We start from the raw sequence: 55,996 nt of genomic DNA, 5'->3' as shown, positions 1-55,996 counted from the left end.
TGGTGAATCAGGATTCCAGGGATTTAAGATTTCCCCATTGTGCAATCGTGCCGATATCAACAAAAAAAACTCCAATCCACATATGATTGTGGACAGGAGTTCCTTATTTTATGCTTTTTTGTAAGAAAGCTTACTTAAGCTTTTGCTTCAGCTACCGGAAGAACAGAAACGAATGAACGATCCTGACGACCTTTTTTGAATGTTACGATACCATCTGTTAAAGCGAATAATGTATGATCTTTACCGATACCTACATTTTCACCCGGATGGTGCTGCGTACCACGCTGTCTTACAATAATGTTACCAGCAAGAGCTGCCTGGCCGCCGAATAATTTAACACCTAGACGTTTGCTATGTGATTCACGACCGTTTCTTGAACTACCGACCCCTTTTTTGTGTGCCATGGTATTTAAATATTAAGCTTAAATTAGTTAAGCGATGTGATCAAAACTTTAGTTAATGACTGACGGAAACCGACAGTTTTTCTGAAACCTTTTCTGCGTTTCTTTTTGAAAGCAGTTACTTTGTCATCTTTAAGATGCTCAAGGATTTTACCTGATACTTTAGCGCCTGCTACGCTTGGCGCACCTACCTGGTACTTGTTATTGTCGGCGAGTAAAAGAACGTTATCGAACGTTACAGCAGAGCCCTCAGCTCCTTCTAATCTGTAAACGTAGATAAAGTGATCTTTTTCTACTTTGTACTGCTTGCCTCCAATTTCTACAATTGCGTACATGTTCTTATTGGTTTACTTTTTAAATAATAGGATTGCAAATGTACGGATTCGTAACCAAACTACCAACCTTTCTCCCGAATAAATTCAATGTTGCGTAGTGTGGAAAAGTTTCATGTGGGTTAAAAACGGCCCAAATAAGCCAAAAATGGCCTGACAAATATTCACTTTTTTGTATCCAACTGTTTAACAGATGTTATTCCTTTTTGGCCTGTTTTCTTACAAGCGGAGATGTGGAAAAACAGTATCAACCCCACTTTGGTTTCACTTCCGATTTTATCATTTTTGTAAAGTGCCTATAGCGCTAGTCAAGTAATTCTTTTTTGATCTGTTCGCATTACGGAATTATAAACAGCAATACCCGGTTTGCTCCTCGGCGCCGGCAAATTCTGACATTCCGTACGTTTGATTCAAATACGATATACAAATAATATACATAATAATACAGCGTGATAAAGGCTGCTAAAACTTTATACACTTAACAATTGTTTGTACTGCATAAAGCATTAAACGACGCTACATTATGAGTCTATTAGAAGAGCCTTTATTAAAAGAGAACAAGAACCGATTTGTCTTGTTCCCGATTAAGCACGACGATATCTGGGCAATGTACAAGCAGGAAGAAGCCAGCTTCTGGACTGCCGAGGAAATTGACCTTTCCCAGGATCTGATCGACTGGGCTAACCTGAATGATGGTGAGCGTCACTTTATTTCGCACGTTTTGGCGTTTTTCGCTGCCAGCGATGGTATTGTAAACGAAAACCTGGCGGTTAACTTCCTTGAAAAGGTACAGATTCCGGAAGCAAAATGCTTCTACGGATTCCAGATCATGATGGAAAACATCCATTCTGAGACCTATTCGCTGTTAATTGACACATATATTAAAGATCCGAAAGAAAAAGACCGTTTGTTCAATGCGATTGATACGGTTCCGTGTGTGAAGAAAAAGGCCGATTGGGCACTTCGTTTCATCGATAATGGTTCTTTCATTGAAAATATCATCGCATTTGCTGCTGTGGAAGGTATTTTCTTCTCCGGTTCGTTCTGTTCTGTATTCTGGTTGAAAAAACGCGGTTTGATGCCGGGCCTGAGCTTCTCCAACGAGCTGATCTCAAGAGACGAAGGTTTGCACTGCGATTTTGCCTGCCTGCTATATACAAAGTATATCAACAACAAGCTGCCGGTTGAACGTGTACTTCAGATCATCCTGGAAGCCGTTGAGATCGAAAAAGAATTCGTAACGGATTCGCTGCCGGTGGATCTGATCGGAATGAACGCACGTTTAATGTCTCAGTACATTGAATTTGTTGCCGACCGCTTGCTCGTTGCCCTGGGTGTACCGAAACAGTTCAATGCTACAAACCCGTTTGACTTCATGGAAATGATCTCTTTACAGGGTAAAACAAACTTCTTTGAAAAGAGAGTTTCCGAGTATCAGAAATCTGGTGTAATGGCAGAAAAAGATTCGCAAAAATTCAGTCTTGACGAAGACTTTTAACAGTAAAATTCATTATATTTAATTATAAGATAACATTAAATCCTTTTTAGCTTTTTGCTTATGTTAGTACTTAAACGAGACGGCAGACGGGAGTCTGTAAAATTTGACAAAATCACATCCCGCATCGAAAGACTTTGCTACGGGCTGGACATGAACTACGTAGACCCTACCGCTGTTGCAAAACGCGTGATTGATGGGTTATATGACGGTGTAACAACGGAGGAACTGGATCACTTAGCTGCAGAGACTGCCGCTTCTATGACAACCACGCACCCGGACTACGCTACACTAGCTGCCCGTATCGCTGTTTCTAACTTACATAAGAAAACAAGTAAGTCGTTTGCAAACACGATGAAGCGTTTGTACACGTATGTAGATGCAAAGACCGGTGAAAACGCGTCTATGATCTCCAACGAAGTGTATGAGTTCATACGTAAAAATGCAGCGATCCTAGACTCTGCTATTATCTATGACCGTGACTATGGTTATGATTATTTCGGCTTCAAAACACTGGAGAAATCATACCTGCTGAAAGTTGACGGCAAGATCGTTGAGCGTCCGCAGCACATGCTGATGCGCGTATCATGCGGTATTCACGCAGGTGATATCGATGCAGCGATCGAAACATACAACCTGATGTCTGAACGTTGGTTCACACATGCTACTCCTACCTTATTCAACTCTGGTACACCAAAACCTCAATTATCTTCTTGCTTTTTACTAACAACGCAGGATGATTCAATTGACGGTATCTACGAAACATTGAAACAATGTGCGAAGATCTCTCAGTCTGCGGGCGGGATCGGTCTTAGCATTCACAATATCCGCGCAACAGGTTCATACATTAAAGGTACCAACGGTACTTCTAATGGTATCATCCCGATGCTGCGCGTATTCAACGATACAGCACGTTATGTAGATCAGGGCGGCGGTAAGCGTAAAGGCGCTTTCGCAATCTACCTGGAACCATGGCATGCAGATGTAATCGAATTCCTTGACTTAAGAAAGAACCACGGTAAAGAAGAATTACGCGCGCGTGATCTGTTCTACGCGATGTGGATCTCTGACTTATTCATGCAGCGTGTAGAAGACAACGGCGACTGGTCATTGTTCTGTCCGCATGAAGCGCCGGGTCTTGCAGAATGCTACGGTAAAGACTTCGAAGCATTGTATGAGAAATACGAAAAAGAAGGCCGTGCGCGTAAAACAATCAAGGCACAGGAACTTTGGTTCGCTATTCTTGAAGCACAGGTAGAAACAGGTACTCCGTACATGTTATACAAAGATGCGGCAAACCGTAAATCAAACCAGAAAAACTTAGGTACGATCAAGTCTTCGAACTTGTGTACTGAAATCTTAGAATATACATCTCCGGAAGAAGTTGCGGTTTGTAACCTTGCTTCTATTGCATTGCCGAAGTTTGTGATCAACGGTAAATTCGATCACCAGAGACTATATGATGTAACGTATGTTGCTACGAAGAACCTGAACAAGATCATCGATGTAAACTACTATCCGGTACCGGAAGCGGAGCGTTCCAACAAACGTCACCGTCCGATCGGTCTGGGTGTACAAGGTCTTGCAGATGCATTCATCTTACTTCGTATGCCATTCGAATCGGAAGAAGCAAAACAACTGAACATCGATATTCACGAAACGATCTACTATGCAGCCATGACGGCTTCTAAAGATCTTGCTGTGACTCAAGGTGCATACGAAACATTCAAAGGTTCTCCGGTATCAAAAGGAATCTTCCAGTTTGATATGTGGGGTGTAACGCCTTCATCCGGTCGTTATGACTGGGAAGCGCTGAAACGTGAGGTGAAGAAACATGGTGTACGCAACTCTTTACTGGTTGCTCCTATGCCGACTGCTTCAACGTCTCAGATCCTTGGTAACAACGAATGCTTCGAGCCATACACTTCAAACATCTACACACGCCGTGTGTTATCCGGTGAGTTTGTAGTGGTGAACAAGCACTTGCTGAAAGACCTGATTAAATTAGGTTTATGGAATGATAAGATGAAAAACAAACTGATCGAACAGAACGGTTCTGTACAAAACATCAGCAACATTCCGCAGAACATCAAAGACCTTTACAAGACTGCATGGGAGATCAAAGGTAAAACACTGATCGACATGTCTGCGGACCGCGGTGCATATATCTGCCAGAGCCAGAGCTTGAACATCTTCATGTCTGAAGTGAACTTTGGCAAACTTACTTCTATGCACTTTTATGCATGGAAAAAAGGTTTGAAAACAGGTATGTACTACTTAAGAACGAAAGCTGCTGCAAACGCGATCCAGTTCACAGTAGAGAAACAGGCGGAAGTACACGGCGACACGACTGTAACGGTTGCAGACGCAGAACAAAAAGCAAAAGACATGGCTTGTTCATTAGACAATCCGGAAGGCTGCGAGAGCTGCAGCGGATAGTTTCTTAGGAACAACGTATAGAATAATTACTATGAACCCTGGCTTGAAAGAGCCGGGGTTTGTTTTTGGAGAGGAATATTTCATTCCATTTAAAATTAACATTAACCACAAGTATCGCTATGATCAAACAACAAAAAATATTATTTGCAGTTTTACTCAATACCATCTTTGCTTTTTTATTGGACTTACTTGTAGGATATAAGGAAGGTTGGTTACAGATTATTTTAATTGAAGTTCCAATTATTATCATTGCTTTCCTTGCACTAAAATGGCAACTATGGGCTTATATAGCAATTACTGCATACTATTTCATTCGTTCCTTTAATCTGTATTTTGAAAACTTTTATCTAATAACTAAAAATGGTTTGAATTTCGAATTCAAAATGAATAGTGTAGCAATCAATGTTTTTTCATTTATTTTTTTCTTACTCTTAATCTCCGATTTAAAACGAAGATTAAATTCTTCCAGGCAGAATTGATAAAAAATATGAGTACGCAACGCTCACCTGGCGCCAGTCTTTAGCGAAGCGGGACTGGTGCCCAACATTTAGCAGCCTTCACCCATGTTGGCGTTCACCACACTCACCTATCCAGCGCTCAACCCGTTGTTGTGCCAACGGCCAACAACCAGCTAATGTATGATGTTGTATAGCAACTATAATCACATAGTGTATTTCAAACAATAACTTGTAACATCATAGTACTGGGTTGTTGGCCGCTGGCGCAACAACGGGTGCATTTGTGGTCAGACAAGAATTCTCTCAACAACACTTCCCCCGCCCTTGTCGGAGTTCCCGGGACCATGTATGAAATAAAACGCACAAATGATTCTTCTTGGGTCTCCTCTGGCGCGAGTCTTTAGCGAAGCGGGACTCGTGCCCAGTATTAAGCAGTCTTTGACTGCATTTACAAAAATGCAGTCAAAGACTGCAAAAACACAGACACCAGTGCCGCTTCGCTCAACACTGGCGCCAGACACATCACAACAACGTTACCTCCATCATACAATCTATACCACCTGCATAATTGCGCGCACTGCTGTATTTATATTCTTCTGCTGATAACACAAAACCTGCCCGTACGGGATTATTATGAATATAATCCAGACGTTGTTCAACTAAAAATGTGTTGCTCAATTCTACCGGGTGATAACCATTCTGCCAAAGCTGACAATGCTCATTGCTTGAATTTTTACTGCCTGCCCGTTCAAACATCCACAACATCCATTCCCTTTTGCTTTCAAACGGATTATGCCTGATTGTATCAAGTAATTTGTACGATGTAAATTTCTTGATATCACGAACCACAAAAGCCAGATTTATATCCGCATCTTTCGCGCTGATAATCAAATGTACGTGATTAGTCATAATGCAATACGCATGTACAAGCAATCCTTTGTGCTCAATGCAATATTTTAAACTATCAGTGATAATTGTTCTGTATTCATCTCTTGTAAATACATCAATCCAGTTAACAACGGTAAATGTAACGAAATGTGCATATTGCCCATCTCCTATTTTGTATTTGGAACTCATAGCTGTGCATCCGTATCAATGGATGTGTTAAAAATAAAAAAGTTAATTTCCGAAAATACAAATAAAATAAATGCAGTCAAAGACTGCAAAAACACAGACACCAGTGACGCTGCGCTAAACACTGGCGCCAGAATGACTTTTTATATATTTTTTTAAAACCAGCGAAAAGTCATATCAGACGGCCATGCGGTGTCTCACTTTATAATCTTCTATGTCTCAATTCAAAATTTGAGCCTTTTAAGTGCACTGCCTGCGCTACTTTTGGTGCATGGTCTTTTGATCAGCAAAATCATAACCGTTCACCAAATCAACCATCACTATGAAAAAAATCGAGTACCTCTTTGGGCTGCTTTTATTGCTTGTTACGACAAGCAGTTTGTACGCGGCAAACGAACTGAATATTCAGGATTTAACAATCAAAGATCCCTCCGGAACTGTGCTGAGAGATGATGGCAATGGCATTGTCGTCTGTCCCAATAAAAATTATTCTTTCAGCTTACGTGTAGCTACTTATACAACTCAGTCATTCAGCCAGAAAATGTACCTGCTGGTGCGCGTTAACAACGGCGTTTTTGGCCAGAAGGATATTGAAGCGGGAGAAGAATTCAATTATGAAGATTTCAGTTTCAACATTACGCCTACAAACTCCGGGCAATTAACAATTACAGCCGACATTTCTGACAACCCGCTAACGTTGGGTTATATTACGTCTGACAATGACCCGAGCGTCTATTTTATTGCAACAGGATGCCAGACAAATACTGCCAACCGGAATTATTGTCCGCCCGGCGCCGTTGATCCTGGTAAACCCGGCACCAACTCAAATACAATCACTACGTCTACGTATGTTTATTATGGTGCCGTTCCGGGAGAGCGCATTACATTATGTCCTTTTATCGGAAGCCGCCAGGTAAGAACCAGCTATTGCGCCAGTTTCCAATGGCAATATTATATGGGCTTCGGCGGATCGCTTCAGAATTTTAGTTCTCCCGGTTATTATCTATGCAACGAAAATGACAATCCCGATAGATTATATGATATCTATAATCCGAGTTTCATATTTCCCGACGGAAAAGAAGACGCTGATGGATATACGCATGTACGTGTTTATCGAAACTGGCTGCAGATTCCGAAAAAGTGGTACGACTGGTACAATTCAAATGGCGTGTATGACAATCCACCTGAGTCCAATCAATACAGTAATCCCGTTGATATAAAAATTGTGAATATAAAATATATGAACAGCTATTATCTGGTGCCGGGCAGTACTTATGTAACGTGCGGCGAAACAACTACATTAAACTATCCTTATATTCCGGATGCGACATATACCTGGACTCCTGGTCCCGGATGTACAGTTACTGCACCTGATCCTAATAAACCGTTTGAAACTGTAGTTTCATTTTCTATAGCAGGGAACCGCTATGTTAACCTAACCATCACAGCCAATGACGGCCGCTTTGCCCCTATTGCGATGACACAATGGTTTTTCGTTCCTAACCAGATGAACTATCCTGTACTACAAAACATCACAGCAAATGCCGGAGAACCATTAACTATTACATTACCTGAAGTACAAGATGCTACTTACACATGGGATATACCAGGAGCTGTATTCGATGGCACGCCAACAAATATCTGCAGGATCAATAATTTTACTTCTGCTTATGTAAATAAAAGTTATACGGTAACCATTACTCCGACTACATCTACAGGCTGCAGACAACCTGTTAGTAATTCTGCTGCTATTACTGTGAATGATAAAGTGCTTCAGTTTAACGGCAGTTCGCAATATGTACAGATCCCGAACTATCCGGCATTGAATATAGGTACAGGAGACTTTACCATGGAAGCCTGGATCAACGCCTCCAGCACACAGCCTGCATTTCCGCAGATCATGTCCTATCGTTCCGGAAGCAACAATGGCTTTTTGTTCGGACTTTTCGTCAATGGGCAACCATTTATACAGATGGGCGGTTCTACCGGAAACTGGCGATGTGAGACCTGCCCCGACCTGCGTGATAACAATTGCCACCACGTTGCTATTTCCCGTCATAGAGATACCATGAGTTTCTACCTGGATGGAAAATGGATGCAGAGTTACCCGGTCGGTTATCTTACACGTAACATTCAATCACCCGGAAACCTGTATATCGGTCGTGACTATGCATCTCCTTCGAGTACCTATTTCAATGGACTTATACATGATGTCCGTATCTGGAATGCAACACGTTCAGCTGAAGATATAAAAACGAATTACAACCGCGCGCTTACAGGCACAGAACCTTCTCTCATCGGTTTCTGGAAGCTAAACGAAGGACAGGGACAGGTTGCATATGATTATAGTATTTACCACATGAACGGAACATTAGGAAGCACTACCGATGTTGAAAGCTTTGATCCTGTCTGGGCTGATTTCAATTGCACCAATCTGAATCGCATAGCCTTTACTGATACTGAAGATATTGAGGAACAAGCAGCCCTGCCTGTAACAACGGACCAGGAAATTAACCTTTACCCTAACCCAACGCAGAATGGCTTCTCTGTTAGCCTGAAAAACGGGGATGCTTCAACACTGGTAGATATAAGTATATACAATGTAACCGGAGCGCTGATCATTGAAAAAAATCAGGTGCCGCAAAACGAAATAATAGATCTGAAAAGCTATAATCTTGCGGCAGGTATTTACCTGGTAAAAATACACACACCGTCAGGAACATTTAGTAAAATTTTAAATAAAGAATAATCTGTTTATGAATAAAAATGCACACACAGCTACTGAATCTGTGTGTGCATTTTTTTTATTATGATGCGTCAAAATCTGTTTGAAGCACCTTTTAAATTATTCCTTCCGCAATTTCATATATACATTCCTTTCAATAACATTTCCTGCTTTACTTAATAGAAAGGTATTATTACAAATGTCTGTACTATTGTTTGTTTACCCGATTTTTAGCATATTTGATTATGCAGCGGGTGATTCAACAGCTTATCCACCCCTGATATTTCCCCTCCCAAAAAAATCGGTAAAAAATATCTTTACAGAAACAATTTACCATGCTTCTGACCCAACTTAATATTATTCTGATCATACACGCTGTATGTCTGGGAGCAGTATTATTCTTTAAAAAGAATATTCTGCCTGCCAATAAACTTTTAGGAGCTGCATTGCTCCTGATGAATTTTACCTATATCGATAACATCTCTGCATTCAATCATATTCCAAGCAAATATCCCTATCTCATACACATGGATGTGGGTACACTGCCGGCAGTAGGTCCTCTTTTTTATTTATATGTACGCTCTATGATGGGCGATACATTCCGGCTGAATAAAAAAACATTTTTACATTTTATTCCATCGGTATTAATTTTTATCGCTTTCCTTCCCTTTCACTTTAAACCATATACAGAGCGCATTGCATATATTAATAATTATTACAACGAATTACCAACAGATATTTTTCTATTCTCCATCTTCGTTTTCGTACAGATAAGTATTTATATGGGCATGAGCATCCTGTCGCTCCGCCGTTACCAGCAACGCATAAGCACGCTGCCATTTTCTGAATTCCATCAGGTCAATCTTACCTGGCTGGTGCAGTTGCTCATACTTCTGTCAGTACTCAATCTGATTCTTTTCCCTACAGTGCTGATGTTTCCCTTTATGGAAACATTAATGTATGCGCCTATTGTAACGGCCTCTATTTACATGATCATTGTATACAAGAGTCTGCAACAGCCGCTTCTTACGATTCCATTGCAACAGTTACAATCCGATCTGCAGGAAACTCAGAAAACAGACACGTCTGTACCTGTTACCAGAAACCTGCAATTGCCTAACGAACTTATTGAACGCTATATTAAAAAAATAGATCAGTCGATGAACGAACAGAAGCTTTATCTTGACCCTGAATTAACGATTAAAAAAATGTCAGATTCAACAGGTATTCCTACGCATCATTTATCATACGTATTGAATGAAGAATTCAAAAGCAATTTTTTTGATTTTATAAATAAGTACCGGCTGGAAGAATTCCAGCAGATACTTACCGAAAAGAAAAACCAGTTCATGAAAATTGAAATGCTGGCCTATGATTGTGGTTTTAATTCAAAGGCAACGTTGTACAGGGTATTTAAAAAGAAACATCATATCAGTCCTTCAGAATACCGAAAGGCTCTTGAAAAACAGAATGCTTAACATCTGTATTGTCTTTTATTTTTCCAGTTAATTACACGCCGCAAAGAAAGTGCTGCGCTTTACTTATTGCTTGTTGGTAGAATTACCCGGCACAGTTTTTTTATTGTTTGGTGTTGTTGTCTTGCCGCTTGGATTAGGCTTGTTGGGCGATTCATTCTCATTCCTCGGATCTGTCTTGTACTCCGGATTCGTAATCGGATTTTTGTTGTACGCACTGGTGTCCACTTTATTTTGCGGATCGTTTTTGATCACCCCGTCGTTGGCTGTGCCTCTATTATCAGGCGTACCGGTGTTTCCCGGCGCAACGGATGGCGAAGTACTCTGGTTTGGTGCAGTGCCTGTGCTGTTGTTTGTTTGGGCCTGCGCACCGGCAATACCGGCAAATAAAATGAATGCGAAAATAATGGTTTTCATAGATGTATTGTTTAGCTGGTTAATAAAGATGCGTATGCATGTTAAGATACTTATGCGTTTTCTTTCAGCAAGAAAGAAAACGCTGAAAAAATTTCATTACACAATTTTGAATTTATGTTATAAACCATTCATATATATCAACCCTCTTTTTTGATACCATTGACGCCAGAGCTAATCTAAATTCAAACAAAAATACTAACAAACAACCCTATAGCATCCAACCTTTATTTTACATATCTTGGCATAAGCCTACATGTTTACGCTATGAAACAATTTGTATTTCTTCGCAGCACTACCTCTTACCTGCTTCTATTTTTATTGATCCTTTGCATAACCTTAATAAATGGTTGTAGTAACAACACACCATCTGAGCAGGTTGCAGCAACAACAGATTCCGTAGCAGCATCGATTGATACCGCTGCGCCCATGCACTCTACCTCCGGCAACCACACGACCGTCCCTGAAGATACCATCAAAGCGCTTAAGATTGTTTATGTAACGAATGGCAACACGAACCCATACAGTGAGATGGACGACAATACCGCTTCCGGCAGCGTGCTCTCCTATGCCTCACCACTGGAGGTACTCGAAGAATATCCGGAATGGTATAAGGTACGCTCCCGGAATAATGCAGAGATTTATATATTCTATGTGTTCAAAAAAGATGTCTCAGATGAAAATCCGGTTGCATTAAGACTTTTCTTTCCGGCATTCCAATTTGTACTGAAAGGGTTTCAGCATGCAGAAGAGTATGGAACGGAAACACCAGAGCATTTCTATTACCAGGAAGGAAGCGAAGAAGAAAGCAACGTCAGCAAAGTGCGGACTATTGAAACAGATAGTATCATCTTATATGAAAGCATGAATACCTATGATCTGATCAAACACATTAAAATTGTTCCTAAGAATGCAGGTGATCGTTTTGTGGTTTCTTTGGCCTACGGTCAGCACATCAGCGAAGTAACAGATTATACAAACCCTAAATCGGAACAGCACCTTGACAAACACCAGCACTGGTTCGAATTAACACCTTATAAGATACTGCCCGATACAGGCGGAATCTTTTTGCCAATCGGCTATTATAACATTACTCAGGCAGAAGAAATCGCATGCAGAACTGCCATGGGGAAAAAGTATGGTTTGAAAGATACTTCAATGATTATTCCCCGTGAATATGATATCACAGTAGACTTTGTAAAGAAAGGACGGTATTATACTTACAGCCTCGGCGCGTTGTATTTACGAGTGCAAAGATTTACCAACGGAAAGTTAGCAGGGACGCGCTACATCGTAATCCGCCAGGATGAGAGCGGCTGCTGATTCAGACAAAGAATAAGAATTGAAATGAATGATAACTGGCAACACATCCGGACAATCACAGACGGCGAGCCTTTGGAGCTTCATGGCCTTAATATCTGGAACCACGACTGGAAAAGCACCGGTGAAAGCATACGAATCAAAGATCCGCTTTACGGGCAGGATTATACATTCCCTGTTTATGAAATAAGCAATGCATACACATCGGTACAATTTGCCGCAGGTGAATTTTCAAATGATGTGTGGGGTATTTATATGAAATCGTATTAAACATTCATGCTTGTAGAAAAAATTATCATTTCTGCATGCTGAAAAACAGATAAGGCGCACAGATAAGCCAGAGCGGAATCAATAGCCACAGATGTCCTTTCAAAATATTATAATCTTCCAGCAATTGCGCCCAGGTATGTCCTCTGTACAAACCAAACCCAAACTCAAAACCCAGCGTTAAAAGCATCCAGCACACACCTGTAAGTAAAGCCTGCATTGCTGATGCGGGAGGAAATTTCCTGACAATAAAAAACATATATATTCCCAACAGCAGCAGTAGCGAAAAGGTAGAAAGCTGGCGCGCGGTTAATTCAGTAATATATTTTTTATACCACAGATCTCTTGCTGTTCCATTCACTATGGCAATAAAAAGCATGGGAAACCAAAGCAGGAAATATTTTAACATACACAAATAAAATTAAGCATAAACTATACTGTGGGGAAAACACACTAAATTCCCGTTTTTATATACCAAATTTATAATATTCCGCTTTGCCAAACACTGACGCTGGTCAGCAGGAAAAATTTATTAAGTCATTAATTCCGGTGTTTAATAGCTAACGCAACTCCAGGGTCCATGACTGGAATTGTTATTCCATGTAAATTCCGTATTTTTATACCATTAAAATCTCTTTATACATATAGATCTTTTCTGCAACAGCGCCTTTGCTGCTGCTTGCCGTTTTGTTGTGACAGACAAACACGGTTCAATTATTATTTCTACATGTTATAAAGAGTATCATGAAACAACATATAAAAGTTGCCGTCATTGGCGGCACAGGTAAGTCAGGTAAATACCTTGTTCAACAATTAATCCAACAAGGCTATTTCATAAAACTGCTCGTACGCAATCCTGATCACGCTCCGATTCAAAATCCCAGGATTAAAATCGTACATGGTAATGTAACCGATTATGCTGCAGTACATGCCTTGCTTGAAGACTGCCAGGCTGTGATCAGCACGCTTGGCTTAGGCGTTCCAGCAAGTGAGCCAACCATCTTCAGTCAATCTACGTTGCATATCCTGAAAGCGATGCATGACTTAAACATCCACCGTTATGTTGTAACAACAGGTTTGAATGTTGATACGCCTTTTGATCAGAAAGGTCTGCAGGCAGCATATGGAACCGAATGGATGAAGAAAACATTTCCAGCTTCAACCACCAATAAACAGGACGAATATAAACTGCTTGCTGCAAGTAATGTCAACTGGACTATGGTGCGGCTCCCGGCCATAGAACAGACACAGGAAGCGCCGTCCATACAAATCAATCTGCGGGATTGTCCCGGTGACAAAATAAGCGCCACAAGTCTGGCCAATTTTCTGGTTGGTCAATTGACTGACGAAAGTTATATCAGACAGGCTCCATTTATTGCAAACGGATAGTTAATTATAAAACCGGCAGCAAGTCATACCAGGGCTTGCTGCCTTTATAAAATAAAAGATTAAGCTTATGGGAATGACTACAACGCTTTATGGCTGTATTATAGAAAATGGTTTGCTGCATACACCGGAGCAGGATAAAATCTATGCACATAATACATCCATCATCCATGCACTTCCTGCACACGACGAATGGCCACCGTTAACACGTAACATGTTTGCCATAACAGACAACGCCGATTTTTCGAATAAAAATACCGGTCCCAATTACGCTTACTCCGGACGAATCATACATTTTGGCGGCAACTTCAAATCCATAGAGCTTGAATGGAAAGAATGGGAAATTAAATTTGAAGAACTGCTTTCAAAATTATTATGGCTGGAAGCCACCGTGCATCTGCAAACTGAATATGCTTCTTTATTTACATTCCGCTGGCATGTTGATCTGCTTGAATGGAATTTAAGCCAAGACAATGTCACTCAGGTCATACCAAAAGAATTCTGGAAGTTTGAAAGTAATGCACCGTTTTAGGAAATAATACTTTTGATGACCGCATTAAATCACCTGTATTTAACTATCTTTAGTCAAACAACTTTTAAAGCTATGTATAAATATCTGTTTTTTTCTTTATCCGCTTTGTTTGTGTTTTGCACTTCTGACCATACAACAGAGCAAAATCCGAAAGACTCTGCAGCAACAGCAACTGTTCTTCCTGAAAACGCTCCTCAAAAGGATTCTCTTATAAGTGTAGAAACCGGACCGGATACCAACCGGATTGCCGTACTGAAATTTTATAAATCGAAATGGGCTAATGCCTGTTTGCCGATCCCCCAGGAAAGTATCCTGCTGATTCATCAGGACTCTTACGAAGAGCCTTTTTATACCTATCTCGTAAGCGAGTTTGCTGCAATCACTGAAAAGCAAACTACTCAATATTATGAACAGCAGGGCGATGAATCCAATGAGGAAAAAGAAACAGAAGCCTGCGCATGGGAACAGCAGTTCTCCAATAGCATTATCTATTCATCTTCCTACTGCAGTGACACCGGAGGCGGTGCCGTCACGGTAAATACCAGATGCCGCGATAAAAAAACGTTGATATACCTGGTAGATATCCTGTACCATGATCAGGATTATATGTGGAATTCAGATTCTTCTGTTTATGCAAACGTAGACGAAGATATCCCCGGTTCTACGTATCAGATTGAGAAAAATGAAAGAGGTTACTATTACGTAGCTATTTATTAGTGATGGCTATTAAATAATATATGTGAAAGTAACCTTAGCTGCTTTCACATATAATCATGCCAGTGCATGCGAAATATACTACCTGTATTTATTTAACCATTGGCTTGCTATTCGGATTCGCCGGAGTTGTATTTCCCGGAGTCGTTGACTTTTTATTATCCGGTGTGGTTGAACTGCCTGGTGTTGTTGGTTTCCCGGAAGAGTTGCTTCTGTTTGGCGATTGTGTACTATCAGGAGTTATCCGGGAACCTGAATTTGGACTCTGCGAACCGCCATTGTACTGGCCATTTTTATCTACACCATTATTTGTTCCTTTGTCATTAGGATTTGTTGGTGAGCTGCTGCCCGGCTTTACAGAAGGCGTTGTCTGGCTTGGTGTAGTACCTGTATTATTGTTTGTTTGTGCATGTGCACCTGCAATGCCGGCAGATAAAAAGAATGCTAGAATAAGTGTTTTCATGTGTATACTGTTTAGCTTGGTTGTAATAATTGTTAATACATGAAGGCGTTCTCCTTCAATGCATAAGCAAATTGTAAAGATCTGTCATACTTTTTATTACACAATTTTGTATTTCTGTTTTACAATTTCACTATTCTACTTTCCACTCAATCAGCAAGTCTTACATGACGGCTGTTATCAAAATGCATATAATAAACTCATGCCTTTTTGCTATCTTGTTGAAAGATTCATATATACCCCTGCATGAAATTTTCTTTTGCTTTACTTTACAAATTTTTTCTGATTATTATTCTTACCAACCTGTCTTTCCAAACAATACAGGCACAAGACAGCGTTTGCTTCAATCAGGCAATGGCTTTATACACTAAAGGAAATTATGCAGACGCCTACAAAGGCTTTTCAACATGCCTGAAAAATACGAACGTTAAAGGATCTGAATTCTATAACAATTGTTTGTTGCAGATGGGTATCTGCGCCCTGGAAAATGCAGCGTATAAACAAGCCTCTTCGCTGCTGCACATGGCAGAGCGCGCGCTAAAAGATACTTCCGATAATTATATCATCTGCAAACAAAAAATAGCAGCCTTGCACAAGCGCCTTGGGGACTACAATGAAGCAGAAACCATTCTTCTCAATCTCCTCAACATGCAGGAAAATTCTTCCAACACAAACTGCGCATTAAAAGCTGTCACATTAAACGATCTGGGGGTTATCTATAAAAGACTCGGCCAATATGATCGTTCCATCAATTATCTTTCAGAAAGTCTGCAATTGAAACAAAGCTGCCTGAATCCGGAAGATCCGTCCATAACGATCAGCTTGAATAACCTGGCGGGTGTATACATGAAACAGAAGGATTATACCAGGGCAGATAGTTTGTATACAACATCAATAAAAATCAAAACCAAACTCTATGGCCCGGACCATCCAAGTACGTTACTGGCATGGAATAATTTAGCCGAATTATACCGGCAGCAGAATAATTATGCGGAAGCCCTGACAATCCTGCAGGAGGTACTTGCGCGGAAAGCCGCCACCAGTGGCACGCATACTTTATCTTATGCCGCCTCGCTGCATACAATCGCGAATGTATATTTTGCTTCCGGGAAATATGCTGAGTGCATCAACTACTGCCACAAATCGATTGCCATTAAAGAGCAGCTTATCGGAAAACACGCCGCCAATACCATGCATAGTTATGTATTGCTTGCAAAAGCAAATCACATATCAGGTAAAAATAAACACGCAAAATCTTTATATGATTTCATTTTAAAAACCCGGCAGGAAGAAATCGATGCGTATTTTAAATATCTCGGTGAAGAAGAAAAAATTCAGTACTTAAAAGCCAGCAATACTTACTGGAAAGAATTCACAGCGTTTGTATTTGACATGAACAGTAAACCACAAAAACATACAGCTGCCAATAGTAGTTTATTTAACCAATGGATTGAGAACCGCTGGTACCTGTCGGAGCTTATACTCGAGGAAACACAACGCCAGCACCGCCTTTGGGAAAACATATCTGATACCAGTCAACTTAAACTGGTGAGAGAATTAAAAGAACTTAAAGATGAAATTGCTGAAATTTCTTTATTGAAAACCAAAGAAGACCTGCACACATCTGATGAGTTAAATGATCTGACCGATCGGGCTGCACACATCGAAAAAGAACTTACCAGCATCTATGCCATCGAAAACCGAAAAAAATATTCTGTAAAAGATGTTACTAATGCATTAAACAGTACTGAATGCATCATTGAAATCATTAAGCCTATTCAAACCTCCGGAAAATATCTGGCATTAGTTTATCTGCAGGGAATCAAAACGCCATATCAAATATGGCTTCCCGAAGCAAGTGTATTAGAAGACAAGGCATATGCCTACTATAGAAATAACATCAAGTTCAAACTTCAAGATGTAAAGAGTTATAACCTTTACTGGAAACCAATTGCTGATTTTATATCTGCACATTCAGCTATTCATACCCTCTATCTGGTTCGCGATGGTATTTATGAATGCATGAACATTCATACACTTTTGGCAGACAGCACAAGTATCACTATTATTTACCTGAATAAAGCCGAAAGCATTCTTTCACACAAACAACGTAGTAAAACAATCACGCTCAATAAAACAGCTTTTATATACCATCCGCTCTATAGTTCTACCATAGACGCTTGTGATTATTCTGATCTGCCTGGTACAAAAACAGAAGTGGATTCGATTGAGAATCTGTTCAGAAACCAAGCGCTCAAAACCGTTCGTTACGGTGAAGCGATGGCTAGTGAAGCCATCATTAAAAATGACACAGCTGCCTATTCATTGGTACATATCGCCACACACGGGTATCTGGAAATAAACCCCGAAGATGATTATGTAGAGTCCATGATCCATTCCGGCTTAGTGCTCAGCGGTGTCTGCGATCCGCTTGATGTAGATTCAACAGCGGACGATGATGGTATTTTGACAGCATATGAAATCGCGCAGTTAAATCTGAGTGCAACAGATCTTGTTGTCTTATCAGCTTGCCAGAGCGGCCTGGGCATGATGGATAGTCAGGAAGGTTTGGTTGGCCTGCAAAGAGGTTTATTGGTTGCCGGGACAAAAAATGTATTGGTATCGCTATGGAAAATCGACGATGCTGTTACAGCCCGATGGATGATTCACTTTTATTCGAATCTGCTGGAAACGAAATCATGTACGGAAGCTTATTTATTTGCACAACAAAAAATAAAAGAGCAGTATGTTTATCCGTATTACTGGGGTGCGTTTGTATTGCTGGAACAATAAGGGTTATTATTTTTATACCCATTGCTTTACTCCATCATACAGGAATTCCGTAAAGCTGTTTTTATATTTTTCAATTTGTAAACCATCATTCAATATATATACCACAGGATTTTCATCCTCATCCGCACAATCAAAAAAGTAATATATATACCCTTGCCACTGACCGAAAAAGAAATAACTGTCTTTCAAAACAGGTTTATCCGCTTCTGATTTCCGGTCATCAAAATTGATCATTTCGATTGCATCGCTCCGGTTCTCCTTTAGCACCGGATAAGTCATGTAATAACTTTGCAATAAGCTCCCGCATACAGCGCCATAGTGTGAAAGGTACTCCTTATATGCAGCTGGCAACTTTACATGAAATTCCTTTTCAATCTCAACAATCACTGAAGAACTGACACCCCGAGATGTTCCGATCTGTGATTCATATGCATTTAAAAACGACAGGAATTTCATCTAACTTAAGTTCTGCTGCCTGGAAAATCAATCATCTCTAGTTGAATTATTTCCGTTCATACGCTCCGGAATCTTATCAGAAATAATTTTCAATATCCGGTAAAACAGTCAAAAAAACTAATTCTCATACTTAAACGCTATTGTATACTACATATTATGCTACTATTGCTTTGATATATATATCGTTACCAACCATCTTGATTTTTCGCTTATACTTATTACCTTAGGCTGGAGATTTTAAATATTTTATGCCATCTATACTTGTCATTAACAGCGGAAGTTCTTCTCTCAAATTTTCGCTTATCGATCATGCCACGCAAACACTACTCCTTTCCGGAATTGCGGAAAAGATTGGACTTGCAGATACATTTCTCATTATAAAAAAAACAGGCACAAAAGAAATAATTCCGTTGGATCCCGGCACGCACCAGGCAGCGATGAAATATATTCTATCTGCTATTGAGCAAGCGGGCTTGAGTACAGATATTGCAGCCATCGGCCACCGCGTGGTGCATGGCGGAGAATTTTTTAAAACAGCTGTATTGATTGATGATAATGTCATCAAAGCGATTGAGCAATGTATTCCGTTTGCACCGTTGCATAATCCTGCACATCTTGAAGGCATTCATGCCGCCCGCTTATTTGCACCTGATCTTCCGCAGGTTGCCGTATTTGATACAGCCTTTCATCAGACCTTGCCGGAACATGCCTACTTATATGCGCTTCCTATGGAATATTATAAGAAGCATGGTGTCAGACGCTACGGCTTCCATGGCACGAGCCACAGATATGTTTCTCAGCAAGCCGCTTCATTCCTCAATAAAGACCTTGCTGATAGTGCGTTCATCACTGCTCATCTTGGCAATGGAGCAAGTGTTGCAGCAGTACTGAATGGAAAAAGTATCGACACCAGTATGGGCTTTACACCGCTTGAAGGATTGGTCATGGGTACACGCACGGGTGATATTGATCCGGCGGTAATCCCTTATCTTGCCGGGGCATTGAATATAAGTGCAGATGAAGTAATAACCATTTTCAATAAAAAAAGTGGATTGCTTGGTATATCTGAATTATCACCGGATATGCGTGAACTGCAGGAAGCAGCAGATCAAGGCCATACAGGTGCTGCATTGGCGATCGAAATATTTGTGCATCGCCTGGCAAAGTACATTGGAGCTCTAACAACATCTTTACCCAGAACAGACGCACTGATCTTCACCGGAGGTATTGGTGAAAACGCCGCCATCATCCGCTCAAAAACGATCAACCGCTTGCGGGTACTGGGATACAATATTCATGAAGAACATAACAAGCAAGCTGTCGGAGGCCAGCAAGGAATTATTACAACAGAAACAAGTATTCCCGCACTCGTAATCAGTACAAACGAAGAACGGATGATTGCCATGGATACTGCAGCTTGCATCACTTTAAACAACCAACAATAACATGCGTACGTTTTATCTTGCACCAGTCGGACCTAACGCTGGCTTAACATCAGTCTCTTTGGGCATGGTAAGAGCCTTTGAACGTTCAGGAATCAAAGTTGGCTTTGCGAAACCTGTAGCTGACGCCTGGCCTGTAAACGACAGCGAACGTTCTATACATTTTGCAGAAGCTTTATTCCATCTTGCGATTCCCAAACCCATCGCTGTAAGCTATGTAGAAAAAATGGTAGGTTCCGGACAACTGAATCAGCTGCTGGAAGAAATTGTAACCTTGTTATCCATTACTTCAGATGCCTATGATGTGACCATCGTAGAAGGTCTTTCCCAGGATCCGGACAAACCTCTGCTGGCATCCCTTAACGATGAAATTGCACGCAACCTACGTACCGATGTTGTTTTGGTAGCTCCGGTTGATAAACGCCCACCTGCAGAAATTGCAGAACAGATTGAAATAACGCTGCAGCAATTCGGTGGTACAGATCATACCTCTTTTGTTGGCTATGTATTAACAAAGGTTCAGAACGGGGAAGATGCAGAACAATTGCATCAGCAAATTGCATCCTTCAGTCCAACGATTGCCGCGAAACAATTACCTTTTATCGGTGCGATCCCTTATGAGCCTTCCTTAATGGAACCTCGTGTATCCGATATTGCTGCACATCTTCAGTGTCGGGTATTGTCTGATGCCAATATTAATATATCACGTGTCAAAAGTTTTATGGTCGCAGCCCGCTCTGTGGAATTTGTTGCTGACCGACTGCGCCCTGGCGCGCTTGTTATTACTCCCGGCGACCGCGATGATATTTTATTGGCAACTTCACTTGCCGTGCTCAAAGGAATTCCGATTGCGGGCCTGCTGCTTACAAATAATTTTGAACCGAAGCCTTCTATCCAGGAATTATGTTCACCGGTTCTTACACATAAGATCCCGGTATTGTTGTCTCCGCTTACAACTTACGAGACCAGCGGACTGATTGATAAAATGGATAACCACATCCCGATGGATGATACCGAACGTATTACCAAAGTGGTGGACCATGTAGCCGAATACCTGAATGGAGATGTATTAAAAATAAAACTAGGCCAGCCGTCTGAAAAACGCATGCCACCGGCAGCGTTCCGCTATCAGCTCATCCAGGGTGCTCGCAAAGCAAATAAAACCATTGTATTGCCTGAAGGTGAAGAACCCCGTACCATTAAAGCTGCTGCCATCTGCCATGAGAAAAAGATCGCACATTGTATCTTATTGGGAAATCCTGAACGCATAGCAGAAGTAGCGCTTGCCCAAGGTGTAACACTGCCTGCGGATCTGCAGATTATGGATGCAGGTAAGATCCGCCATCGTTATGTGGAACCTATGGTAGAACTTCGTAAAAGCAAAGGGTTAACAGCAGTGCAGGCAGAAAAACAATTAGAAGATAAAGTAGTATTAGGCACCATGATGATTGTGCAGAATGAGGTAGACGGGTTGGTTTCCGGAGCCATTCACACAACAGCGAATACCATTCGGCCGGCGTTGCAGTTGATCAAAACAGCACCGGGCTCAACCATTGTATCTTCTGTATTTTTTATGCTGATGCCGGATCAGGTATATGTATATGGTGATTGTGCCGTTAACCCGAATCCCAATGTTGAACAGCTTGCCGACATTGCCATTCAAAGCGCTGATTCAGCGCTCGCATTTGGGATCGAGCCAAGAATTGCCATGATCTCCTATTCTACCGGAGCTTCAGGCATGGGCGAAGATGTAGAAAAAGTGAAAGAAGCCACACGCATCGTTAAAGAAAGAAGACCAGATCTGATTATCGACGGACCCATGCAATATGATGCAGCTACCGTTGCCAGCGTTAGCTTGCAAAAATCTCCGGATAGTCCGGTTGCAGGCAGGGCGAATGTATTTATTTTCCCGGACCTCAATACAGGAAACACCACATATAAAGCCGTGCAGCGCAGTGCCAACGTGATCAGCGTGGGCCCGATGCTGCAGGGATTAAAGAAACCGGTAAATGATTTATCCAGAGGTGCGCTGGTAGATGATATTGTCTATACCATTGCGCTGACAGCTATTCAGGCAGCAGCGAATGATAGCGCTAAGCCTCTGTAAAAAAACAACTACGTTCCTTGCATTTATAAGATACAAGGAACGTAGTCCTTATTATTATTTTTTGATTGCCGCACGTACTTTAGGGGCGATCTGCGTTCCAAAGATTTCAATTGATTTCATAAGTGAGGCGTGTGAAGGTCCGCCCACATCCATATGTGCAGAGAAACGTGTAAGTCCGAACAGTTCGTGCATCTCCAGTATTTTATCTACAGCTTCATTCGCATCACCAATGATCAGGTGTCCGTTGTTGCCGCGACCGTAATCATACTGATTTCTGCTGTAGGGCTGCCAGCCGCGTGTACGGCCAATGCGGTTCATTTGTGAAGAATACACAGGGTAATATTCGTCGGCTGTTTTTTTACTATCCTCACCGAAAAAACAATGCATATGTACACCTACTTCATACGCATTCATATCGTGTTTGAAATGCTGGTATATTTCCTGGTAATAATTAAACAACGGTTGGAACTGTGCAGGATTACCACCAATGATAGCGAAGATAACCGGTAGTCCGAGTTTACCGGCACGTACCACTGATTCGGGTGTGCCGCCAACCGCTACCCAGACTTTCAGCTTATCATTTACAGCACGTGGCAGAACCTCCTGTTTATCGAGTGCGGCACGCAGCTTCCCTTTCCAGGTGATGGGATTCTCCTGATTTATTTTCACCAGCAGATCCAGTTTTTCTTCAAACAGATTGTTGTAATCTTTCAGGTCATAGCCATAGACCGGAAAAGATTCAATAAAGCTACCACGCCCGGCAGTAATTTCCGCGCGCCCGTTACTGATCTGGTCAATCGTTGCAAAGCTCTGGTAAATGCGTACAGGATCAGAAGAACTCAATACCGTAACAGCACTGCCCAGTTTTATTTTTTTCGTTACAGTTGCAGCAGCAGCCAATACGATCTCTGGTACTGAGACAGCATAGTCTGGACGATGGTGTTCACCGATCCCGAAAAAGTCAAGCCCAACTTCATCCATGAGTTTGATCTCTTCGATCAGTTCACGCAAACGTCCGCCCGAATCCATCGGATTACCCTGCAGATCGTAATGATTATCGCCAAACATGCCTATGCCTAATTCCATACTATGTATCTTTTAATTTTATTAAAGATATGGATTTTTTAGTTTATACAAACCTACAAAGACCGGCTAAAATCTTTTTATGAAACAACCTCAGCCAATCAGAAAATTTTTCTATTTATTCTGTATCTTTCGGCTACTATCATGAAATTCTTTCATAAGCTTCAAATCCTGTTTTTAAGTATCGTTGTACTGCTTAGCGTGATCATAACCATGCTGCTAATATATCCGGACCAACTCCAACCAAAAGAGCCGGAAATATTTTATTGCGGTAATGCCCTTCGTGCAAACGGCGAAAACCATATTGCAGGTGAACGTCTGTTTAAAGATAATTGTAAATCCTGTCATAGAATTCATCAGGATGCTGTAGGTCCTGCATTATCCGGTGTAACGAAACGCAGATCAAAAGAATGGCTTTATGCATTTATAGAGGATCCACAGGCCATGATTAAAAAAAGAGATACAGCAGCTGTTAATTTATACATGAAATATAATAAGTTCGAAATGATGTCATTTAAAACATTGAGTACTGCGGACATTGATTCTATTTTAGTCTATATTGAATTGTCCGATTTGTAGTACATCTCATTATACGCATGCAGACAACAACAATTCACTATACTAAAAAAACGCAGCGCCTTTATGTAGGTGGTATGACAGCTTTGCTGATTGCTGCAGGGATCCCTGCTTATTTTTCTGATGCGATGCTTGCAATACTCATTCCGATACATCTCATCGGAGTATCCTCATTTGCTTTCTTTTCCACACATAGTTACAAAATGCCGCTGATTGTTTTAACAGAAGATTCCTTGCAGATGGATACACCACGGCGAGGTGTTATTTTACCCTGGAAAGATATTATTGCATATCACATTGCAGAAAAAGGTACGGATAAAATCCTTACTGTAATATCAAAAGAACAAACGGCAGAACGAAACCTCTCTGGCCTTGACAAATCTCCTTACGAGATCCTGACACTTTTAAATAAATATAAGAGTCATAGGTAATTCTATTACATCATTTATTCCCCAAAATTAAAAAACAAACTAACAATCATGGAAGAATTCAGCACGCCGCAAACAGCAACCGAAAAAACAATTATATATCCTTCTCTTACTGAACGTATAAAATCGACCTTTATCGATTTTATACTGATTCTTTTTTTATTTTCAATAACAGGAATGCTACTGGACAATTTTGATGAAGTTCCGGATTGGCTGAGAGCAACACTCTTGCTTAGTTTATTCTATGTATACGAACCAGTAGCGCAAACATTCGGATGTACACTGGGAAATTATATCATGGGAATACGTGTAAGAAAACAGAATGCACATGATAGACGAATCAACATTGCCCAGGCATATGTTCGATTAATATTTAAAACCTTACTGAGTTGGTTCTCCTTTTTTACTATAAACAAAAATCCCAGACGCCGTGCTATACATGACCTGGCATCCGGAACGGTTATATTATACGCAGAAGATTAAAATTTAAAAAAATACTACCTTGACTAGATCATTTTTAATTCAGCAAAATGATCGATACCATTTGAGCAACACTTCATAAGAAGTGTTGCTTTTTTTATTGATCGCCAAATAATGACAAAAATCATCATTCACCTTAATTTCGGACAATAATATCCGAAATAGAATCCTATACCTTTGGTTTATAAACCAACAATTATGTTTTCCAAAGCCTGCAAATACGGAATCCGGTCCATCATCCACATTGCTGCACAGTCACAAGCCGGGAAGCGCAGCAGTTTAAAAGAGATAGCCGCGCAGATAGATTCACCGGAAGCATTTACAGCAAAAATTCTGCAGGTTCTTTCCAGAAACAATCTCATAGATTCGAGTAAAGGTCCGCAGGGCGGATTTGAAATGGATCTGAAACAAATGAAAAAATAAAATTAAGTGCGATTGTTTCTGCCATTGATGGTGCTGGTATTTATAACGGCTGCGGCCTGGGTTTAAAAGCCTGTTCGGAAAAACAACCTTGTCCGGTACACGAAAAATTTAAAACGATTCGCAACGAATTAAGAACCATGCTTGAAAATATGAGCATTTATGAATTATCACTCACCCAGAAAAATGGTTTGACATTTCTGAAAAGATAAAAATTTCTCTGGCATATTATCTTGTACAATATGGAACAAAAAGAAATAGCAATACTGGACGATATAAAAATACTGGTCGATCATTTTTATGAAAAGGCGAAAGTTGATCCACTGCTAGGACCAATATTCAATGGTGTTATAAAAGACCACTGGCCAGAGCATCTTGAAAAGCTTTACCGTTTCTGGCAAACCGTACTGCTCGAAGAACATACCTATCATGGCAGTCCATTTGTGCCGCATGCGCAGTTGCCCGTTACGAAAGAACATTTCGATCGATGGATTCAATTGTTCAACCAAACCGTTGATAAATATTTCGCTGGTACCAAGGCTGCCGATGCCAAATGGCGCGCAGAGAAAATGGCAGAGATGTTCCATTACAAAATTGCATTCTACAGGAACAATCCTTCAAAACCTATTCTATAAAATTCTAAAAAAAACGCTTACCAAACTACACCTATGAAAGCATTTGTCGATAGCCCAACCGTAGTCATTTCAACCTATTTATGGATCGGTTGTGTATGTGCCATCAGTTTTCTGGAAGCTTGGCTAAAATTCCGCGCACCGGGAATTACACTGGCATTGGGACTTGGTATTGGAAAATTAGTTTTTAACGCATTGAATAAAATTGAATGGGCATTGGCTGCATCTATTTTATTCAACATGCTTTTTACAAAAAATTTCTCCTGGCAATCGATTGAAAGATCCAATTACATTATCCTTATTCCGCTTGTAATACTAATGATTCAATCCACCTGGTTCTTGCCGCAACTGACTGCCCGGGCTGATGCGATTATCGCAGGTCGTTTTGTCGAACCTTCAGGTGTGCATTTTTATTATGTCGCTGCAGAGGTAGTCAAGATTGTGAGCTTATGCATCTTTGGATTTAAGCTTTTCAAGGATGCGGGCATACCATAAATGCTGTCACGTTTAACGAAATCACATTGGTTAAAAAAATAACACTATGAAGATAACAACTGATACACCGGTTGGAGAAATTACCGGTATTAATTTTCAGACGGCAGAAGTATTCAGAAAATACGCTATTGATTTTTGCTGCAACGGCCAACGAACACTAGGCGAAGTGTGCAAAGAGAAAGAGCTAAACAGTACAAGTCTTATTCAGGAGCTTGATACCATATTACAGGCTACAGCAAAACCCACGTTGAATTATCAGTCATGGCCATCCGGCTTCCTGGCAGATTATATACAGATAAAACACCATACCTATGTTGAAGAAACCGTACCAGTCCTGAAAAAATATTTATCTAAACTCTGTGACGTACATGGTTCCCGCCACCCGGAGCTTTTTGAAGTTCGTGATATTTTTGAGCGTGCAGCCGATGAATTAACCATGCATATGAAAAAAGAAGAGCTGATATTATTTCCTTATATCAAACGTATTTCTGAATCTATAGAGCACCATACACCACTACATGCCGCACCTTTCGGATCTGTAGAAAATCCCATTACCATGATGAAGTATGAGCACAATGCAGAAGGCGATTATTTCAGAAGCATAGCAGCACTAACCAATCAGTACACGCCTCCGTCAGATGCCTGCAATACATATAAAATTACCTTTTCGATATTAAAACAATTTGAGGAAGATTTACATCTGCACATCCATCTGGAGAATAATATATTATTTCCTAAGGCTATTGAAAATGAAAGCCTCGTTATGAGATAACAGTAAAAGAGATTGCCGCAAAAAATTATTCAACAGGAAGCGTAAAATAAAAAGTTGTTCCTTTATCAACTTCTGATTCAAACCAGATGGTACCGCCATGGCGTTCGATAATGCTTTTTGTTAATGCCAGTCCAACACCGGTACCTTCAAAATCAGCGGCATTATGCAACCGCTGGAACACACCGAAGATCTTATCCGCATACTGCATATCAAAACCAGCACCATTATCTGTTACAGCGAAGCGCACTTCCTTTTCTGTTTTTGTACAGCCGATATCAATTTTTGCAATTTCCTTTTTGCGGGTATATTTCACTGCGTTCGAAAGCAGGTTGATCCATACCTGACGGATCATGCTTATATCTCCGAAAACCGGTTCAAGCGGATTTAAGTGAATATCGAATGTCCGGCCAAGTTCTGCGGAGGTAAGTTCCTGCAACACACTTTTCACCATGGCATCCATTCCGATCGATGACTTAGACAAATCTTTGCGTTGAAATTTTGAAAAGTCCAGCAGGTCATCAATCAGCTGTTCCATGGCAGAAGCATTGATCGCGATCCGGTTCATGAGACGTTTACACTCATCATCACCGATGCCTGCATAATCCTGCAGCAGTATTTTTGAGAATCCCGAGATCCTTCGCAACGGAGCTTTTAAATCGTGTGAGACTGAATAGGTAAAAGCCTCTAGCTGTCGGTTTGCTTCTTTCAATAACTCAGTACGCTCATGTACAATACTTTCCAGCTTTTCGTTTATTTGTGCCAGATCATTCTGCGCTTCTTTAAGAGCAGTAATATCAATCAGTACAAACATAATGGCAAAAATTTCTCCTTTACCATCACGCAGCGGAACTACTTTCATCAGAGAATAATAACCGGACAATGTTTGCCGGTCTGTCAAAATAGTTTCGCCTGCAAATGCCCGCTTAATGATCTCTTCATAATAGTTATGATAATTTTCAGGCGTAATGATATCGGAAATCTTTTTACCGGGCATGGTTTCCTTGGTATAGCCCATGGTCGTTAAAAAATCACCTTCAGCCAGCAGATAGCGTTCCTGGCGGTCGAGAATGGTAATAGCCGTGCCGGGAATATTGGATGCAAGTATCCGGTATATCCGGTCCATCTCACTGGCATTATTTGTATACCTTTGAATACGTATATCCGAAAGCATATTCTTGAGTATGTAATTTTCTTCCTCCAGTTCTTTCAAACGTTCCAGCAAATCCTCTGTACTGCCAAGCCGTGCCTTCCACTTGTAAAGCGTATCTAAGCTGACTTTATATTTACGACACAATTCATGTGCATCTGCGCCTTCTGTCAATTGTTTTAAAATAAGCCTGATCTGCTCATCGGAATAATATTCATATGCCATGCTGTAAAAAAATAAAAGCCAGGAAATAGTATATGTTACAATCTCTGAATTTATTTCGAGATAAGTAAAAAAATAGAAATAATTTCTTTCAAAAAGCCGCTTCCGATACGAAAGAACCTATTGCTGCGTTGTAAAAATAATTTCCTGCTTTCAGGACAAACAAAATATTTACCGGAAAAATGCAATCTGTATATTTACAGGATAATTATTAGTTTTGTTGTTATGTTTTTGGCCACCATTTCTTTTTTTAACTACGGGAGCGATAAAACCGATCCACTGAAGAGGTATATTTTTCTTTTTTTTATTTTGCTCAATATAGAAAATGTTTTTGGGCAAACAGATCTCAATACTTCTAAAAGAGAGTTGAACAAAGAACAAAACATCAACACTCCCCAGCAGGAATATACGGCTCCCAAATCTGCATATCGTACCGGAAAAGATCTCGAAAACGAAATAACCAGCTCAATTGCAGGCAATCTTTTTGTTTATCTTATTAAAGGTATGGTTGGCAATTACAATACGGAAGATCATCTGCACAACCGTGTAAGTAAGTACCCTTACCGCAGTGCCATAGACGGGAATTATACACGCGCGGATTCTAACGCACACAAGGGATTCCGGATGGATATTGAAGATCACTTCCTCTACGGCAACAAAGATTTGCATGGGAATCACCTGAAAGCAAAATTTCGTCCGTTCGAATATTTTTATTTTCAAACAGAAATGTTTCAGCTGTTTCAATACGATTATACACTTGACAAGTATGATAATTTACTGCTCTACAATCTGGATTTTTGTTATGACCGGCTGCGTTATGAACGGTTCAATCTGGGCTTTACCTTGGGAGCCAATTATATAGCCAATGATGTTAAGAAAGGCGGCTTTGCATTCGGTTTTAATACAGAAATCTTTGTTACAAAACCCATCAGCCTCTATGCCTCGGTAAAATGGAGTGGTATCAATGCAAACCCGGTAAACACCTTTGAGTTGCAGGGTAAGTATCACATCAAAAACTTTTATATTTCCGCAGGCTATCAGCATATGCGGATCGCCTCGCCTTCATACAGATTTGTAGCTGTAGGTTTGGGGATTTACTTATAATACTACATGATCTGTGTGCCAAATCATATAAAAGACATAACCCATGATAAATAAAATGGTCTTTGTGCCACAGTCTAAGGTGTCCGGCAGATCTAAATAATTTATTTGATCAATAACTGTTCGCTGTTAGGATCTGCTGGTATCGGATTCCCGGGCGACGGACTCATAGGCGTTACCGGATTGGTATTCGTCGGTGATTTTTTGTCTCCGGGTTTATTCAAATCTGAATTGGGATCCGGCGTATAAGAAGGAGGTGTAGTACCTGGTTGAAGATTATCTGGTTGGTTATTTGTGTTATTATTCGGATTAAGGCTGTTTGGAATAGTGCTGTTATCCGGCACCCCGCTGTTATTGGGAATACTATTATTGGGCACAACACTATTGGGAATATCTATAGAACCATTGTTATCAGGTGTTCCGCTATTGTTAGGAACACCATTGTTATTTGGCGTGATGGATGGAAACGGATTTGGCGTAGTGGTTCCCGGAGTAGTAGTACCTGGTAAAGGATTGTTATTTGTCTGCGCATATGCGACGCAAATACTTGTACATAGCAGGAATATAATGCTAATTACTTTCATAGAAATCCGGATTAACTGGTAAAATAATACTCTGATTTATTAGATCTGAATTTCTGAAGATTTGCTTTCTGTTATGTTACAGGATACTGCGTTTGTGTTACAAAATAAACACTGGGGTTATACGAATTAAATCGTAAACTTCTGATTCACCAGTTCCTTCCCTTCGCAGGTATAGATGATGTAGTAGTTTCCCTTTTTCCAGTTTCTTACTTTCAAACCAAAATCAAAAACAATATCTCCTGCCGGTAACGATGTTTTGTAAGGATACGTCCATACCACTTCACCGGCTTCATTTTCTACAACACTTTGCAACTCCACTGTTTTTGTTGCTTTAAATTCAATCTTCCCTTTAACCTCTGCCGCAGTATTGACAATATTTCTGTCAGCCGTCATTTCCGGTATTCGCCTGGTTTGATACCAGGTATCTGTTTGTCCGGTTTGTTTAAAAAGATATTCGCGTACTGCTTTTGAAGCTGTAACATTACTACCTGATACATTCGATACGCTCTGACTATCGGTGATACACCAAACAGCTTGCTGCACAAATCCATCTTCCAGATTTGTATAAGGTGCCATTAACCGGGCAAGATCTGCCAGAGCGATGTTACTGCTTTTAGCAGCTGTAAAAGTTGTTGTTGATGCCGGACAGCGGTCGCTCAGTTCAGTACAATAGCCTGAAACCAGTACGGTCTTACTTTCTGCTTTCTGCAAAACAATTACATTGCTTTGTATCGTAACCAGGGTCTGTTCGCCTTCATCCCCGGGGATAAAAAGTGTACCGGGTGTTATACCTACATACATAGGAATATTGCTCAGGTTTTCAATTTTCATGGAAATGCATTTTCCGGAATAACCCCCGGTAGAAGTAATATCCACCCGAACTTTTTTCTCCTGAATGGCTTGTACCAGGTCTACTGATAATACGCTGTTTCTGTATGATGACAATAATACGGTAATACAAAATATTATGAAGATAATTGCCTGCTTTTTCATAATTGGCATTTGTTTTGAGTGAGAGATACTGTCATTTTAAAACAAAGCTATCTGTTAATACCCTTGTTTAAAACATAATACAGGTACCTGAAAAAGATACTGAAGCTGGCCTGATAAAATATTCAAAAAATGGTATATTGACTTATTCTAAATCTATGGACAAAATGAAATTTTCTGTTTTTCTACTTGCAACAAGTCTGCTGTTTTGTTTGCAGGCAAAAAGCCAGGTTAATCCGGCTCCCCCAAAAGCTAATGAAAAAAGCGAACTGATCGAAGAACCTATAGAAGAGCCTACCCCAAATGATGGGGAAATCTATGTAATGGTTGATGTACTTCCGGAATACAAAGACGGCGGTGAAGGGGCATTTATACAGTATGTTACTTCTTATGTACATAAACATGCAGTCCACCCGAAAGATTCAACAGTTGCTGTTACGGGAAATATGTTTATACAATTTGTTATAGAAAAAGATGGCAGTGTTTCAGATGTTTCTATTTATTCCGGCAAAGGCATAAACCCTGCTTATGATCAAGCGGCAATAGACGCTATTAAAAAAACACAATGGAAACCCGCATCCAGAAACGGGATGTCGGTTCGATATAGAAAAATGAGCAAATTCAGATTTTATTAAAATTTAAATTAAATGAAGTTTTTATTATTTATAACATCAACCCTACTTTGCTTGAGCGTACAGGGACAGGTTACGAAAGATTCATCCGGACTTTATGATGAAGGACCTTTTATGGAAAAATCTTTCAACCAGAATGATGAACCATATGTTTATGTTCAAGTTGCAGCAGAATATATCGATGGTGGCGAATCTAAATTCATAGAATATGTTACATCATATGTAAAAAAAAATGCAGCCCCACAAAATGATTCAGCGGCTACTGTAACAGGAGTTCTGTTTGTACAATATGTTATTGAAAAAGATGGCAGTGTTTCAACTGCTTCTATAATGCCTGGTGAAGGCATAAATCCTGCTTATGATCAAGCAGCAATTGAAGCTGTTAAAAAATCAAAGTGGAAACCTGCATCCAATTATGGAACACCTGTACGATATAAAAAAATAAACAGATTCAAATTTTATTAATTTTAATAATTTTAATAATCATAGTTCATATGAAATTTTCTCTCTTTCTGTTACTGACAACATGCCTGCTTTGCCTGGATATACAAGCCCAGACAGATTCATCTCATGGAGAAAGTGATGGTGGCTACGTCGTTGTTTCAACGATGCCTGTTTTTTCAGGTGGCGATGATGTTAAGTTTGTTCAATATGTTGTTTCATATGTGAAGGAAAATACGCCTCAACTAAAAAAATCTGCTGTAAAAGGAAATGTATTTATTCAATTTACTATCGAAACGGACAGTAGTGTTTCAACAGCTTCCATAGTACCAGGCAAAGGGATTAACCCAACCATTGACCAGTCAGTTATAGATGCTGTAAAAAAATCAAGATGGTCACCAGGCACCCTTAACGGAAAAGCCACCCGGGCAAAAAGAACAATGCGAATTACATTTTCTTAAAAGAGCAGGCCAAACAATATGTTTGGCCTGCTCTTTTAAGAAATAATCTGTTATTTACATTAATCCATGTACACGCAGGTAATACAACAGCGCCATGGTTTTTGCATCACGGATTTTACCGTTCTTAATCATTTGCAGTGCTTCTTCAAACAATACTTCTTCTATATCAATAAACTCCTGTTCTTCCTGCAAACCACCACCGGCATTTGTTTTCATATCAGCCGTATAAGGAACCGCAAATAAAAAAATACGCTCTGTACATCCCGCCGGCGACACATAAATCTCTCCTGCGGATTGTATATCTTTTACTGTATAACCAGTCTCTTCCATAATTTCACGGCGCACACAAACCTCGGGTGTATCGCCATCCAGCATGCCTGCACAAACTTCTTTTAGCATGCCTGAAGCATTTCCATTCAGAAAAGTCGGCAAACGAAACTGGCTCAACAAAAGAACTGTTCCTTTTTCTTTATTATACAGGACTGCGGCGGCGGCATCGCCGCGCTCATACACTTCCCGTTTGGTTGTAAGCTTCTCTCCGTTTGCTCCTGTGTAATTTACAGTAACTTCTTTTAACGGATACCGATTGTTTGATAAAATCCTTGTATCGACAATATGTGCAGACTCGTTCATGTACTTTTATATTATTCTTCAGGAAGATAACTAAAAAATCAGAAAGGAAAACTATGCTTCTGAACGCATTACGCCGGAAAGGGGATTAGACAAAGGTTCGGAAATAATCCGCCGTACCGGTAAACAGCCGGGATATTTTTCTATAATGAACTGCATCATTTTTTCCCGTACCAGGCAACGCAGATCAAACAGCTGACCTGAATTAAAAGCGCTTACCAATATCCGGACCTGCATGGATTGTTCGTTCATGTCCGTCACCTGTACTAATGACAATCTTCCGTCCCACATAAGCTTACCTTCATTTTCCAGTAGTTCTTTCAGCCTTTGGCGCATGGGTTCAACCGGCATTGAAAAATCTGTATATAAAACTACTGTACCCAGCATTTCCGAAGAAGTACGTGTCCAGTTTTCAAAGGCATTATCAATAAAGTAAGAGATCGGGAGAATCAATCTTCTTTCATCCCATAATTTAACAACCACGTAGGTGAGGGTGATTTCTTCTACCCTTCCATATTGGCCTTGTACAATAACCACATCATCATAACGCATGGGCTGCGTAAAAGCAATCTGGAAACCTGCCAGCAAATTTGCCAATGATTTCTGTGCGGCAAAACCTATGATGATGCCGGCAATGCCGGCTGAAGCCAGTAGACTTGTACCTAGCTCCCGCACACGTTCAAAACTCATGAGTACAATAGCTATGGAAACAAAAACAACAAATGCGGTGCCGATCTTCTGCAAAAAATCCACCTGTGTACGGGCACGACGCTCATTCAGGTTACCAACAACGTTAACATCAAATTTCAGATACAGGATATCTTTTATAAACTGAATGATGCGGATCAGAATATATGCAAGAGAAATAACAATCAGGATAAACAATACTTTACTGATTGTATGGGCAGTTTTGTCCTGAAAATTAGTAAAAGCGATTCCTATATTCAGAAATACTACCGTAATAAAAAAACGTACCGAAAAATTAAAGTTCCGGCTTACCGCTTTATAACTGGTCCCCGAAAGTCTGATCAGTACAAATTTTATCGCATGATAAAATAAAACACTGATGATAAAACCAATAATACCAAATACCATCATGATTGATACACTTTGAAATTTTCCAAAGAGCTGATTTGACCAGTATGTGATAAACGCTTCCATATATTTTTCCGAATACATGGTATAATATACTTTCTGCAAAAGGTATAATCAATGCATCCTGCAGAACATATAACTTTTTCCGATAATTGTGTAACTATTCCACGCTTGTCAAAACCTGAATACAAATATTTCCGTTATACTTTTTATGTTGTCTGGTTACTTATTTACATTTGAGTTATTAAGTTCTTTTTATGAATAATCAATACCTTTGGAATTCTGTAGAATCATTTCCTCTAGACAACACCCCAAACGATCCTTATAATTTTTCGATACGACTGGCCTTTGAAAATAAATGGTCTGAGTACATTACCAGCCAGGCGATTTTAGAATACAAAAAATTTATGTTTCTGGCAGCGACCAGCAGTAGCATGGTTTCACCATCAGAAGTAGTCGACATTGTATGGCACCAGCATTTGCTTTTCTCTCAATCTTACGATGCATTCTGCAACTTATTGGGGAAACGCATTGAACACATTCCATCTACACATAACCCGACAGAAAAAGTGCGATTTGCCAAAGCCAAAGAATATACAAAAAAAGTCTATGAAGAAAATTTTGGCAAGCAACCGGAAGCATTCTGGAATTATTCCAATCCGTACGATTCAATCCCTTTAAAAAAATCTTCGCACAATGAGAACGATGCCTATAAAATTTTAGGTTTCATGCTCCTATCCGGATATGGTTTCTATTTATTAACAGCACCAATCATACGGCAAATTCCTAATCCTTACTTTTTAATATCCATCATTTCGTTATGGATTATATCAATCGCTATTATATTTTATCAATACAAGAAAAATATAGTGCAGCTGATACAGTCATGGAAAGGAAACAGCATTATCTCCAACCTCTCCGCGTTGGAGTTGATAAGTATTGAAAAGCAGAACCCTTCCTATATTACGCATTACTATGTAAGCCGTATGATCAAACAAAAAAACATTCGTGTTACGGCAGAGAATAAACTTAAACTCAAACAGGAACCAATAATACAAGATGCCATTGAAAATGTTCTGTATACAGAACTTAAAAACACGCAACCCGCTTTTTATGCAAGTATTTTAAAAGGTGTTAATTCCATGCCATTACTAATAAGGTTCAACTGGATCCGACTGGAACTGTCTGAAAGATTTTATTCATCCGAAATATATGTGCGAATGATCTTAAGTACCGCATCTGTTTGGGGTTTCTTAATGATGATACTTGTGGTTCGTCTGGTAACCGGCGTGCTTCATGATAAAAATATATTCTTTCTGTTTTGTACCATTGCATTCTGTTTTGTTTCAGCGTTCGTATATTTAAATTTTATACAAAAATATTTCTGGACAAAAACATTCCCGGAAGAGTTTAGAAAAATATTCATTCAGAATAGTCCTTCTGAAACGGCACATTCATCATGGCAATGGAAATATTTTCTGGGAGGCACGATACTGGCGACATCATTGCAACCCATGGTAGGATATACACAAAGACACAACGGTGGAAACTGCGGCAGTTCCTGCGGATCAAGTTGCAGCAGCAGCTGCGGATCAAGCGGAGGTGGATGTGGTGGTGGAGGTGGATGTGGCGGTTGCGGCGGCGGTGACTAATGCACATCCCGGATCGTCGCCTATTATTTACTTACAATCACAAACTCCACCCTTCTGTTTAGCTGCCGTGTTTCTTCTGTCGCATTGCTCGCAATCGGCTTGGCTCCGCCATATCCTTTACCAGTAATGCGATCTCCAGCAATGCCTTTGGCTACCAGATAATCTTTAATAGCAGCTACCCGCTGTTCCGATAAAAGTATATTCAGTTTAGGGTCGCCCTGGTTATCGGTATAGCCCAGCAATTCAATCCGCATGGTAGGATTATCTTTCAACATGGTATACAATTGATCAAGCGATTCATTACTGCTTTCCAGCAATGCTGTGCCCCCCCTGGCAAAGTATACATTCGGCAGACTGATGGTTTCTCCTACTTTAATTGGTGATAGTTCAAAATCTTTCGTTTGGTTTTGTTTTACATCCAGTATTTCCACGACTGCAATTTCACTCACATACCCTTCTTTCTCCACATGCATACTATACTTTCCCGGAGGTAAAGATACAGTGTAAAGCCCGTCCGGATCGCTTTCTATTTTTTTCACCAATACTTTATCAATTGTATAAAAAGAAATAAATGCCCATAACGGCGACTTCGTTGATTTAATAAAAATATTCCCTGTAAGTGTCCGTGTAACCGCAGGTGTAACCACATCCGGAGTAAGCTCTATAATTCTGTTGATGTCCGGATCAGTACCACCTTTCAGCAGGTTAATACTATCTACTACACTCTTATAACCAGGCTTGGTTATAGAGAAAACATAAATACGGTCTGCATATACATTAGATACTGAACTCTTACCATTATTGAGCGGAATACATGTAATATCCTTTTTCGACTGGCGGTCCATACCCGTAACCGCTGCTGCTACAGACACCTTTGTAACAGCATCAATAAAATTAAATGTAACATGATATTGCCTTGGTGAAATGCCTTCCGCATATACAGGGAGCTTCAACGGACTTACAGCATTACTGGTCTGGATGATGATCAGAGTTGATGTGCGTCCGCGCTGTGTCGGAGCAAAATTAAGTTTGATACTGGCAGAAGCACCGGCTGCGATTGTAACGTTTGTTGGAGAAAGAATTTTAAACTGTGTCTTGTCTGGTCCTGTAAGACGGACAGACGTAATGTTCAATGGAATTGTACCTATATTGGTAAGCACTGCTGAGAAAGTTGTATCCTTTGTTTTTCCAACTTCTACCGTGCCCATATCCAGCTCTGTCAATTTCAAAGCATAAGGTTTTATAATCCCTGTTCCTGAAATAGATGTGCGAACGGTATCATTCAGCGTAATCACTTTTAGCACTGCTTGCTGCAGTCCTGTTTTAACAGGAGCAAAACGAATCTCTACATCACGCGCCGACAATGCAGCAATACCAACCGATGAAACAGGATTCAGGATTCTGAACGCTGCTGCATCCGCACCTTCAATACTCATTTCACGAATGGCAATACCTGCGGGAACGATGTTTTTAATACATGCAGTAATCACACTGTCTTTCGTGTTGCCCGCATATACCTGTGGGAACACAATTTTCTTAACCGACGGCTTTGCTGAAAGGATTGTAAATACTGCTGCTGACTGATCTGCCGCCAGATTATTTTCAGGATCCTCAATACCGGAAGTGGCCATATATACATTGTCTGATGAGGTACTGGTAAACAATACATATTTTCCATTACTGAAAGGAACAAACCAGCCGAATTTCACAGAACCCGGCAAGGTATATGTATGCAGTACCTTACCGGTATTCATATCGATCAAGGTCGGATAATTTCCAACGGAACATAATGCATAATTACCATATGTATCGAGCGACATGAATGCGCGTGCAGAATTTTTATAACTATATAATTGTTTTCCGCTCAGATCGTAGGCTGTAAAATCCTGGTTTGATCCGTCAGCACCCCAGGTATATACCAGGAGTACATTTTCATCTTCATTGAATTCTGCATTAACGATCTGCTCCTTCGGTACGGATATTTCGAGTACTCTTGTTTCTTTTCCATAATCCCACACCCAGGCATGGTGATTCGTTTCATCAATGGATACTATGTAATTATGAGTAAAATCTGTTATCTCCCGACCTTTTACAAAATCAACCATTTTCACAATACCGCCTGTTTTAAAATGAAAAATTCCCAGCTTGCCGCTGGCATCGCGGGCTACGTATTGCGTAAGGTCATTATTAATATATGGTTCGATAAAATTGCTTAATGTATATTTAAATACGCCCCACTCTTCAATCAACTCAAATGTATACCCGTTATATACACGAACAGGCTTGCCTTCATCGTAAATAAATATATACCGGCCATCAGGCGAAAAAATGAAGTATCCTTTTTTGATTGTATTTTTTATTTTATTGATCACTGTATTGGTATACGTATCATGTAAAAACAATTCCGTGGTTGTTTGTGTAATGTATCTGCTCCCATCCGGACTCAGGTTATATGCGTTCATGATATCTTTAAAACCATCATATACCACTTTTGATTCTATCGTATTTTTCTTTTGCGTGGCAAGTACCTCAACCTTGATCAGGTTATTATCACCAGGCATGTTCGGTATTTTCCAGTTCAACAAATCATCTCTGCTGCTATCAATAACTGAAATCCAGCTTTTGCCTGCATTGAAACTCAATGATATGTTAACCGGATCAGTCACATTCTGTGTACTCCAGCGGATAAGTGTATCTTGCCCGGCAATGAGCTTTTCCTTACCGTCGGGGAAAATAAGATTTACAACAGGTTTATCTGTCAGTGGTTGGTATTGGAAATAAATAAATGCAGACTGACAACCGGCCGATGTAAGTTCAATCCTTCCTGAAGCGAATTCGTTCAAAGATCCTGTATGCTTTACAGTAAATGTTACAGCTGAATCTTTTTTTATCGTACGAGGAAAAGACGTCGCATCTATTGCAAAAAAAGCTTTGGAAGAATTAAAAGCAGTAGCGATAAAATCTCCGTTCACAGCTTTTACCGCTACCTGGACTTCTTTTATTTTTTCATTGAAAGTAAGCGTACCTGCTTCCGATAGAAGCCGGACAACATGCGCAGGCGGTACACTGTATTGCATGGCAGCCTGTCGCATACTGTTACTGTTCTCCCCGAATAATACTTTCTTTGAATATCCGCAGGTAGCTGCGCTGTTCCATTCAATGCTTGATGCTGTCAGTCCCTGGGCACGATATAAAATGCTCAGGTAAATCGCATTGATCTCCTGTTCAGAAACAACATTTTCATAAAATGCTCCCTGGGTAGCCTTCACCACGCGCTTTAATTCATCGGGTGCATTCATACCCAAAGTGATTACATATACTCGTGCGCCCATTCCCTGGGCCTTTTGGATAATCGCTGAAGGATTTACATCGCCATAACCATCTGTTAAGAAAATCAGTACTTTTTCGTGCAATCCGTTTTTTAAGATATCAAGTCCGCCGGCATCTGCTTTTGTAAAACCTTTATTATAATCTGTACCGCCTGCAGGTGTCAGTGCCTGTATGGTTTGCAGCAGCTTGGCACGATCCCTTGTAAAATCCGTGTTAACAAAACTGATGTCATCAAAGCTTGTTACGGCACATTCCGAAACGTCCAGCGGAATTTTTTTAGCTATGGCCGTTGCAGCACTCTTGGCAAGCTTCATATACTCCGTTTCCATGGAGCCGGATATATCAATCGTCAATACCAGTGAGATTTGTTTGGGTTTTGCGCCAGCCGGATTAACAACCTTTAGTACCTGTTGGCTGATGGAATTTTCTTTGACAAAGACATCTTCCTTTTTCAAGGTTGTTATCTGGTTTTCAAAAGCATCTATTGCAAAAAAATTTGCTTTGACAACCGGATAGGCGCTTGTATCTATATTAAATAAGGTGAGTTGCTGAGCCGATACGGCATGGCTTGCTAGGAGACAAAAAACAGCAGCAGTCAGCAGCGGAATTATTCGTTGTACAGCATTCATATAGGCAGTAATTTAATTAATATCCGCCTTTGTTCAAATAAATTCCACTCTTACAAACAAGCCAAGGAGGATAAAAATCTGGCATAATATTGGCACATTCAAAAGAATTCACCCCAGCTTTTTATATTGCTCTTATTATGCCAACATTCAAAGCCCATTTCATTTTCTTTTTATTCATTCAATATCTCCTCATTTATAACGTCCGGGGGCAGGGCTGCAGCGACGCGGGCTTTTGCACCTTAAATGGATTCAAGCCTGATATTGAAGACTCCACGAACCAGATATATAAAAATTATCTTTCCGTAGGTTTTTCTCAGGGCGAAGCTGACTATTCAATTTCTGTCTTAAGTGCGTACATTGAATATCACAGATCTGTATCCGAAAAGATCAGCGCCGACATTAAACTCACTGGAATGAATCATACCGACACACATATCTCCACCACCGGGTTCTCAGATCTATATCTTAATACTGGTTATACATTTTTGAAAAACACAACAGCTTTGGCAGGATTTAAAATTCCACTCCAGGATGGAAATAAGGTGAATGACGAAGGCACCTCGCTTCCCATGGATTACCAGGCCAGCCTTGGCACACTTGATGTGATTCTCGGCCTGAAATACGAAGTAAAAAAACTATCTGTTACAGCAGGTTTACAGCAACCTATGATACAAAATAACAATCATTATTTATCAGAAAATTATCCTTCAAACTCACCTTTTAAGAATTTCCAATCTACAAATAATTATAAAAGAAGCGGTGATGTATTGCTGCGTATTACTTATCCGGTGAAGATTACAAAGCATTTTACAGTTTCTCCAAGCGCTCTTGCAATCTATCATTTGAAAGATGACCGATATACTCCGGCAACAGGACCAGAACAATCAATCCAGGGTTCTCAAGGATTGACATTCAACGGAACCCTTTATTTTGATTACATTCTCAGTGAAAAAAGCAGTATTGATCTGAACATGGGCAAGCCGTTTATAACAAGAAAGACCAGGCCCGACGGATTAACACGCGAATATATTATTACGCTGGAATATAAATTTAAATTTTAGAAGTTACCATCTGTAATTGTTATATGCTACTCGTCCCGGTCATGTTTCACCCAGATAAGCTGGTCGGGTATTGTAGCCCAGTGAACGGGCCTTTTCCAGGTATTCCCCGGTTATTTTTTCCGGTATATTTTTTTCGCGTGACAGGAGCCACAAGTATTTCGTATTCTCGCCCGCAACCAGTGCGTATTTATATTCTTCATCAACTGCAACAACATTATAGCCGGCATAAAACGGACCGAAAAACGAAACCTTCAGTCTTCCCTCCTGCGGATCCGAAACAGACTTTGCTTTGCCGATACTTTGTTTCCATTTTCCTTTCAGGGTATCATATCCTTTATTATCCACTTCGATTCTTCCTGCATCATCCAATGAATAGGTGGCAGTCACATTATCCAGATTCCGCTCCCAGGAATAATCCAGCCGGGCAATTTCATACCACTTCCCGAGATATTTATTTTTATCAAAAGGTTTAACAACTTCGAAATCCTTCCCTTTAGGCTTCATGGCCGACAATACCAATAATACCGATGAGGCAATCAGCAACGACTTAATCATAAATGTCTTTTTCATAGCTGGCTTCGTTAAATAGTAAATCCGAACGCATCCCTATACAATAATATCAGATCTAATAAGTAGTTTTTTCGTTTTGTTTTGCGGGCTCTTTCTCAGGCAGCTTGCCTGTTTCAACATACTGCTTAAAATTTGCGATATCCTGTTTGATCATTCTTTCAAACCGTGGTGTAAACAGCGCCAGCACTTTTTCCCCTGCAATACCCAAAGGTGCCTGATAGCTGATTACCACATGCAGCACAGTACCCAATACGCCCGCATCTTCAAAGGTAACCTTACCGGCATTTTGAATGGTTGAATCAGGCAGAGAATTCCAGGCAATTACTTCACCTGGTTTTTCATTTACAATCTCAGCTTCCCAGTGTATACTGCCTAAACCACCTGGTATAAAAGCTTCCCAATCAGATCTGCCGCCATCCTTCTGTTTAACACTTTTCAGATGCTTCATAAACAGCGGTAAATTTTCTAACCTTCTCCAGAATGAATACACTGTATCAACCGGCCTGTTCACAATCACAGATGTTTCAATATTTATATTTTGTACCGGATCAGGTAATCTTCTTTTACCCGCAGCTGCATAAGCCGGACAATAGCCCGTAATACCTCTGTACAATAAAAGTCCGGCTGAAGCAAGTGCCGCATAGTTTTTAGGCTGGTTCTTTAATGAACGATACATGAAATACGAACCTGCCAGTACTGATGCAATGCGCTCTGTATTGGATACATTGATATTTGATTTCTTTTCCATAGCTGTAGGGTTTTGATTGAATAATTCAATTTAATTTCTCAGAACCCTATTAACAAGCTTAAATGGCGAACTTATAACGATTCTTTAAAATGTTGTAATTGCATTTTCTAAAAAATAAATGTAACTTATAATATATGGACCAACCACTCCTACAGCTATGGAACAGATAACAACCAACACCCGAATCTTAAAAATCAATCATGCAATTTTAACGGAAGCTTCCACATTCAACCACGCTTTATTTCACGGCCTGGTAACAAGTATGCGTGAGCATATTAAAGACCGCAATGCTGAAGTTGAAATTTACATAGACGACTTCAACGGAAATCATGTAAATGGAGAAGAAACCGAACACTTGTTTGATTCTATTGAAGCACTTGATGAATGGCTAAAAAATACGTATCCAAAAAATTTTTAATTCTCTGAGATGAGAAAAATGACACTTTAATAACTATTTACCGGTAAGTTTTATATAATAATCCGTTTGTTTATAAGCTGGGTTTCATTCTGATTTTTATAGAATTAATCCCATAATGGACGGACTTGCCTATTATTTTTTAATTTATACACTGCAGGAACACCCAAATATTTTTATTCATTCTTTTCAGGTTGTATATTAGTACTACATCCCCAAGAAAAAATACTAATGCTAAAGTCCTACTATTGCATCACTTACAATTTCAAAACCAGAGATGACGGCAGAGTTATCTATTTAAGGCTTTTACTTTTTGCCCAGAATCAAAATATTCACAAATGCAATTCCAAAATCATTATTGCTATCAGCAAAGAATACGATTTTGTTGAATATGAAATGGAATATTTAAGCCCGTCGCACCTGGATAAATGCGGGTCCGAAGATAAGGTTACACGCTATGGCTATCGCTTTCCCTTTAAAAGCAATCCAATTAAAATAGCGCTGCGCCATTATCAGGTTGATACCAAAACTGCTCATCCGCATTTTAATTTTGCGGAAGACACCTTTAATACGCTGGAAGAGCATGAGATACTTGTAAGCACTACTAAATCCAGTTCAGAATATTTAAAGGCAATTGAAGTAGTTCAAAAATCCACAACCGACAGACAAGAATATCCAATGATCTGCCTGGACAATCTTGAACAGTATCTTCTGGTTAATGAATGAATTGTATAGAAGGAGTACACCTTCTATACAATTCATTTTTTTAGTCTGTCGAATGATTGGACCCTGCCCCGGAAATCTTCCATTCGCCAATCATCGTATTCATCGGCGTCTGTGAACCGGTGTCTTTTAACAGTTTTTTTATTACCGCTATTGTTTTCCCACTTTTCATCCCGAAAAGCATTTTTGTACATCTTGTTATTTTTCATATGCTGATTTGTAAAATGTTTGATATCATTAATCTGACAAGCCTGTAATCGGAATAGGAAAAATCAAATTCACCAACGTGCTGCGATGTGCTTTCGAGACATGATCTATAAAAGCTTCCATACTTTGTCGCAATGCATGCACATATTTTTCATCTAGCTTAGCTAAAATTTTTGAAATGAACGTCAGCTCTGTTTGTATGACAGCCTCCCTTTCATGCCTTCCTTCAGGCAAAGCGGCATCTATTTCTACGAGGCGTTTTTCAAAAATTTCATCCTGCTCACTATAAAATTCTTTCAGCAGAGGTTCGCACACGGATTTTTTCGCATGATACAAATCTACGGCAGCCTTCTTTTCCTCTTCGTCCAGCAGCCCGTCTTTATTAGCTGCCAGCAAGGTGATATAAACAGGATAATTAAGCAAAGAAGTTTTTTCTTCTTCTGAAATAGTTTGAAATATGCTCATAGGTTTACTGATTTATGAGCACAATTTCTCATTTTCATAAAAAATTACCTTATATGGTTTTTATGAAAAGTTGTATAAATCACATCTACGGCATGTTTTTAATAGTTACTCATTTTAAAAATATGCTCTGAAAAATGTATATTGTCGATACAGCCCATTATCTATTGAAAGCTATGCTGAAATATTTATTCATATTAAGTGCAGTATTTCTTAGTTGCACTGATTTTAGCCATAACGAAACTGTTTCCGTTCAACATCCATCAGATTTTGATACAACAAGCCTAAAACACAATTCCCCGGATTACATGTTGGCGGATTCGTTCAGGGTGGCGAAATTACGGGAATATACAGCCACATGGAACAAAAGCTGTTTCCCTTTACCAGTAGGAAAGTTTTTGCTGCGGACATATACAGGCGACCGAGGTTATGATTATATAGCAGCAAATTTTGATTCATTAACAGGAAAAAAATCTACTGAAAAAGAGCGTAGCGCCGGTGCCCCATGCGCCTGGAAACAGTTATTCAAATCGGGCATCACATATGAGATTTCAAGCTGCCAGGCTAGTGGCGCTGCTGTTGAAATACATACCCAATGTCCGGATAAGACAGTATTGATGCGACTCGTAGATATTCTTTTTTATCAGGCAGTGAATAACTGGAATGCCGATTCAACTATCTATTCACCAATTCTGGAAGGACCGGGATTTTACTATTACATTGAAAAAAATGAGCAGGGAAATTATAATCTGAAATATACGTATGACAATTAAATCCAGGAACTTTAAAATCGATTTTACAATTTTGAAAATCAACAAATTAATCCTGTTAATAGATTCTTTCTAAGCTTGCTTAAAATCTGTATAATATTTTGAATTTGCTTCATCGCACTTGTATTTTCCGGCATTTAATTTAAATACAAATTCCTTATTCTAAGAGAAATCCATCCATTTTCTATCTATAAAATTATACCATTACTCTAAAGAAATCTACAAATGGTCGTAATTGTATTTTTTTGTCAGTATTTATTTTACCTTTACGAATATGTTAATTTTACATTATGATGAAATAATGCTAAATTATTATATAGAAATAGAAAAGCTCCAAATATTGAATTGTCATTTTATAGTCAGTCAAAATAAACCACTTATCCAGATCATCCATTACCGGAATTTACAGCCCCAACCTATCTAACATGTACTTTCAGGTTTATTATAATGCTACGAAATACTAAAAATAACCTAAGGATAATAACATTAAAAACCATTTCTATTTTTACTGCTCATGGTAGAAATAAACAGGGTAAATTTTCATTTTGGTATTTCATCCGTTTTTGTTTCTCTAATATCGGCTTTCGTTTATTTTTTAAATATTCCATTGAATCGTTATCCATTTTATTCAATAAGAATTTCACTTTCCTGAAAAGCCTGGTTAATCCGAAACTTGAAAAATTAAACATAACTATTTTTCCAAACCAGTATGATATTGCTACGGAAATAAAAAAAATTCATTTTCCTAAAACGGATTCTCCTAAAGTCTCAATTATCATTTGTGTATACAATAATATAGCATTCACATGTAATTGTCTGCGGGCAATCATGGAACATACCGGTCCTGAAGTAAGCTATGAAGTGATTGTAATTAATGATTTTTCTTCCGATGAAACAGCAGAGCTTTTAAGCAAGGTTCCAAATCTTCGCCTGCATAACAATAATCACAATTCTGGATTTGTGCTTTCCTGTAATCAAGGAGCCTCTCTGGCCAAAGGGAATTATTTGTGTTTCCTGAACAATGATACCGTAGTGCAAAAACAATGGCTCACTTCTATGATTGAACTTATTGAAAGTGATAACCAAATAGGTATCGTAGGTTCGAAGCTGGTCTTTGGTGATGGCGACCTTCAGGAAGCAGGCGGTATCGTGTGGCAGGATGGTCAAACCTATCATTACGGAAGACGTGGTTCCATATCCAATAAAAAATACAATTACATACGTGAAGTTGATTATTGTTCAGGGGCATCTTTCCTGATCTCTAAAGCTGACTTTGAACAATTAAAAGGTTTTGATGAAATGTATACCCCGGGCTATTATGAAGATACAGACTTGTGTTTTAGCATAAAGTATACATTAAACAAAAAGGTTGTTTATCAGCCGGCATCAATAGTTGTCCATTATGAAGGCGTCACTTCCGGCACAAATATGAATGCCGGCATGAGACGATACCAGCAGATCAACGCACAAAAATTTAAAGATAAATGGAAAAAGCAATTACAATCAAAATTGCCGAATTCATTTATGAATTTAGATGATACTTTAGTAAAATATCAAAACACCGAAAATGCAAAGCTCATCTAAATGCTTGATCATTGTAGGCATGCACAGGTCCGGAACCTCGTTCACTACATCCCTTCTGCAAAAAGCAGGCTTAGACATTGGTGATAAATTACTGCGGGCCAGTGTAGGCAACGATCTGGGTCATTTTGAAAATGAAGATTTTTTAACCTTCCATAAACAAGTTCTTACACAGCAACATCTTAATGCCGACGGCTGGTCGTTGAATACAGTTCAATCGCTCAATCCAACACAAAAAAAAGAGCTTGAATCCATTATTAAAAAAAATGAATCTGCTTATTGGGGCTGGAAAGACCCGCGTACAACCTTATTTTTAAATGTATATAAAGAACTGCTGCCCAATGCTGTTTTTTTATTTGTCTATAGAAAACCCTGGGAAGTAATCGATTCTTTATTCAGAAGAAGCACCGACATAGAATTAGTTAACCAACCGATATCAACGTATAATAGCTGGCAGTTTTACAACCAACAGATACTGGACTTTGTTAAACAAAATCCTCAACGTTCTATATTGATTGATATAGAGGACGCCATGCAGCAAAGCGAAAAACTTTTCGAATTGCTGAATACTTCTTTTGAATTCAGATTAAATGCTCACACGGCAAATATTTTCAACAGCAAAGAATTCAATAATAACAAAAACCAAAAACAGCATTTCTTTTGCGAAGAAGTATTCCCCGATTCCATACAACTCTATAAAGAATTGCAATCATATTCTTCTATCAGGCCTCTGCAGGAATATACACCATCCGGAGGTACTGCCGCTATGTTGATTGATTGGTGGAAAGATTCTGCTGAACTTGCGGGCACCCGGAAACAATTAAAAAGTAAAGGAATTTCTTTTACTACATTACCCGCCACATTACAACAATTAACTATTGACAACGAATCCTTGCAGGCTGAACTCAACTGGATCACGCATTCAAAATGGTGGAAGATCCGGAACATGCTAAAGAAATTTCTCAACTAACGAATAGCGTTGGAATCAACCAAATTTCTAAATCAACAATGCTCAAATGAGTACGCTCCTTTCTCTTTATAATAAAATTGTTCAAAAATTTAATTCACAGTTTTCCAATCCCCGCGGTGAATTTGAATTACGTTTACTGTTGAAATATATTTTTTCAAAGGAGGTCTTACAAATTCCTGGTTGGATGATAAAAAAAATCGCTTACAAATACATCAAAACACGAAAGGTTTCATCCAAAGGCCTTCTTGAAGGATTGTCTTTACCCAGCCTGCCTGATGACAAAACCATTGTATTCAAACAGCATGCAGCACCTGACGTTTCCATCATTATTCCAATATACAACCAGGCTGCATACACTATTAATTGCCTGAGTGGTTTATACCATAACATCAGTAACAGATATACCTGCGAAATCATTGTTGTGAATGACCAATCGACAGATAACAGCCTGCAATTGCTGACAGAAAAGTTTTCAGGCATACATGTCATCACCAATGCAAGTAACCTGGGCTTTGTACGTTCCTGCAATGCTGGTGCTGCACAGGCAAAAGGCACATACATTTGTTTTCTGAATAATGATACATACGTACAGCCCAACTGGCTGGAAGTGCTTGTTGACCGCATCAAACCTGATAATTCTATTGGTCTGGTTGGTTCCATGCTGATCTATCCAAACGGAGAACTCCAGGAAGCAGGTGGTATAATCTGGAATAACGGAAACGGATATAACTTCGGGAAACATGATCACAGATATGCTTCTACATTTAACTATGTGCGGGAAGCCGATTACATCTCAGGAGCAAGCATCTTGTTAAGAAAAGAAGATTTTAATGCCCTGGGGGGCTTCGACGAATTATTTGTACCCGCTTATTACGAAGACACAGACCTGTGTTTCAGCGTACGTCACAAATTGAATAAAAAAGTTGTTTATTGTCCGGCTTCGAAAGCACTGCATTACGAAGGCATAACTTCGGGCACCAATCTGAATGCTGGTGTAAAAAAACATCAGGTAATCAACAAGGAAAAGTTTTTAACTAAATGGAAAAAAGAGCTTGATGCATATTACTTCAATGAAGATGTTAAAAACATTCCCGCGTCCTTGTTGAAATACTATAAACAGAAACATATTCTGATCATAGATTCTTATGTCCCGTGTTATAACAAAGAATCCGGTTCAAACAGATTGTTCCGGATTATCAAAATTATACAGCAGCTGGGATATAAAATAACATTTCTGCCCGATGACAAAAAAGCGCTGCAGCCCTATACGCATGAACTGCAGGAAATGGGTGTTGAGGTACTATTCAGAAGTAAAAAGTACTATACAAGCATTGTCCGGCAATTAAATGAAATTCTGCCCTCTATAGATATTGCATGGATCTGCAGACCGGAATTATTTGAAAAATATCATCCCGGATTATCAAAAAACCAAAATATTAAATTTATATACGACACAATCGATTTGCACTTCCTGCGATTAAAAAGAGAGAACGAATTATTCCCTCACAAAAAAAATGATTGGAAAGCAGTAAAGAATATGGAACTTTCAGCGGCCGGTAAAGCTACTGTTACCCTTGCAATCACTCCCGCCGACGAAACTATTTTAAGAGATTTACATGTAAAAAATACAGCGGTGATTCCTAATATTCATACCATCCGGTATGATGTTTCAAATAATGAAAGCGGAGAATTTAATAAGCGCTCGGGACTGCTCTTTATCGGTGGTTATAACCATCCGCCCAATACAGATGCGGTAGTGTGGTTGGTTAAACAAATCATGCCGCTGGTATGGAAAAAAATTCCGGACATGAACGTTACCCTATTGGGTAACAACCCGAATAAGGAAGTTTTAAAATTGATTTCAGAACAAGTACATGTTCCGGGTTTTATTGATGACGTTACACCTCACTTTAATGCCCATAAAGTATTTGTTGCTCCTTTGAGATATGGCGCAGGCATGAAAGGTAAAATCGGCCAGAGTCTGGAATTCGGCTTACCTGTTATTTCAACAGGTATAGGCGTTGAAGGCATGAATATGATACATGAAAAAAATGTATTGGTTGCTGAAACCGAACAATCACTTGCAGACTGCATCATTAAACTTTATACAGATGAGCAGCTGTGGAACACACTACGATCTGAAGGACACAATGTTCTTCATCCTTATACAGCAGAACCCATTACAGAAAAAATTAAAACTATCCTGGAATCGCTTTAAGATTCACTAAAATAGTTTTATGCTCAGCATGCAGAATTATTGATAAAAATCCTGAATGCTTGCAATATCACCAATGTGTTTTATCCGGCCTTTCTCTAAAATCATTCCCCGTTTACAGATACGCTGTAACTCTTTCGGGTCCTGGGAAACGAAGATAATCGTAGCACCCGACGCAATAATCTCATCGATTCGCCTGTAACACTTTTCCCTGAAAAATAAATCACCAACGGCAAGCGCTTCATCGATAATAAAAATTTCAGGGTCGTAACACACAGCAATCGCAAAACCCAAACGACTCATCATTCCTGAAGAATAACGTTTCACCTGCATATTCAGCTGATCATGTGTAAGCTCGCTGAAATCGCGAATGATATCGATGGAACGTTTTATTTTTTCCGAAGGAATTCTCATCAGTGAACTGCATAGCTCAATATTTTCATAACCTGTCAGCTCCTGCTCCAGCCCCACCCCCAATGCCAGCAATGGTGCAATGGCGCCGTTCACCTGCAGTTCACCGGAGTCTGGTTTAATAATGCCTGACAATACGCGAAGGAAGGTACTTTTTCCCGAACCGTTTCGGCCCATAATGCCAAAACATTCGCCACGCTTTATTTCCAGATTCAAATCAAACAGCACCTGTTTTCGTACAAATGGTTTCTTGGTACCAAGTGACATCAAAAATTCTTTAAATGATCCCATCCCATGACCTTGTATATAAAAAGATACATTCAGGTCTTTACATGCAATGATGTTTTCTGTATGACTCATAATTATAGATTCGAAACAAAACCTTTTTCTAATTTTGAATAAATGCTTGTACCAATATACATGGATAGTGCAGCAAGCAGTGAAAGTATTCCGAGCTCCGTCCAGGTTAACCACAAACCATTATAGATGACATGATGGATTGCTTCCAGAAAATGCATCAATGGATTCAGCTTATAGTAAACCCTCCATTCTGCAGGAACGATATCAATAACATACGCCACAGGTGTTGCATAGAAGATCGCCGGACTGAATGACATCCAGATCATGTTCACATCCCGGTAGAATACATTCAACGATGCCAGCATCAGGCCAAAACCATAGGTAAACAGCGTAAACAAAATTGTAACCGGTATGATACAAATGAGATTGAAATCAAATTTTGCTCCGAGGAAAAACATCAGGAAAGCAAATGGGATCAATGAAAGTATGAAATTGATAAGTGCACTTGCTAATAAAGATAAAGTAAAAAAATACCCGGGAATATAAATTGATTTTAATATTTGAGCGCCGCTCACAATGGAGTTTGTCATTTGACTTGTTCCGGTACTGAAAAATGTCCAGAACAGGATGCCGGATAAAATATACAATGCATAATTTTCTACAGTAGGGAAAGCTTTGCTGAACACCACATAGAAGATTGCTATATAAATGACCGGATGCAGCAAAGACCAGAAATATCCTAAAATTGAATTCTTGTATTTCAACTTTAAATCTTTAATAATCAATGCTTTAATAATTATTAAATGATCTTCTTTAATAATTCCCATGTTCCGTATCTAAAATCGTTTGACAGTATTTTTATTTGGATATACGCTATCAAAAATAACATTAAATATCTATGTATACATTTAAATTTCACAAAATTAGTAACGCACAACCCGTACAACCTATTTTTCCTTTTTTGCTATTGCATGAATTGGTATTTGGAAAAACGTATGTATTTGGTGAGATTCAACTCTTGAATGCGCTATGCATTCACTTTCTTACTAATAAAGACCTTGTGAACATGAATGTATTATTGATTTTCTACGGTATCTTCCTGATCGGCTGCGGCATTGCTTCGGTGCTGTTTATTGGGGCTAAAGCTAAAACAGCATTAATCTCCGGCGGCAGCTCCGGACTGATCTCTATTCTTGTCGGATACTTTCATTCATATCCATGCACTCCGTTTGCACTGGCAGCCATCGTGGTTCCTTTTATGCTGTTCTTTGTCTTTTCATGGCGTTCAACCAAAACATTCTTTAAACTGATTGAGCTGATTGAATTAAAGGACGCTACCGTACAAACAAAAGCAATAGCCTTTTTAATTATCAGTCTGATGGCTGTTGTTTCTATAGTTGTTGTTGCCTTACAAGTTGTAGGATATGCAAACTATCTGACGGCCCGATGCCCGCTTTAAGCCATTCCGTTTCTGAATCATGAATTGTTAACAGTGCTTAATAAGTAAAGGCCAATTTTAACATGTAATCAGCCTGAATATTAAACTACTAAAATATTACTGGCACTCTCAGCAGAATAATGCCAGCCTTTTTCCATTCGCCCCCTGTTTTTTACCGTTTACCGATTTGTTGTTTTCCTGCTTTGCAGGATTGTGTAAGTTTGAAACAGATTAAACAAACACAAATACTATGGCACATTCATTTTCCGGCAAACGCATCTGGGCAGGCACACTTCTGCTTCTCACCGGAGTCTTCTATCTTCTGTATAACTTCAACGCATTGCCCTTTGTTGTTCCTTCGTATGTATTCTCCTGGCAAATGGCAGTAATACTTACCGGCGTATATTTTCTATACAAATCATTCATGAAGGGTTTGCTTATAATCGCCATCGGCACCTATTTCATTTTACCTCTTACCGGTATGATGCCCCCCATTGATATTGAAAAGATGTGGCCGGCACTACTGATTCTGCTGGGCGTTATCGTATTATTCGGATCAGGATTCAAGAAAAAAAACAAAAAAAATACTACGTCTATGAAAACTTCACTGAATGAAGATTTATTCGAAATTACAACCATCATGGGCGGCGATTCGCGTCAGCTGAGCTCTTACGATTTCAAAGGCGGGAAGATCACAGCCATCATGGGTGGTGTAGAGCTAGACATGACCAATTGTTATTTATCCAAAGAAGGTTGTATCATTGACCTTTCCGTTGTCATGGGTGGAATCAGTTTAAAGATCTCCCGGGAGTGGAACATCAAATCAGAAATCACACCGATCATGAGCGGCATTGAAGACGAAGATCAATACTCTGACAATGTACATATAGATCCGGCAGCAACAATTATTTTACGCGGCAGCGTTGTCATGGGCGGCATTGAAATTAAACGGGCCTAGCGCATGCAACATCCGGTTCTTAAAAGTAAAAAAAATCTGTACATATATGTATCTGCATGGGCACCGGTATTGTGTGCCCATGCATGCATAGACATATATTTTTATGCTGTACCACGCTCATTAAGCCTGCTCGATGCTTTTGTTTCTACGGCATTGTTTGCAGCCATCGGATTGCTATCGTGGTATACGGTACGTTTCATCAGTATAGAAAATCAGCGCATCCCCCTCCACCTCTTCAATCACTTCGCGGCCGCAGGCATGTTTATTTCTCTCTGGTATGTTATTACTAAAGCAATTCTGATACATAGCAGCACCAAAATGGAATTCATAGATTTTATTCTCCAATCAGGTGTATTCCGGATCGTTATTGCCTCATTTCTATATTGTATTCTCGCTTTATCCTATTACCTGTATAAATATTACAGCTCCTATAAAGTGCGTATTGAAAGAGAAGCAGCGTGGAAAACGCTTGCAACCGAAAGCGAACTGAACTTATTAAAATCACAGCTGCAACCGCATTTCATCTTTAACAGTTTAAATTCCATTCATGCTTTGTTATTGCAGGATGTAGACAAAGCACAACATATGCTCAGCAACCTGTCTGGTTATTTACGGTTATCTATTGAAAAAAATAAAGAAAAGTCTGTTTCCTTTAGTGAAGAAATTAACAATGCGCTACTGTATTATTCCATTGAAAAAATAAGATTTGAAAATCGCCTGCATATTGAAACAAATATTGAAGATGACACTGCAGCCTGTAAAGTTCCATTCATGATTATTCAACCGTTGCTTGAAAATTCAATTAAACACGGCCTGTTCGAATCACTTGATCCGGTCACTGTTGAGCTGATTGGATTCGTAAAAGAAAATGCCCTCTACATACGGATACAAAACAACCATGATGCTTCTGTAAAAAAACAACGCGGAAATGGTCTTGGATTGAAACATGTACAACAAAGACTTTTCTTACTATTCGGAAGAAAAAATCTGATGAAAATAAAAGATGAAAACGGTATCTTTCAGGTAGAACTTATTATTCCACAATATTAAAATGTCCGTTGAATAGGATCCGAACCATAATCATAGATGATGAACCTCTGGCAAGAGATGTAATCCGTTTGTTCCTGAAAGAATACGCGGCTTTCGAAATTATTGCCGAATGCGCCAATGGCTTTGAAGGTTTGAAAGCGATCCAGGAACTTCAACCGGATGTTATTTTCCTGGATATAGAAATGCCCAAAGTAACAGGCCTGGAAATGCTGGAACTTTTAGATACGCCGCCCATAGTGGTTTTTACTACTGCATACCAGGAGTACGCCATCAAAGCTTTTGAAATGAATGCGCTTGATTATTTATTAAAGCCATTTATTAAAGACCGGTTCAAAAAATCGATTGATAAAATCATGGATCGTTTGCAATCAAAAGCTGCGGATATTATGCGAGTCAAGGCATTGCTTAAAGAGCCGCCTTTGCCTGAAGGCGGACTCGACCGTGTTGTTGTAAAAACAGCTACTTCCATAAAAATAATTCCAAGCGCTGATATCCGTTATATTGAAAGCCAGGATGATTATGTGATGATTTACACAGAGGAAGGAAAATTTCTAAAAAACCAGACGATGAAATACTTTGAGCAGGCGCTTGCCCCTTCTTTTTTCATCCGTATCCACAGATCATATATAATCAACATCCGTGAGATTCTACGCATCGAACCCTATGAAAAATCGTCGTATCAGATGATTCTGAAAAATAATACAACTTTACCAATCAGCAGAACAGGTTATCGTTTACTGAAAGAAAAACTTGATTTCTAATACAAATGAAAAAGGGGAGCAATGCTCCCCTTTTCTTTTAATCAATGCTATATTATTGCTTAATCAATCTAAAGGTACTGGTTTTACCTTCATAATATGCATTAACAATGTATGTACCTATCGGCAGGCCTGAACCTACATAGATTGTTTGGTTTGTCTGGAACGATGATGATTGCCATACCGTAACACCTGATAAGTTAATGATGGAAATATTCAACGCTACATTGGATGCATACGGAATTAATATCGTTGTCTGGTCTGTAAACGGATTAGCGCCGGTCACAACCCCTGCAGGCGCAGCTAACGTTTGTGTGGTTGCAGCTAATGAAGAACAAACAGAAATATTCTTCATGAATACATTTACTTCACTGGATGGCTGCCCGCTGAATTTTAATTTATAAGATAAATATACCGACCCTGTGGTTGTTGCTGTGATCGTAATTGTTTTTGCAGTGTAAGCAGCAGGCAGACCTGAATTAATTGTAACAGCAGGTTGTGCCAATACAGCACCATTCCACTGCTCTGCTGTTGCAAATCCCACATCTATGCCCGAAACAGCATTTTGAGCATCATTTTTAAAATCAAACGATACCGTGTACGTTTGTCCGTTTACAACATTGATAGATTTTCCGGACTCTATTACCCATAGTTCTGTATTGCCCCATGCCCTGTGTTTAATGTTTATCGCATCAACAGCTGCTACAACTTTCGATCCGTTGTTCTGGTCAGCCCAGCTATTACGCACAACCCATTGAGAAGCCACTGGAACAGCTTCAGTTATACAACCATCAACCGGAGGTGTTGTACCTGTAGTAACGGTTACTGTTACTGGTGCTGATGTAGTTACCGCACCGGCGTTGTCCGTTGCTTTAGCCGTGAACACATATGCTCCGGCAGTCAAACCTGTAATGGTATAATCGTATGGTGCCTCTACATTTGTTGAAGAAGGAATCAAAACACCCCCATTGTAAAACTCAACTTTTGAAATTGTACCATCAGCATCCGCTGCACTTGCAATCAATGTTACCGAAGCAGGGGCAGTATAAGTAGCATTATTGGTCGGCGCTGTTAAAGTAACGGTTGGCGCTATATTCACAGGTACTACCGCAGTCACGGTTACCGTTACCGCTACTGATGTTGTTACCGCGCCGGCATTATCCGTTGCTTTAGCCGTGAACACATATGTTCCGGCAGTCAAACCTGTAATGGTATAATCGTATGGTGCCTCTGCATTTGTTGAGGAGGGAATCAAAACACCCCCATTGT

The 55,996-nt window shown here is 39.6% G+C and carries 57 protein-coding genes; 36 read left to right on the top strand and 21 right to left on the bottom strand.

Translation table 11 applies throughout. The annotated features are described in order from the left end of the window. Positions 1 to 134: 134 nt before the first annotated feature. Complete coding sequence (gene rpmA / locus ACTHJT_RS10310; RefSeq protein WP_440237940.1) at positions 135 to 404, bottom strand: 50S ribosomal protein L27; 270 nt, start codon at positions 402 to 404, stop codon at positions 135 to 137. Positions 405 to 427: 23 nt separating this feature from the next. Further along, entirely contained in the window at positions 428 to 736 is a 309-nt protein-coding gene (gene rplU / locus ACTHJT_RS10305; RefSeq protein WP_440237939.1) for a 50S ribosomal protein L21, read from the bottom strand. Positions 737 to 1,256: 520 nt separating this feature from the next. Between rplU and ACTHJT_RS10300 the strand changes: the two genes are divergently transcribed. The 3 genes from ACTHJT_RS10300 (at position 1,257) to ACTHJT_RS10290 (ending at position 5,146) form a co-directional block, all read left to right on the top strand. After that, positions 1,257 to 2,231: a ribonucleoside-diphosphate reductase small subunit gene (locus tag ACTHJT_RS10300; RefSeq protein ID WP_440237938.1), complete on the top strand. Its 975-nt coding sequence runs from the start codon at positions 1,257 to 1,259 to the stop codon at positions 2,229 to 2,231. Between the two features lie 60 nt (positions 2,232 to 2,291). Next, positions 2,292 to 4,667, top strand: coding sequence for a ribonucleoside-diphosphate reductase subunit alpha (locus ACTHJT_RS10295; RefSeq protein WP_440237937.1), 2,376 nt, complete (start codon positions 2,292 to 2,294; stop codon positions 4,665 to 4,667). A gap of 119 nt (positions 4,668 to 4,786) precedes the next feature. Continuing rightward, the gene (locus ACTHJT_RS10290) at positions 4,787 to 5,146 is read left to right on the top strand and encodes a hypothetical protein (RefSeq protein WP_440237936.1); all 360 of its coding nucleotides are present in this window, start codon (positions 4,787 to 4,789) and stop codon (positions 5,144 to 5,146) included. A gap of 501 nt (positions 5,147 to 5,647) precedes the next feature. Here the strand turns inward: ACTHJT_RS10290 and ACTHJT_RS10285 are convergent. Then, positions 5,648 to 6,202 carry an REP-associated tyrosine transposase gene (locus ACTHJT_RS10285; RefSeq protein ID WP_440237935.1) on the bottom strand — a complete coding sequence of 185 codons (555 nt, stop codon included), beginning with the start codon at positions 6,200 to 6,202 and terminating at the stop codon, positions 5,648 to 5,650. A gap of 319 nt (positions 6,203 to 6,521) precedes the next feature. On the opposite strand from ACTHJT_RS10285, the gene ACTHJT_RS10280 reads away from it, so the two are divergent. Together ACTHJT_RS10280 and ACTHJT_RS10275 are read left to right on the top strand one after the other, a co-directional pair. After that, positions 6,522 to 8,948: a LamG-like jellyroll fold domain-containing protein gene (locus ACTHJT_RS10280; RefSeq protein ID WP_440237934.1), complete on the top strand. Its 2,427-nt coding sequence runs from the start codon at positions 6,522 to 6,524 to the stop codon at positions 8,946 to 8,948. A gap of 311 nt (positions 8,949 to 9,259) precedes the next feature. Next, positions 9,260 to 10,402, top strand: a complete 1,143-nt coding sequence (locus ACTHJT_RS10275; protein WP_440237933.1) for a helix-turn-helix domain-containing protein — start codon at positions 9,260 to 9,262, stop codon at positions 10,400 to 10,402. A 63-nt stretch (positions 10,403 to 10,465) separates the two neighbouring features. Here ACTHJT_RS10275 and ACTHJT_RS10270 read toward each other — a convergent pair whose 3' ends face one another. Then, positions 10,466 to 10,816: a hypothetical protein gene (locus ACTHJT_RS10270; protein WP_440237932.1), complete on the bottom strand. Its 351-nt coding sequence runs from the start codon at positions 10,814 to 10,816 to the stop codon at positions 10,466 to 10,468. A gap of 264 nt (positions 10,817 to 11,080) precedes the next feature. On the opposite strand from ACTHJT_RS10270, the gene ACTHJT_RS10265 reads away from it, so the two are divergent. Then, on the top strand, positions 11,081 to 12,136 hold the full coding sequence (locus tag ACTHJT_RS10265; protein ID WP_440237931.1) for a hypothetical protein: 1,056 nt from the start codon (positions 11,081 to 11,083) through the stop codon (positions 12,134 to 12,136). Positions 12,137 to 12,160: 24 nt separating this feature from the next. Then, positions 12,161 to 12,403 carry a hypothetical protein gene (locus ACTHJT_RS10260; protein WP_440237930.1) on the top strand — a complete coding sequence of 81 codons (243 nt, stop codon included), beginning with the start codon at positions 12,161 to 12,163 and terminating at the stop codon, positions 12,401 to 12,403. Positions 12,404 to 12,428: 25 nt separating this feature from the next. Here ACTHJT_RS10260 and ACTHJT_RS10255 read toward each other — a convergent pair whose 3' ends face one another. Beyond that, entirely contained in the window at positions 12,429 to 12,809 is a 381-nt protein-coding gene (locus ACTHJT_RS10255; protein WP_440237929.1) for a hypothetical protein, read from the bottom strand. Positions 12,810 to 13,144: 335 nt separating this feature from the next. Between ACTHJT_RS10255 and ACTHJT_RS10250 the strand changes: the two genes are divergently transcribed. The 3 genes from ACTHJT_RS10250 to ACTHJT_RS10240 all read left to right on the top strand — a co-directional run bounded on the left by ACTHJT_RS10250 (position 13,145) and on the right by ACTHJT_RS10240 (position 15,035). After that, on the top strand, positions 13,145 to 13,789 hold the full coding sequence (locus ACTHJT_RS10250; protein ID WP_440237928.1) for an NAD(P)-dependent oxidoreductase: 645 nt from the start codon (positions 13,145 to 13,147) through the stop codon (positions 13,787 to 13,789). 73 nt (positions 13,790 to 13,862) lie between these two features. After that, positions 13,863 to 14,318, top strand: a complete 456-nt coding sequence (locus ACTHJT_RS10245; protein ID WP_440237927.1) for a hypothetical protein — start codon at positions 13,863 to 13,865, stop codon at positions 14,316 to 14,318. A gap of 72 nt (positions 14,319 to 14,390) precedes the next feature. Next, positions 14,391 to 15,035 (top strand): hypothetical protein, encoded by a 645-nt coding sequence (locus ACTHJT_RS10240; protein WP_440237926.1) that lies wholly within the window; start codon positions 14,391 to 14,393, stop codon positions 15,033 to 15,035. A gap of 88 nt (positions 15,036 to 15,123) precedes the next feature. On the opposite strand, the gene ACTHJT_RS10235 is transcribed toward ACTHJT_RS10240, so the two are convergent. Further along, a complete protein-coding gene (locus tag ACTHJT_RS10235) occupies positions 15,124 to 15,495 on the bottom strand; it encodes a hypothetical protein (RefSeq protein ID WP_440237925.1) in 372 nt (123 codons plus the stop codon). 243 nt (positions 15,496 to 15,738) lie between these two features. Between ACTHJT_RS10235 and ACTHJT_RS10230 the strand changes: the two genes are divergently transcribed. After that, positions 15,739 to 18,285 (top strand): CHAT domain-containing protein, encoded by a 2,547-nt coding sequence (locus ACTHJT_RS10230; protein WP_440237924.1) that lies wholly within the window; start codon positions 15,739 to 15,741, stop codon positions 18,283 to 18,285. 12 nt (positions 18,286 to 18,297) lie between these two features. On the opposite strand, the gene ACTHJT_RS10225 is transcribed toward ACTHJT_RS10230, so the two are convergent. Continuing rightward, a complete protein-coding gene (locus ACTHJT_RS10225) occupies positions 18,298 to 18,741 on the bottom strand; it encodes an SMI1/KNR4 family protein (protein ID WP_440237923.1) in 444 nt (147 codons plus the stop codon). 248 nt (positions 18,742 to 18,989) lie between these two features. Between ACTHJT_RS10225 and ACTHJT_RS10220 the strand changes: the two genes are divergently transcribed. Further along, on the top strand, positions 18,990 to 20,186 hold the full coding sequence (locus ACTHJT_RS10220) for an acetate/propionate family kinase (protein ID WP_440237922.1): 1,197 nt from the start codon (positions 18,990 to 18,992) through the stop codon (positions 20,184 to 20,186). Between the two features lies 1 nt (position 20,187). Further along, a complete protein-coding gene (pta, locus tag ACTHJT_RS10215; protein ID WP_440237921.1) occupies positions 20,188 to 22,290 on the top strand; it encodes a phosphate acetyltransferase in 2,103 nt (700 codons plus the stop codon). 54 nt (positions 22,291 to 22,344) lie between these two features. Here pta and ACTHJT_RS10210 read toward each other — a convergent pair whose 3' ends face one another. After that, on the bottom strand, positions 22,345 to 23,376 hold the full coding sequence (locus ACTHJT_RS10210; RefSeq protein WP_440237920.1) for an LLM class flavin-dependent oxidoreductase: 1,032 nt from the start codon (positions 23,374 to 23,376) through the stop codon (positions 22,345 to 22,347). 141 nt (positions 23,377 to 23,517) lie between these two features. Here ACTHJT_RS10210 and ACTHJT_RS10205 point away from each other — a divergent pair, with 141 nt between their 5' ends. The 7 genes from ACTHJT_RS10205 (at position 23,518) to ric (ending at position 27,176) form a co-directional block, all read left to right on the top strand. After that, positions 23,518 to 23,952 carry a c-type cytochrome gene (locus ACTHJT_RS10205; RefSeq protein ID WP_440237919.1) on the top strand — a complete coding sequence of 145 codons (435 nt, stop codon included), beginning with the start codon at positions 23,518 to 23,520 and terminating at the stop codon, positions 23,950 to 23,952. 17 nt (positions 23,953 to 23,969) lie between these two features. Beyond that, positions 23,970 to 24,380, top strand: a complete 411-nt coding sequence (locus tag ACTHJT_RS10200) for a hypothetical protein (protein ID WP_440237918.1) — start codon at positions 23,970 to 23,972, stop codon at positions 24,378 to 24,380. A 48-nt stretch (positions 24,381 to 24,428) separates the two neighbouring features. Next, positions 24,429 to 24,860 carry an RDD family protein gene (locus ACTHJT_RS10195; protein ID WP_440237917.1) on the top strand — a complete coding sequence of 144 codons (432 nt, stop codon included), beginning with the start codon at positions 24,429 to 24,431 and terminating at the stop codon, positions 24,858 to 24,860. A 195-nt stretch (positions 24,861 to 25,055) separates the two neighbouring features. Continuing rightward, complete coding sequence (locus ACTHJT_RS10190; protein WP_440237916.1) at positions 25,056 to 25,280, top strand: RrF2 family transcriptional regulator; 225 nt, start codon at positions 25,056 to 25,058, stop codon at positions 25,278 to 25,280. Positions 25,281 to 25,519: 239 nt separating this feature from the next. Continuing rightward, positions 25,520 to 25,912, top strand: coding sequence for a group III truncated hemoglobin (locus ACTHJT_RS10185; protein WP_440237915.1), 393 nt, complete (start codon positions 25,520 to 25,522; stop codon positions 25,910 to 25,912). A gap of 33 nt (positions 25,913 to 25,945) precedes the next feature. Further along, positions 25,946 to 26,404 (top strand): hypothetical protein, encoded by a 459-nt coding sequence (locus tag ACTHJT_RS10180; RefSeq protein ID WP_440237914.1) that lies wholly within the window; start codon positions 25,946 to 25,948, stop codon positions 26,402 to 26,404. 46 nt (positions 26,405 to 26,450) lie between these two features. Further along, complete coding sequence (gene ric / locus ACTHJT_RS10175; protein WP_440237913.1) at positions 26,451 to 27,176, top strand: iron-sulfur cluster repair di-iron protein; 726 nt, start codon at positions 26,451 to 26,453, stop codon at positions 27,174 to 27,176. 25 nt (positions 27,177 to 27,201) lie between these two features. On the opposite strand, the gene ACTHJT_RS10170 is transcribed toward ric, so the two are convergent. Next, on the bottom strand, positions 27,202 to 28,548 hold the full coding sequence (locus ACTHJT_RS10170; RefSeq protein ID WP_440237912.1) for an ATP-binding protein: 1,347 nt from the start codon (positions 28,546 to 28,548) through the stop codon (positions 27,202 to 27,204). Positions 28,549 to 28,854: 306 nt separating this feature from the next. Here ACTHJT_RS10170 and ACTHJT_RS10165 point away from each other — a divergent pair, with 306 nt between their 5' ends. Beyond that, positions 28,855 to 29,649 carry a hypothetical protein gene (locus ACTHJT_RS10165; protein ID WP_440237911.1) on the top strand — a complete coding sequence of 265 codons (795 nt, stop codon included), beginning with the start codon at positions 28,855 to 28,857 and terminating at the stop codon, positions 29,647 to 29,649. 101 nt (positions 29,650 to 29,750) lie between these two features. Here the strand turns inward: ACTHJT_RS10165 and ACTHJT_RS10160 are convergent, their stop codons facing one another. Together ACTHJT_RS10160 and ACTHJT_RS10155 are read right to left on the bottom strand one after the other, a co-directional pair. After that, a complete protein-coding gene (locus tag ACTHJT_RS10160) occupies positions 29,751 to 30,230 on the bottom strand; it encodes a hypothetical protein (protein ID WP_440237910.1) in 480 nt (159 codons plus the stop codon). A gap of 126 nt (positions 30,231 to 30,356) precedes the next feature. Then, the gene (locus tag ACTHJT_RS10155) at positions 30,357 to 31,223 is read right to left on the bottom strand and encodes a hypothetical protein (RefSeq protein WP_440237909.1); all 867 of its coding nucleotides are present in this window, start codon (positions 31,221 to 31,223) and stop codon (positions 30,357 to 30,359) included. A 164-nt stretch (positions 31,224 to 31,387) separates the two neighbouring features. Here ACTHJT_RS10155 and ACTHJT_RS10150 point away from each other — a divergent pair, with 164 nt between their 5' ends. From ACTHJT_RS10150 to ACTHJT_RS10140, 3 genes are all read left to right on the top strand, one after another. Beyond that, positions 31,388 to 31,855, top strand: a complete 468-nt coding sequence (locus ACTHJT_RS10150; RefSeq protein ID WP_440237908.1) for an energy transducer TonB — start codon at positions 31,388 to 31,390, stop codon at positions 31,853 to 31,855. A 111-nt stretch (positions 31,856 to 31,966) separates the two neighbouring features. Beyond that, on the top strand, positions 31,967 to 32,317 hold the full coding sequence (locus ACTHJT_RS10145) for an energy transducer TonB (RefSeq protein ID WP_440237907.1): 351 nt from the start codon (positions 31,967 to 31,969) through the stop codon (positions 32,315 to 32,317). A gap of 29 nt (positions 32,318 to 32,346) precedes the next feature. Next, a complete protein-coding gene (locus ACTHJT_RS10140; RefSeq protein ID WP_440237906.1) occupies positions 32,347 to 32,754 on the top strand; it encodes an energy transducer TonB in 408 nt (135 codons plus the stop codon). Between the two features lie 54 nt (positions 32,755 to 32,808). Here ACTHJT_RS10140 and ACTHJT_RS10135 read toward each other — a convergent pair whose 3' ends face one another. After that, positions 32,809 to 33,387, bottom strand: coding sequence for an NUDIX domain-containing protein (locus ACTHJT_RS10135; RefSeq protein WP_440237905.1), 579 nt, complete (start codon positions 33,385 to 33,387; stop codon positions 32,809 to 32,811). Positions 33,388 to 33,438: 51 nt separating this feature from the next. Continuing rightward, entirely contained in the window at positions 33,439 to 34,545 is a 1,107-nt protein-coding gene (locus ACTHJT_RS10130; RefSeq protein WP_440237904.1) for a mechanosensitive ion channel family protein, read from the bottom strand. Positions 34,546 to 34,736: 191 nt separating this feature from the next. Here ACTHJT_RS10130 and ACTHJT_RS10125 point away from each other — a divergent pair, with 191 nt between their 5' ends. Continuing rightward, the gene (locus ACTHJT_RS10125) at positions 34,737 to 36,131 is read left to right on the top strand and encodes a glycine-rich domain-containing protein (protein WP_440237903.1); all 1,395 of its coding nucleotides are present in this window, start codon (positions 34,737 to 34,739) and stop codon (positions 36,129 to 36,131) included. 23 nt (positions 36,132 to 36,154) lie between these two features. Here the strand turns inward: ACTHJT_RS10125 and ACTHJT_RS10120 are convergent, their stop codons facing one another. Next, positions 36,155 to 40,090, bottom strand: coding sequence for an OmpA family protein (locus ACTHJT_RS10120; RefSeq protein ID WP_440237902.1), 3,936 nt, complete (start codon positions 40,088 to 40,090; stop codon positions 36,155 to 36,157). 137 nt (positions 40,091 to 40,227) lie between these two features. On the opposite strand from ACTHJT_RS10120, the gene ACTHJT_RS10115 reads away from it, so the two are divergent. Then, positions 40,228 to 41,151: a hypothetical protein gene (locus ACTHJT_RS10115; RefSeq protein ID WP_440237901.1), complete on the top strand. Its 924-nt coding sequence runs from the start codon at positions 40,228 to 40,230 to the stop codon at positions 41,149 to 41,151. 39 nt (positions 41,152 to 41,190) lie between these two features. On the opposite strand, the gene ACTHJT_RS10110 is transcribed toward ACTHJT_RS10115, so the two are convergent. After that, a complete protein-coding gene (locus tag ACTHJT_RS10110) occupies positions 41,191 to 41,721 on the bottom strand; it encodes a lipocalin family protein (RefSeq protein WP_440237900.1) in 531 nt (176 codons plus the stop codon). A 55-nt stretch (positions 41,722 to 41,776) separates the two neighbouring features. Further along, complete coding sequence (locus ACTHJT_RS10105) at positions 41,777 to 42,469, bottom strand: SRPBCC family protein (RefSeq protein ID WP_440237899.1); 693 nt, start codon at positions 42,467 to 42,469, stop codon at positions 41,777 to 41,779. Positions 42,470 to 42,626: 157 nt separating this feature from the next. Between ACTHJT_RS10105 and ACTHJT_RS10100 the strand changes: the two genes are divergently transcribed. Continuing rightward, positions 42,627 to 42,887, top strand: coding sequence for a hypothetical protein (locus tag ACTHJT_RS10100; RefSeq protein WP_440237898.1), 261 nt, complete (start codon positions 42,627 to 42,629; stop codon positions 42,885 to 42,887). Between the two features lie 228 nt (positions 42,888 to 43,115). After that, positions 43,116 to 43,610, top strand: coding sequence for a hypothetical protein (locus ACTHJT_RS10095; RefSeq protein ID WP_440237897.1), 495 nt, complete (start codon positions 43,116 to 43,118; stop codon positions 43,608 to 43,610). Between the two features lie 40 nt (positions 43,611 to 43,650). Here ACTHJT_RS10095 and ACTHJT_RS10090 read toward each other — a convergent pair whose 3' ends face one another. Both ACTHJT_RS10090 and ACTHJT_RS10085 read right to left on the bottom strand, forming a co-directional pair. After that, on the bottom strand, positions 43,651 to 43,779 hold the full coding sequence (locus tag ACTHJT_RS10090) for a hypothetical protein (protein ID WP_440237896.1): 129 nt from the start codon (positions 43,777 to 43,779) through the stop codon (positions 43,651 to 43,653). A 65-nt stretch (positions 43,780 to 43,844) separates the two neighbouring features. Further along, positions 43,845 to 44,279, bottom strand: a complete 435-nt coding sequence (locus ACTHJT_RS10085; RefSeq protein ID WP_440237895.1) for a hypothetical protein — start codon at positions 44,277 to 44,279, stop codon at positions 43,845 to 43,847. 305 nt (positions 44,280 to 44,584) lie between these two features. Between ACTHJT_RS10085 and ACTHJT_RS10080 the strand changes: the two genes are divergently transcribed. From ACTHJT_RS10080 to ACTHJT_RS10065, 4 genes are all read left to right on the top strand, one after another. Beyond that, a complete protein-coding gene (locus ACTHJT_RS10080; protein ID WP_440237894.1) occupies positions 44,585 to 45,049 on the top strand; it encodes a hypothetical protein in 465 nt (154 codons plus the stop codon). A gap of 444 nt (positions 45,050 to 45,493) precedes the next feature. Beyond that, complete coding sequence (locus tag ACTHJT_RS10075) at positions 45,494 to 46,630, top strand: glycosyltransferase family 2 protein (RefSeq protein WP_440237893.1); 1,137 nt, start codon at positions 45,494 to 45,496, stop codon at positions 46,628 to 46,630. Beyond that, positions 46,614 to 47,597, top strand: a complete 984-nt coding sequence (locus ACTHJT_RS10070; RefSeq protein ID WP_440237892.1) for a sulfotransferase family protein — start codon at positions 46,614 to 46,616, stop codon at positions 47,595 to 47,597. Before ACTHJT_RS10075 ends, ACTHJT_RS10070 begins: the two co-directional genes overlap by 17 nt. 184 nt (positions 47,598 to 47,781) lie before the next feature. After that, positions 47,782 to 49,815: a glycosyltransferase gene (locus ACTHJT_RS10065; protein WP_440237891.1), complete on the top strand. Its 2,034-nt coding sequence runs from the start codon at positions 47,782 to 47,784 to the stop codon at positions 49,813 to 49,815. 36 nt (positions 49,816 to 49,851) lie between these two features. Here ACTHJT_RS10065 and ACTHJT_RS10060 read toward each other — a convergent pair whose 3' ends face one another. After that, entirely contained in the window at positions 49,852 to 50,583 is a 732-nt protein-coding gene (locus ACTHJT_RS10060) for an ABC transporter ATP-binding protein (RefSeq protein ID WP_440237890.1), read from the bottom strand. A gap of 2 nt (positions 50,584 to 50,585) precedes the next feature. Beyond that, positions 50,586 to 51,350, bottom strand: a complete 765-nt coding sequence (locus tag ACTHJT_RS10055; protein WP_440237889.1) for an ABC transporter permease — start codon at positions 51,348 to 51,350, stop codon at positions 50,586 to 50,588. Positions 51,351 to 51,421: 71 nt separating this feature from the next. Here ACTHJT_RS10055 and ACTHJT_RS10050 point away from each other — a divergent pair, with 71 nt between their 5' ends. The 4 genes from ACTHJT_RS10050 to ACTHJT_RS10035 all read left to right on the top strand — a co-directional run bounded on the left by ACTHJT_RS10050 (position 51,422) and on the right by ACTHJT_RS10035 (position 54,730). After that, positions 51,422 to 51,982 (top strand): hypothetical protein, encoded by a 561-nt coding sequence (locus tag ACTHJT_RS10050; RefSeq protein ID WP_440237888.1) that lies wholly within the window; start codon positions 51,422 to 51,424, stop codon positions 51,980 to 51,982. Between the two features lie 229 nt (positions 51,983 to 52,211). Further along, complete coding sequence (locus tag ACTHJT_RS10045) at positions 52,212 to 52,919, top strand: LiaF transmembrane domain-containing protein (protein ID WP_440237887.1); 708 nt, start codon at positions 52,212 to 52,214, stop codon at positions 52,917 to 52,919. A 3-nt stretch (positions 52,920 to 52,922) separates the two neighbouring features. Then, positions 52,923 to 53,969 (top strand): sensor histidine kinase, encoded by a 1,047-nt coding sequence (locus ACTHJT_RS10040; protein WP_440237886.1) that lies wholly within the window; start codon positions 52,923 to 52,925, stop codon positions 53,967 to 53,969. Positions 53,970 to 53,977: 8 nt separating this feature from the next. Further along, positions 53,978 to 54,730 (top strand): LytR/AlgR family response regulator transcription factor, encoded by a 753-nt coding sequence (locus tag ACTHJT_RS10035; protein ID WP_440237885.1) that lies wholly within the window; start codon positions 53,978 to 53,980, stop codon positions 54,728 to 54,730. A 52-nt stretch (positions 54,731 to 54,782) separates the two neighbouring features. Here the strand turns inward: ACTHJT_RS10035 and ACTHJT_RS10030 are convergent. Continuing rightward, positions 54,783 to 55,996, bottom strand: a 1,214-nt coding sequence (locus tag ACTHJT_RS10030; protein ID WP_440237884.1) for an Ig-like domain-containing protein, incomplete at its 5' end; no start/stop codon positions are given.

The organism is Cytophaga sp. (assembly GCF_051961495.1).
In the GTDB taxonomy this organism is placed as follows: domain Bacteria; phylum Bacteroidota; class Bacteroidia; order Cytophagales; family Cytophagaceae; genus Cytophaga.
Note: the sequence above shows the minus strand (reverse complement) of the source record. Positions and strands in the feature narration are given on the sequence as shown.

Excerpts from the sequence above, each read along its gene's own strand:
- rpmA (WP_440237940.1), bottom strand. The coding sequence starts at position 404 with ATGGCACACAAAAAAGGGGTCGGTAGTTCAAGAAACGGTCGTGAATCA.
- rplU (WP_440237939.1), bottom strand. The coding sequence starts at position 736 with ATGTACGCAATTGTAGAAATTGGAGGCAAGCAGTACAAAGTAGAAAAA.
- ACTHJT_RS10300 (WP_440237938.1), top strand. The coding sequence starts at position 1,257 with ATGAGTCTATTAGAAGAGCCTTTATTAAAAGAGAACAAGAACCGATTT.
- ACTHJT_RS10295 (WP_440237937.1), top strand. The coding sequence starts at position 2,292 with ATGTTAGTACTTAAACGAGACGGCAGACGGGAGTCTGTAAAATTTGAC.
- ACTHJT_RS10290 (WP_440237936.1), top strand. The coding sequence starts at position 4,787 with ATGATCAAACAACAAAAAATATTATTTGCAGTTTTACTCAATACCATC.
- ACTHJT_RS10285 (WP_440237935.1), bottom strand. The coding sequence starts at position 6,202 with ATGAGTTCCAAATACAAAATAGGAGATGGGCAATATGCACATTTCGTT.
- ACTHJT_RS10280 (WP_440237934.1), top strand. The coding sequence starts at position 6,522 with ATGAAAAAAATCGAGTACCTCTTTGGGCTGCTTTTATTGCTTGTTACG.
- ACTHJT_RS10275 (WP_440237933.1), top strand. The coding sequence starts at position 9,260 with ATGCTTCTGACCCAACTTAATATTATTCTGATCATACACGCTGTATGT.
- ACTHJT_RS10270 (WP_440237932.1), bottom strand. The coding sequence starts at position 10,816 with ATGAAAACCATTATTTTCGCATTCATTTTATTTGCCGGTATTGCCGGT.
- ACTHJT_RS10265 (WP_440237931.1), top strand. The coding sequence starts at position 11,081 with ATGAAACAATTTGTATTTCTTCGCAGCACTACCTCTTACCTGCTTCTA.
- ACTHJT_RS10260 (WP_440237930.1), top strand. The coding sequence starts at position 12,161 with ATGAATGATAACTGGCAACACATCCGGACAATCACAGACGGCGAGCCT.
- ACTHJT_RS10255 (WP_440237929.1), bottom strand. The coding sequence starts at position 12,809 with ATGTTAAAATATTTCCTGCTTTGGTTTCCCATGCTTTTTATTGCCATA.
- ACTHJT_RS10250 (WP_440237928.1), top strand. The coding sequence starts at position 13,145 with ATGAAACAACATATAAAAGTTGCCGTCATTGGCGGCACAGGTAAGTCA.
- ACTHJT_RS10245 (WP_440237927.1), top strand. The coding sequence starts at position 13,863 with ATGACTACAACGCTTTATGGCTGTATTATAGAAAATGGTTTGCTGCAT.
- ACTHJT_RS10240 (WP_440237926.1), top strand. The coding sequence starts at position 14,391 with ATGTATAAATATCTGTTTTTTTCTTTATCCGCTTTGTTTGTGTTTTGC.
- ACTHJT_RS10235 (WP_440237925.1), bottom strand. The coding sequence starts at position 15,495 with ATGAAAACACTTATTCTAGCATTCTTTTTATCTGCCGGCATTGCAGGT.
- ACTHJT_RS10230 (WP_440237924.1), top strand. The coding sequence starts at position 15,739 with ATGAAATTTTCTTTTGCTTTACTTTACAAATTTTTTCTGATTATTATT.
- ACTHJT_RS10225 (WP_440237923.1), bottom strand. The coding sequence starts at position 18,741 with ATGAAATTCCTGTCGTTTTTAAATGCATATGAATCACAGATCGGAACA.
- ACTHJT_RS10220 (WP_440237922.1), top strand. The coding sequence starts at position 18,990 with ATGCCATCTATACTTGTCATTAACAGCGGAAGTTCTTCTCTCAAATTT.
- pta (WP_440237921.1), top strand. The coding sequence starts at position 20,188 with ATGCGTACGTTTTATCTTGCACCAGTCGGACCTAACGCTGGCTTAACA.
- ACTHJT_RS10210 (WP_440237920.1), bottom strand. The coding sequence starts at position 23,376 with ATGGAATTAGGCATAGGCATGTTTGGCGATAATCATTACGATCTGCAG.
- ACTHJT_RS10205 (WP_440237919.1), top strand. The coding sequence starts at position 23,518 with ATGAAATTCTTTCATAAGCTTCAAATCCTGTTTTTAAGTATCGTTGTA.
- ACTHJT_RS10200 (WP_440237918.1), top strand. The coding sequence starts at position 23,970 with ATGCAGACAACAACAATTCACTATACTAAAAAAACGCAGCGCCTTTAT.
- ACTHJT_RS10195 (WP_440237917.1), top strand. The coding sequence starts at position 24,429 with ATGGAAGAATTCAGCACGCCGCAAACAGCAACCGAAAAAACAATTATA.
- ACTHJT_RS10190 (WP_440237916.1), top strand. The coding sequence starts at position 25,056 with ATGTTTTCCAAAGCCTGCAAATACGGAATCCGGTCCATCATCCACATT.
- ACTHJT_RS10185 (WP_440237915.1), top strand. The coding sequence starts at position 25,520 with ATGGAACAAAAAGAAATAGCAATACTGGACGATATAAAAATACTGGTC.
- ACTHJT_RS10180 (WP_440237914.1), top strand. The coding sequence starts at position 25,946 with ATGAAAGCATTTGTCGATAGCCCAACCGTAGTCATTTCAACCTATTTA.
- ric (WP_440237913.1), top strand. The coding sequence starts at position 26,451 with ATGAAGATAACAACTGATACACCGGTTGGAGAAATTACCGGTATTAAT.
- ACTHJT_RS10170 (WP_440237912.1), bottom strand. The coding sequence starts at position 28,548 with ATGGCATATGAATATTATTCCGATGAGCAGATCAGGCTTATTTTAAAA.
- ACTHJT_RS10160 (WP_440237910.1), bottom strand. The coding sequence starts at position 30,230 with ATGAAAGTAATTAGCATTATATTCCTGCTATGTACAAGTATTTGCGTC.
- ACTHJT_RS10155 (WP_440237909.1), bottom strand. The coding sequence starts at position 31,223 with ATGAAAAAGCAGGCAATTATCTTCATAATATTTTGTATTACCGTATTA.
- ACTHJT_RS10150 (WP_440237908.1), top strand. The coding sequence starts at position 31,388 with ATGAAATTTTCTGTTTTTCTACTTGCAACAAGTCTGCTGTTTTGTTTG.
- ACTHJT_RS10145 (WP_440237907.1), top strand. The coding sequence starts at position 31,967 with ATGGAAAAATCTTTCAACCAGAATGATGAACCATATGTTTATGTTCAA.
- ACTHJT_RS10140 (WP_440237906.1), top strand. The coding sequence starts at position 32,347 with ATGAAATTTTCTCTCTTTCTGTTACTGACAACATGCCTGCTTTGCCTG.
- ACTHJT_RS10135 (WP_440237905.1), bottom strand. The coding sequence starts at position 33,387 with ATGAACGAGTCTGCACATATTGTCGATACAAGGATTTTATCAAACAAT.
- ACTHJT_RS10130 (WP_440237904.1), bottom strand. The coding sequence starts at position 34,545 with ATGGAAGCGTTTATCACATACTGGTCAAATCAGCTCTTTGGAAAATTT.
- ACTHJT_RS10125 (WP_440237903.1), top strand. The coding sequence starts at position 34,737 with ATGAATAATCAATACCTTTGGAATTCTGTAGAATCATTTCCTCTAGAC.
- ACTHJT_RS10120 (WP_440237902.1), bottom strand. The coding sequence starts at position 40,090 with ATGAATGCTGTACAACGAATAATTCCGCTGCTGACTGCTGCTGTTTTT.
- ACTHJT_RS10115 (WP_440237901.1), top strand. The coding sequence starts at position 40,228 with ATGCCAACATTCAAAGCCCATTTCATTTTCTTTTTATTCATTCAATAT.
- ACTHJT_RS10110 (WP_440237900.1), bottom strand. The coding sequence starts at position 41,721 with ATGAAAAAGACATTTATGATTAAGTCGTTGCTGATTGCCTCATCGGTA.
- ACTHJT_RS10105 (WP_440237899.1), bottom strand. The coding sequence starts at position 42,469 with ATGGAAAAGAAATCAAATATCAATGTATCCAATACAGAGCGCATTGCA.
- ACTHJT_RS10100 (WP_440237898.1), top strand. The coding sequence starts at position 42,627 with ATGGAACAGATAACAACCAACACCCGAATCTTAAAAATCAATCATGCA.
- ACTHJT_RS10095 (WP_440237897.1), top strand. The coding sequence starts at position 43,116 with ATGCTAAAGTCCTACTATTGCATCACTTACAATTTCAAAACCAGAGAT.
- ACTHJT_RS10090 (WP_440237896.1), bottom strand. The coding sequence starts at position 43,779 with ATGAAAAGTGGGAAAACAATAGCGGTAATAAAAAAACTGTTAAAAGAC.
- ACTHJT_RS10085 (WP_440237895.1), bottom strand. The coding sequence starts at position 44,279 with ATGAGCATATTTCAAACTATTTCAGAAGAAGAAAAAACTTCTTTGCTT.
- ACTHJT_RS10080 (WP_440237894.1), top strand. The coding sequence starts at position 44,585 with ATGTTGGCGGATTCGTTCAGGGTGGCGAAATTACGGGAATATACAGCC.
- ACTHJT_RS10075 (WP_440237893.1), top strand. The coding sequence starts at position 45,494 with ATGCTACGAAATACTAAAAATAACCTAAGGATAATAACATTAAAAACC.
- ACTHJT_RS10070 (WP_440237892.1), top strand. The coding sequence starts at position 46,614 with ATGCAAAGCTCATCTAAATGCTTGATCATTGTAGGCATGCACAGGTCC.
- ACTHJT_RS10065 (WP_440237891.1), top strand. The coding sequence starts at position 47,782 with ATGATAAAAAAAATCGCTTACAAATACATCAAAACACGAAAGGTTTCA.
- ACTHJT_RS10060 (WP_440237890.1), bottom strand. The coding sequence starts at position 50,583 with ATGAGTCATACAGAAAACATCATTGCATGTAAAGACCTGAATGTATCT.
- ACTHJT_RS10055 (WP_440237889.1), bottom strand. The coding sequence starts at position 51,350 with ATGGGAATTATTAAAGAAGATCATTTAATAATTATTAAAGCATTGATT.
- ACTHJT_RS10050 (WP_440237888.1), top strand. The coding sequence starts at position 51,422 with ATGTATACATTTAAATTTCACAAAATTAGTAACGCACAACCCGTACAA.
- ACTHJT_RS10045 (WP_440237887.1), top strand. The coding sequence starts at position 52,212 with ATGGCACATTCATTTTCCGGCAAACGCATCTGGGCAGGCACACTTCTG.
- ACTHJT_RS10040 (WP_440237886.1), top strand. The coding sequence starts at position 52,923 with ATGCAACATCCGGTTCTTAAAAGTAAAAAAAATCTGTACATATATGTA.